The sequence below is a fragment of the Streptomyces sp. NPDC058335 genome, from assembly GCF_042723915.1.
GTDB lineage: Bacteria > Actinomycetota > Actinomycetes > Streptomycetales > Streptomycetaceae > Streptomyces.
Genome location: NZ_JBHXHX010000001.1, coordinates 513,362 through 566,868 on the forward strand (window position 1 = coordinate 513,362; position 53,507 = coordinate 566,868).

The 53,507-nt window shown below is 73.3% G+C and carries 61 protein-coding genes and 1 pseudogene (2 of these 62 running past the window's edge); 38 read left to right on the forward strand and 24 right to left on the reverse strand.

The window, feature by feature from the left end:
• The 6 genes from ACFWJX_RS02210 to ACFWJX_RS02235 all read left to right on the forward strand — a co-directional run.
• Nucleotides 1–416 carry the final stretch of a M55 family metallopeptidase gene (locus ACFWJX_RS02210; protein WP_383235475.1) on the forward strand. Its footprint begins 418 nt before the window's first position, so only the last 416 of its 834 coding nucleotides appear in the window; the start codon falls outside the window, past its left edge; the stop codon is at nt 414–416.
• Complete coding sequence (locus tag ACFWJX_RS02215; RefSeq protein WP_383235478.1) at nt 409–1,713, forward strand: M20/M25/M40 family metallo-hydrolase; 1,305 nt, start codon at nt 409–411, stop codon at nt 1,711–1,713. The genes ACFWJX_RS02210 and ACFWJX_RS02215 overlap by 8 nt, the downstream gene beginning before the upstream one ends.
• A 14-nt stretch (nt 1,714–1,727) precedes the next feature.
• Nucleotides 1,728–3,680, forward strand: coding sequence for an LpqB family beta-propeller domain-containing protein (locus ACFWJX_RS02220; protein WP_383235481.1), 1,953 nt, complete (start codon nt 1,728–1,730; stop codon nt 3,678–3,680).
• Nucleotides 3,677–4,600, forward strand: coding sequence for an LD-carboxypeptidase (locus ACFWJX_RS02225; protein WP_383235484.1), 924 nt, complete (start codon nt 3,677–3,679; stop codon nt 4,598–4,600). The genes ACFWJX_RS02220 and ACFWJX_RS02225 overlap by 4 nt, the downstream gene beginning before the upstream one ends.
• A gap of 123 nt (nt 4,601–4,723) precedes the next feature.
• A complete protein-coding gene (locus ACFWJX_RS02230; RefSeq protein WP_383235486.1) occupies nt 4,724–4,972 on the forward strand; it encodes a DUF1049 domain-containing protein in 249 nt (82 codons plus the stop codon).
• 20 nt (nt 4,973–4,992) lie between these two features.
• Nucleotides 4,993–5,574 carry a GNAT family N-acetyltransferase gene (locus ACFWJX_RS02235; protein WP_383235489.1) on the forward strand — a complete coding sequence of 194 codons (582 nt, stop codon included), beginning with the start codon at nt 4,993–4,995 and terminating at the stop codon, nt 5,572–5,574.
• A gap of 44 nt (nt 5,575–5,618) precedes the next feature.
• Here the strand turns inward: ACFWJX_RS02235 and ACFWJX_RS02240 are convergent, their stop codons facing one another.
• From ACFWJX_RS02240 to ACFWJX_RS02265, 6 genes are all read right to left on the reverse strand, one after another.
• On the reverse strand, nt 5,619–6,011 hold the full coding sequence (locus ACFWJX_RS02240) for an MmcQ/YjbR family DNA-binding protein (RefSeq protein ID WP_383235492.1): 393 nt from the start codon (nt 6,009–6,011) through the stop codon (nt 5,619–5,621).
• The gene (locus tag ACFWJX_RS02245) at nt 6,008–6,403 is read right to left on the reverse strand and encodes an MmcQ/YjbR family DNA-binding protein (protein WP_383235495.1); all 396 of its coding nucleotides are present in this window, start codon (nt 6,401–6,403) and stop codon (nt 6,008–6,010) included. The genes ACFWJX_RS02240 and ACFWJX_RS02245 overlap by 4 nt, the downstream gene beginning before the upstream one ends.
• Nucleotides 6,404–6,645: 242 nt before the next feature.
• Complete coding sequence (locus tag ACFWJX_RS02250; RefSeq protein ID WP_383235498.1) at nt 6,646–7,566, reverse strand: SDR family oxidoreductase; 921 nt, start codon at nt 7,564–7,566, stop codon at nt 6,646–6,648.
• Nucleotides 7,567–7,822: 256 nt separating this feature from the next.
• Nucleotides 7,823–8,302: a MarR family winged helix-turn-helix transcriptional regulator gene (locus tag ACFWJX_RS02255; protein ID WP_383235500.1), complete on the reverse strand. Its 480-nt coding sequence runs from the start codon at nt 8,300–8,302 to the stop codon at nt 7,823–7,825.
• 11 nt (nt 8,303–8,313) lie between these two features.
• Nucleotides 8,314–9,375, reverse strand: coding sequence for an alkene reductase (locus ACFWJX_RS02260; protein ID WP_383235502.1), 1,062 nt, complete (start codon nt 9,373–9,375; stop codon nt 8,314–8,316).
• A gap of 80 nt (nt 9,376–9,455) precedes the next feature.
• On the reverse strand, nt 9,456–10,361 hold the full coding sequence (locus ACFWJX_RS02265) for an NADP-dependent oxidoreductase (RefSeq protein ID WP_383235504.1): 906 nt from the start codon (nt 10,359–10,361) through the stop codon (nt 9,456–9,458).
• A 556-nt stretch (nt 10,362–10,917) separates the two neighbouring features.
• Between ACFWJX_RS02265 and ACFWJX_RS02270 the strand changes: the two genes are divergently transcribed.
• Nucleotides 10,918–11,268, forward strand: coding sequence for an arginase family protein (locus ACFWJX_RS02270; RefSeq protein ID WP_383235506.1), 351 nt, complete (start codon nt 10,918–10,920; stop codon nt 11,266–11,268).
• Between the two features lie 74 nt (nt 11,269–11,342).
• Here ACFWJX_RS02270 and ACFWJX_RS02275 read toward each other — a convergent pair whose 3' ends face one another.
• Nucleotides 11,343–11,693 (reverse strand): VOC family protein, encoded by a 351-nt coding sequence (locus ACFWJX_RS02275; RefSeq protein ID WP_383235509.1) that lies wholly within the window; start codon nt 11,691–11,693, stop codon nt 11,343–11,345.
• A 105-nt stretch (nt 11,694–11,798) separates the two neighbouring features.
• Between ACFWJX_RS02275 and ACFWJX_RS02280 the strand changes: the two genes are divergently transcribed.
• Nucleotides 11,799–12,275 (forward strand): phage holin family protein, encoded by a 477-nt coding sequence (locus ACFWJX_RS02280; RefSeq protein ID WP_383235510.1) that lies wholly within the window; start codon nt 11,799–11,801, stop codon nt 12,273–12,275.
• Nucleotides 12,276–12,592: 317 nt separating this feature from the next.
• Here the strand turns inward: ACFWJX_RS02280 and ACFWJX_RS02285 are convergent, their stop codons facing one another.
• Nucleotides 12,593–13,546, reverse strand: coding sequence for an LLM class F420-dependent oxidoreductase (locus ACFWJX_RS02285; RefSeq protein WP_383235513.1), 954 nt, complete (start codon nt 13,544–13,546; stop codon nt 12,593–12,595).
• 198 nt (nt 13,547–13,744) lie between these two features.
• On the opposite strand from ACFWJX_RS02285, the gene ACFWJX_RS02290 reads away from it, so the two are divergent.
• The 13 genes from ACFWJX_RS02290 to ACFWJX_RS02350 all read left to right on the forward strand — a co-directional run bounded on the left by ACFWJX_RS02290 (nt 13,745) and on the right by ACFWJX_RS02350 (nt 23,744).
• The gene (locus tag ACFWJX_RS02290) at nt 13,745–15,454 is read left to right on the forward strand and encodes an FAD-dependent oxidoreductase (protein WP_383235516.1); all 1,710 of its coding nucleotides are present in this window, start codon (nt 13,745–13,747) and stop codon (nt 15,452–15,454) included.
• A 4-nt stretch (nt 15,455–15,458) separates the two neighbouring features.
• Nucleotides 15,459–17,315 carry a transketolase gene (locus ACFWJX_RS02295; protein ID WP_383235519.1) on the forward strand — a complete coding sequence of 619 codons (1,857 nt, stop codon included), beginning with the start codon at nt 15,459–15,461 and terminating at the stop codon, nt 17,313–17,315.
• A gap of 38 nt (nt 17,316–17,353) precedes the next feature.
• Nucleotides 17,354–18,277, forward strand: coding sequence for a non-homologous end-joining DNA ligase (gene ligD, locus ACFWJX_RS02300; RefSeq protein WP_383235521.1), 924 nt, complete (start codon nt 17,354–17,356; stop codon nt 18,275–18,277).
• Between the two features lie 105 nt (nt 18,278–18,382).
• A complete protein-coding gene (locus tag ACFWJX_RS02305; RefSeq protein WP_383235524.1) occupies nt 18,383–18,775 on the forward strand; it encodes a gas vesicle protein in 393 nt (130 codons plus the stop codon).
• A gap of 64 nt (nt 18,776–18,839) precedes the next feature.
• The gene (locus ACFWJX_RS02310; RefSeq protein ID WP_383235527.1) at nt 18,840–19,268 is read left to right on the forward strand and encodes a gas vesicle structural protein GvpA; all 429 of its coding nucleotides are present in this window, start codon (nt 18,840–18,842) and stop codon (nt 19,266–19,268) included.
• On the forward strand, nt 19,265–20,017 hold the full coding sequence (locus ACFWJX_RS02315) for a GvpL/GvpF family gas vesicle protein (protein ID WP_383235530.1): 753 nt from the start codon (nt 19,265–19,267) through the stop codon (nt 20,015–20,017). The genes ACFWJX_RS02310 and ACFWJX_RS02315 overlap by 4 nt, the downstream gene beginning before the upstream one ends.
• 28 nt (nt 20,018–20,045) lie before the next feature.
• Nucleotides 20,046–20,309, forward strand: a complete 264-nt coding sequence (locus tag ACFWJX_RS02320; RefSeq protein ID WP_383235532.1) for a gas vesicle protein GvpG — start codon at nt 20,046–20,048, stop codon at nt 20,307–20,309.
• Nucleotides 20,306–20,950: a DNA primase gene (locus ACFWJX_RS02325; RefSeq protein ID WP_383235534.1), complete on the forward strand. Its 645-nt coding sequence runs from the start codon at nt 20,306–20,308 to the stop codon at nt 20,948–20,950. Before ACFWJX_RS02320 ends, ACFWJX_RS02325 begins: the two co-directional genes overlap by 4 nt.
• Entirely contained in the window at nt 20,947–22,092 is a 1,146-nt protein-coding gene (locus ACFWJX_RS02330; protein WP_383235536.1) for an SRPBCC family protein, read from the forward strand. The genes ACFWJX_RS02325 and ACFWJX_RS02330 overlap by 4 nt, the downstream gene beginning before the upstream one ends.
• On the forward strand, nt 22,089–22,430 hold the full coding sequence (locus ACFWJX_RS02335; protein ID WP_383235539.1) for a gas vesicle protein: 342 nt from the start codon (nt 22,089–22,091) through the stop codon (nt 22,428–22,430). The genes ACFWJX_RS02330 and ACFWJX_RS02335 overlap by 4 nt, the downstream gene beginning before the upstream one ends.
• Nucleotides 22,427–23,275 carry a GvpL/GvpF family gas vesicle protein gene (locus ACFWJX_RS02340; protein WP_383235543.1) on the forward strand — a complete coding sequence of 283 codons (849 nt, stop codon included), beginning with the start codon at nt 22,427–22,429 and terminating at the stop codon, nt 23,273–23,275. The genes ACFWJX_RS02335 and ACFWJX_RS02340 overlap by 4 nt, the downstream gene beginning before the upstream one ends.
• Nucleotides 23,272–23,460: a gas vesicle protein gene (locus tag ACFWJX_RS02345; RefSeq protein ID WP_086770183.1), complete on the forward strand. Its 189-nt coding sequence runs from the start codon at nt 23,272–23,274 to the stop codon at nt 23,458–23,460. Before ACFWJX_RS02340 ends, ACFWJX_RS02345 begins: the two co-directional genes overlap by 4 nt.
• Nucleotides 23,457–23,744, forward strand: coding sequence for a gas vesicle protein K (locus ACFWJX_RS02350; protein ID WP_073495201.1), 288 nt, complete (start codon nt 23,457–23,459; stop codon nt 23,742–23,744). Before ACFWJX_RS02345 ends, ACFWJX_RS02350 begins: the two co-directional genes overlap by 4 nt.
• Before the next feature lie 27 nt (nt 23,745–23,771).
• Here the strand turns inward: ACFWJX_RS02350 and ACFWJX_RS02355 are convergent, their stop codons facing one another.
• Together ACFWJX_RS02355 and ACFWJX_RS02360 are read right to left on the reverse strand one after the other, a co-directional pair.
• Entirely contained in the window at nt 23,772–23,942 is a 171-nt protein-coding gene (locus tag ACFWJX_RS02355; RefSeq protein WP_073495203.1) for a hydrophobic protein, read from the reverse strand.
• A gap of 42 nt (nt 23,943–23,984) precedes the next feature.
• Entirely contained in the window at nt 23,985–24,806 is an 822-nt protein-coding gene (locus ACFWJX_RS02360) for a class I SAM-dependent methyltransferase (protein ID WP_383235549.1), read from the reverse strand.
• A gap of 231 nt (nt 24,807–25,037) precedes the next feature.
• On the opposite strand from ACFWJX_RS02360, the gene ACFWJX_RS02365 reads away from it, so the two are divergent.
• Both ACFWJX_RS02365 and ACFWJX_RS02370 read left to right on the forward strand, forming a co-directional pair.
• Entirely contained in the window at nt 25,038–25,694 is a 657-nt protein-coding gene (locus ACFWJX_RS02365; RefSeq protein ID WP_383235551.1) for a histidine phosphatase family protein, read from the forward strand.
• 71 nt (nt 25,695–25,765) lie between these two features.
• Nucleotides 25,766–27,385, forward strand: a complete 1,620-nt coding sequence (locus ACFWJX_RS02370) for an ATP-binding cassette domain-containing protein (protein WP_383235553.1) — start codon at nt 25,766–25,768, stop codon at nt 27,383–27,385.
• A 42-nt stretch (nt 27,386–27,427) separates the two neighbouring features.
• Here ACFWJX_RS02370 and ACFWJX_RS02375 read toward each other — a convergent pair.
• Nucleotides 27,428–27,705, reverse strand: a pseudogene (locus ACFWJX_RS02375) (hypothetical protein); the annotation flags it as partial.
• 238 nt (nt 27,706–27,943) lie between these two features.
• Between ACFWJX_RS02375 and ACFWJX_RS02380 the strand changes: the two are divergent.
• Nucleotides 27,944–28,276, forward strand: a complete 333-nt coding sequence (locus tag ACFWJX_RS02380; RefSeq protein ID WP_383235930.1) for a DUF6158 family protein — start codon at nt 27,944–27,946, stop codon at nt 28,274–28,276.
• A gap of 56 nt (nt 28,277–28,332) precedes the next feature.
• Here ACFWJX_RS02380 and ACFWJX_RS02385 read toward each other — a convergent pair whose 3' ends face one another.
• The 3 genes from ACFWJX_RS02385 to ACFWJX_RS02395 all read right to left on the reverse strand — a co-directional run bounded on the left by ACFWJX_RS02385 (nt 28,333) and on the right by ACFWJX_RS02395 (nt 31,224).
• Nucleotides 28,333–28,875 (reverse strand): type 1 glutamine amidotransferase domain-containing protein, encoded by a 543-nt coding sequence (locus ACFWJX_RS02385; RefSeq protein ID WP_383235556.1) that lies wholly within the window; start codon nt 28,873–28,875, stop codon nt 28,333–28,335.
• A gap of 77 nt (nt 28,876–28,952) precedes the next feature.
• On the reverse strand, nt 28,953–29,333 hold the full coding sequence (locus ACFWJX_RS02390) for a DUF2795 domain-containing protein (protein WP_383235559.1): 381 nt from the start codon (nt 29,331–29,333) through the stop codon (nt 28,953–28,955).
• Between the two features lie 91 nt (nt 29,334–29,424).
• A complete protein-coding gene (locus ACFWJX_RS02395; RefSeq protein ID WP_383235562.1) occupies nt 29,425–31,224 on the reverse strand; it encodes a thiamine pyrophosphate-requiring protein in 1,800 nt (599 codons plus the stop codon).
• A gap of 267 nt (nt 31,225–31,491) precedes the next feature.
• On the opposite strand from ACFWJX_RS02395, the gene ACFWJX_RS02400 reads away from it, so the two are divergent.
• The 4 genes from ACFWJX_RS02400 (at nt 31,492) to ACFWJX_RS02415 (ending at nt 35,836) form a co-directional block, all read left to right on the forward strand.
• Nucleotides 31,492–32,286, forward strand: a complete 795-nt coding sequence (locus tag ACFWJX_RS02400) for an RNA polymerase sigma factor SigF (RefSeq protein WP_383235564.1) — start codon at nt 31,492–31,494, stop codon at nt 32,284–32,286.
• 164 nt (nt 32,287–32,450) lie between these two features.
• Nucleotides 32,451–33,317: a hypothetical protein gene (locus ACFWJX_RS02405; protein ID WP_383235567.1), complete on the forward strand. Its 867-nt coding sequence runs from the start codon at nt 32,451–32,453 to the stop codon at nt 33,315–33,317.
• 222 nt (nt 33,318–33,539) lie between these two features.
• Nucleotides 33,540–34,787, forward strand: a complete 1,248-nt coding sequence (locus tag ACFWJX_RS02410; RefSeq protein WP_383235569.1) for an aminotransferase class I/II-fold pyridoxal phosphate-dependent enzyme — start codon at nt 33,540–33,542, stop codon at nt 34,785–34,787.
• Entirely contained in the window at nt 34,784–35,836 is a 1,053-nt protein-coding gene (locus tag ACFWJX_RS02415; RefSeq protein ID WP_383235572.1) for an MBL fold metallo-hydrolase, read from the forward strand. Before ACFWJX_RS02410 ends, ACFWJX_RS02415 begins: the two co-directional genes overlap by 4 nt.
• 64 nt (nt 35,837–35,900) lie before the next feature.
• Here the strand turns inward: ACFWJX_RS02415 and ACFWJX_RS02420 are convergent, their stop codons facing one another.
• Nucleotides 35,901–36,524: a DedA family protein gene (locus ACFWJX_RS02420; protein WP_383235932.1), complete on the reverse strand. Its 624-nt coding sequence runs from the start codon at nt 36,522–36,524 to the stop codon at nt 35,901–35,903.
• Nucleotides 36,524–37,297 carry an MBL fold metallo-hydrolase gene (locus tag ACFWJX_RS02425; RefSeq protein WP_383235575.1) on the reverse strand — a complete coding sequence of 258 codons (774 nt, stop codon included), beginning with the start codon at nt 37,295–37,297 and terminating at the stop codon, nt 36,524–36,526. The genes ACFWJX_RS02420 and ACFWJX_RS02425 overlap by 1 nt, the downstream gene beginning before the upstream one ends.
• Before the next feature lie 84 nt (nt 37,298–37,381).
• On the opposite strand from ACFWJX_RS02425, the gene ACFWJX_RS02430 reads away from it, so the two are divergent.
• From ACFWJX_RS02430 to ACFWJX_RS02455, 6 genes are all read left to right on the forward strand, one after another.
• Nucleotides 37,382–37,783, forward strand: a complete 402-nt coding sequence (locus tag ACFWJX_RS02430) for a hypothetical protein (RefSeq protein WP_073498219.1) — start codon at nt 37,382–37,384, stop codon at nt 37,781–37,783.
• A 196-nt stretch (nt 37,784–37,979) separates the two neighbouring features.
• Nucleotides 37,980–40,007, forward strand: coding sequence for a phage holin family protein (locus tag ACFWJX_RS02435; RefSeq protein ID WP_383235935.1), 2,028 nt, complete (start codon nt 37,980–37,982; stop codon nt 40,005–40,007).
• 88 nt (nt 40,008–40,095) lie between these two features.
• A complete protein-coding gene (locus ACFWJX_RS02440; protein ID WP_383235578.1) occupies nt 40,096–41,157 on the forward strand; it encodes an ATP-binding protein in 1,062 nt (353 codons plus the stop codon).
• A complete protein-coding gene (locus ACFWJX_RS02445) occupies nt 41,154–42,947 on the forward strand; it encodes a hypothetical protein (protein WP_383235581.1) in 1,794 nt (597 codons plus the stop codon). The genes ACFWJX_RS02440 and ACFWJX_RS02445 overlap by 4 nt, the downstream gene beginning before the upstream one ends.
• A 66-nt stretch (nt 42,948–43,013) precedes the next feature.
• Nucleotides 43,014–43,442, forward strand: coding sequence for an OsmC family protein (locus tag ACFWJX_RS02450; protein ID WP_383235584.1), 429 nt, complete (start codon nt 43,014–43,016; stop codon nt 43,440–43,442).
• Between the two features lie 97 nt (nt 43,443–43,539).
• Nucleotides 43,540–44,295, forward strand: a complete 756-nt coding sequence (locus tag ACFWJX_RS02455) for a glycerophosphodiester phosphodiesterase family protein (RefSeq protein WP_383235587.1) — start codon at nt 43,540–43,542, stop codon at nt 44,293–44,295.
• Nucleotides 44,296–44,336: 41 nt separating this feature from the next.
• Here the strand turns inward: ACFWJX_RS02455 and ACFWJX_RS02460 are convergent, their stop codons facing one another.
• The 5 genes from ACFWJX_RS02460 to ACFWJX_RS02480 form a co-directional block, all read right to left on the reverse strand.
• Nucleotides 44,337–44,780, reverse strand: a complete 444-nt coding sequence (locus tag ACFWJX_RS02460) for a hypothetical protein (protein WP_383235589.1) — start codon at nt 44,778–44,780, stop codon at nt 44,337–44,339.
• Complete coding sequence (locus tag ACFWJX_RS02465) at nt 44,777–46,546, reverse strand: right-handed parallel beta-helix repeat-containing protein (RefSeq protein WP_383235591.1); 1,770 nt, start codon at nt 46,544–46,546, stop codon at nt 44,777–44,779. The genes ACFWJX_RS02460 and ACFWJX_RS02465 overlap by 4 nt, the downstream gene beginning before the upstream one ends.
• Nucleotides 46,547–46,636: 90 nt before the next feature.
• Complete coding sequence (locus ACFWJX_RS02470; protein ID WP_383235594.1) at nt 46,637–47,125, reverse strand: nitrate reductase molybdenum cofactor assembly chaperone; 489 nt, start codon at nt 47,123–47,125, stop codon at nt 46,637–46,639.
• Between the two features lie 398 nt (nt 47,126–47,523).
• Nucleotides 47,524–48,342 (reverse strand): SAM-dependent methyltransferase, encoded by an 819-nt coding sequence (locus ACFWJX_RS02475; protein WP_383235597.1) that lies wholly within the window; start codon nt 48,340–48,342, stop codon nt 47,524–47,526.
• Between the two features lie 67 nt (nt 48,343–48,409).
• Nucleotides 48,410–49,273, reverse strand: coding sequence for a helix-turn-helix domain-containing protein (locus ACFWJX_RS02480; protein WP_383235599.1), 864 nt, complete (start codon nt 49,271–49,273; stop codon nt 48,410–48,412).
• A gap of 236 nt (nt 49,274–49,509) precedes the next feature.
• Here ACFWJX_RS02480 and ACFWJX_RS02485 point away from each other — a divergent pair, with 236 nt between their 5' ends.
• A complete protein-coding gene (locus ACFWJX_RS02485; RefSeq protein ID WP_383235601.1) occupies nt 49,510–49,935 on the forward strand; it encodes a hypothetical protein in 426 nt (141 codons plus the stop codon).
• A gap of 7 nt (nt 49,936–49,942) precedes the next feature.
• Here the strand turns inward: ACFWJX_RS02485 and ACFWJX_RS02490 are convergent, their stop codons facing one another.
• Complete coding sequence (locus ACFWJX_RS02490; protein ID WP_383235603.1) at nt 49,943–50,773, reverse strand: helix-turn-helix domain-containing protein; 831 nt, start codon at nt 50,771–50,773, stop codon at nt 49,943–49,945.
• Between the two features lie 181 nt (nt 50,774–50,954).
• On the opposite strand from ACFWJX_RS02490, the gene ACFWJX_RS02495 reads away from it, so the two are divergent.
• Nucleotides 50,955–51,260 (forward strand): 4a-hydroxytetrahydrobiopterin dehydratase, encoded by a 306-nt coding sequence (locus ACFWJX_RS02495; RefSeq protein ID WP_383235606.1) that lies wholly within the window; start codon nt 50,955–50,957, stop codon nt 51,258–51,260.
• Nucleotides 51,261–51,290: 30 nt separating this feature from the next.
• Nucleotides 51,291–52,052 (forward strand): class I SAM-dependent methyltransferase, encoded by a 762-nt coding sequence (locus ACFWJX_RS02500; RefSeq protein WP_383235609.1) that lies wholly within the window; start codon nt 51,291–51,293, stop codon nt 52,050–52,052.
• On the opposite strand, the gene ACFWJX_RS02505 is transcribed toward ACFWJX_RS02500, so the two are convergent.
• Nucleotides 52,003–52,503, reverse strand: coding sequence for a hypothetical protein (locus ACFWJX_RS02505; protein WP_383235611.1), 501 nt, complete (start codon nt 52,501–52,503; stop codon nt 52,003–52,005). The genes ACFWJX_RS02500 and ACFWJX_RS02505 overlap by 50 nt on opposite strands.
• On the reverse strand, nt 52,500–52,979 hold the full coding sequence (locus ACFWJX_RS02510; RefSeq protein ID WP_383235614.1) for a hypothetical protein: 480 nt from the start codon (nt 52,977–52,979) through the stop codon (nt 52,500–52,502). Before ACFWJX_RS02510 ends, ACFWJX_RS02505 begins: the two co-directional genes overlap by 4 nt.
• 39 nt (nt 52,980–53,018) lie before the next feature.
• On the opposite strand from ACFWJX_RS02510, the gene ACFWJX_RS02515 reads away from it, so the two are divergent.
• Nucleotides 53,019–53,507 carry the start of a helix-turn-helix transcriptional regulator gene (locus ACFWJX_RS02515; protein ID WP_383235615.1) on the forward strand. Its footprint extends 513 nt past the window's final position, so the window shows 489 of its 1,002 coding nt (coding positions 1–489); the start codon lies at nt 53,019–53,021; the stop codon falls past the right edge of the window.

Below are 53,507 nucleotides of genomic sequence, written 5' to 3' on the forward strand. Positions count from 1 at the left end.
CACGGGTCGTCGCCGAGTACGGGGTGCCGGTCGTGCTGGTCACCGGTGACGACGTGGCCTGCGAGGACGCCCTCGGGTACGCGCCCGAGGCGCTGAAGGTCGCCGTCAAGGACCATGTGTCGCGATACGCGGCGGTGTGCCGGACCCCGGCCAGGACCGCCGCCGACATCCGGGCCGCGGCCAAGGCGGCGGCGCAGCTGGCGGTCCGTCAGGAACCGGTGGACGCCGGGCCGTTCACCGTCGCCCTGGAGTTCGACGCCGAGCATCTGGCGATGGCCGCGACCGTGGTGCCCGGCGTGGCGCGGACCGGGGAGCGCAGGGTCGCCTACACCAGCGGCACCATGTACGAGGGTATTCGCACGTTCAAGGCGGTCACGACGGTCGTCTCGGCCGCGGTGGAGGAGCAGTATGGCTGACGGGCAGACGGGGGACGAGGTCGTTCGGTTCACCTCGGACCTCATCCGGATCGACACGACCAACCGGGGCGGCGGGGACTGCCGGGAACGGCCCGCCGCCGAGTACGCGGCCGAACAGCTCGCCGGGGCCGGCCTGGAGCCGACGCTGCTCGAACGCACCCCGGGCCGCACCAACGTGGTCGCCCGCATCGAGGGCACCGACCCGTCCGCGGACGCGCTGCTCGTCCACGGTCACCTGGACGTGGTGCCCGCCGAGGCGGCGGACTGGAGCGTGCACCCCTTCTCCGGTGAGGTGCGCGACGGCGTCGTGTGGGGGCGCGGCGCGGTCGACATGAAGAACATGGACGCGATGATCCTCGCCGTGGTCCGGTCCTGGGCCCGCCGGGGCGTCCGGCCCCGGCGCGATCTCGTCATCGCCTTCACCGCGGACGAGGAGGCCAGCGCCGAGGACGGTTCCGGGTTCCTCGCGGACCGCCATCCCCACCTCTTCGAGGGCTGCACGGAGGGCATCAGCGAGTCGGGCGCGTTCACCTTCCACGACGGCGCCGGGCGCGAGATCTACCCGATCGCCGCCGGGGAACGCGGCACCGGCTGGCTGAAGCTGACCGCGCGCGGACGCGCCGGGCACGGCTCCAAGGTCAACCGGGAGAACGCGGTGACCCGGCTGGCCGCCGCGATCACCCGCATCGGCGAGCACGACTGGCCGCTGCGGCTCACTCCGACGGTGACGGCCGCGCTCACCGAACTCGCCGCCCTGTACGGCGTCGAGGCCACCCTGGACGATGTGGACGGCCTGCTGGAGAAGCTCGGCCCGGCGGGCAGGCTGGTCGAGGCGACCGTCCGCAACAGCGCCAACCCGACCATGCTGGACGCCGGCTACAAGATCAACGTGATTCCGGGGGAGGCCGTGGCGTATGTCGACGGCCGGTATCTCGCGGGCTGGGAGGACGAGTTCCGCGCCACCCTCGACGCACTCACCGGGCCGGATGTGAGCTGGGAGTTCGAGCACCGCGAGGTCGCCCTCCAGGCGCCGGTGGACTCGCCGACGTACGCCAGGATGCGGGCCGCCGTCGAGGAGTTCGCGCCGGAGGCGTCCGTGGTGCCGTACTGCATGTCCGGCGGTACGGACGCCAAGCAGTTCTCGCGGCTCGGGATCACCGGCTACGGCTTCGCGCCGCTGAAGCTGCCCGAGGGCCTCGACTACCAGGCCCTCTTCCACGGGGTCGACGAACGAGTCCCGGTCGAGGCGCTGCACTTCGGCGTCGACGTGCTCGACCGCTTCCTGCGCACGGCCTAGAGGAGCGGAGAGACATGCGGATCCTGCCGTACGGTGCCTGGCCCTCGCCCCTGGACGCGCGCCTCGCCGCCGCGCACGACGGGCGTCCCGAGTACGTCGGTTTCGTCGGCGACGAGGTGTGGTGGACGGCGCCCCGCCCGGCCGAGGGCGGCCGGCGCACCCTTGTGCGACGGCGCGAGGACGGCACGGAGGAGTCCGTCCTGCCCGCGCCGTGGAACGTGCGCAGCAGGGTCCACGAATACGGCGGACAGCCCTGGACGGGTGAGGTGCGCGACGGCCGGACGCTGGTGGTGTTCGTACACTTCGCCGACCAGCGGCTGTACGCCTGTGAGCCCGGTGGCGAGCCCCGTCCGCTGACCCCCGTCTCGGAGGTGGGCGGCGGACTGCGCTGGGCGGAGCCGCAGTTGCGTCCTGGCCGGGGTGAAGTGTGGTGTGTGCTGGAGGAGTTCACCGGCGAAGGCCCCACGGAGGTGCGCCGGGTCCTGGCCGCCGTGCCGCTGGACGGCTCGGCGGCGGGGGACCGGAGCGCCGTGCGGGAACTCACCGACGACCGGCGGCGGTTCGTCACCGGGGCGCGGCTGTCGCCCGACGGGCTGCGGGCCGCGTGGCTGGCCTGGGACCATCCGCGGATGCCGTGGGACGGGACGGAGGTGCTGGTCGCCGAGGTCGGCGCGGACGGCACGTTCGGCGAGCCTCAGGTGGTCGCGGGCGGGCCGGAGGAGTCGATCGCCCAGGTCGAATGGTCGACAGATGGCTGTCTGCTGTATACAAGCGACCGTACGGGCTGGTGGAACCTCTACCGGGACCACCACCCCGTCTGTCCGCGCGAGGAGGAGTTCGGCGGAGCGCTCTGGAAACTCGGCCACCGCTGGTTCGCCCCGCTGGCGGACGGACTCGTCGCCGTCGTGCACGGCCGCGGGGCCGCCGCCCTCGGCGTCCTCGACCCGGAGACCGGCGAGGTCGTCGACGTGGCCGGACCCTGGACCGAGTTCGCCGCCACCCTCGCCGTGCACGGGGAGCGTGCCGTCGCCGTCGGCGCGAGCCCCCGCAGTGCCTACGAGGTCGTCGAACTGGACACCCGGACCGGCCGCGCCCGCGTGATCGGCGCCGCCCACGACGACACCGTGGACCCCGCCCACTACCCCGAGCCCCAGATCCGCGCCTTCACCGGCCCGGACGGCCGCGAGATCCACGCCCATGTCTATCCGCCGCACAGCCCCGGCTGCGTCGCGCCCGGCGCCGAGCTGCCGCCGTACGTCATCTGGGCGCACGGCGGCCCCACCGACCGGTCCCCGCTCGTGCTCGACCTGGAGATCGCCTACTTCACCTCCCGCGGCATCGGCGTCGCCGAGGTCGACTACGGGGGGTCGACCGGGTACGGGCGCGCGTACCGGGACCGGCTGCGCGGGCAGTGGGGCGTGGTCGACGTCGAGGACTGCGCGGCCGTCGCCCTCGCCCTCGCCGACGAGGGCACCGCCGACCGGGGCCGACTGGCCATCCGTGGCGGCAGTGCGGGCGGCTGGACCGCGGCCGCCTCGCTGACCGGCACCGACGTCTACGCCTGCGGCACGATCAGCTACCCCGTCCTCGACCTCACGGCCTGGGCGACGGGGGAGACCCACGACTTCGAGTCGCGCTACCTGGACACCCTCGTCGGACCCCTCGACGAGGTGCCCGCCCGCTACACGGAACGCTCGCCCGTCGAGCACGCCGACCGGATCGACGCACCGTTCCTGCTGCTCCAGGGCCTCGACGACGTGATCTGCCCGCCGGCGCAGGCCGAACGGCTGCTCGCCCGCATCGCGGGCCGCGGGGTGCCGCACGCCTACCTCGCCTTCGAGGGCGAGGGACACGGCTTCCGGCGCGCCGAGACGGTGGTGCGCGCCCTGGAGGCCGAACTGTCCCTGTACGCACAGGTGTTCGGGCTGCGGGTGTCCGGCATCCCCACCCTGGAGCTGGCGCAGTGAAGGATCTCGTGCGGCCGTCCCGGCTCGCCCCCGGCGCCCGGGTGGCGGTCGTCGCGCCCAGCGGACCCGTCGTCGAGGAGCGGCTCCAGGCGGGCCTCGACCTGCTGCGCGGCTGGGACCTCGACCCGTTCGCCGCACCCCATGTCCTGGACCGGCACCGGGAGTTGGGCTACCTGGCCGGCACCGACGCCGAACGGGCCGCCGACCTCCAGCGCGCCTGGTGCGACCCGTCCGTCGACGCGGTGATCTGCGCGCGTGGCGGCTACGGCGCCCAGCGCGTGGTCGACCTGCTCGACTGGGAGGCCATGCGGGCCGCCGGGCCGAAGGTGTTCCTCGGCTTCAGCGACAGCACCACCCTGCACGAGGCGTTCGCCGTCCGCCTCGGCCTGGTCACGTTGTACGGACCCGTCGCCGCCGGCGTCGACTTCGTCAAGAACGCCCGCGCCCAGGAGCATCTGAGGGCCACCCTGTTCGCCCCGGAGACCGTCCGCACGCTCACCTCCGACGGCACCGCCCTCGCCCCCGGCCGGGCCCGCGGCGTCACCCTCGGCGGCTGCCTCGCCCTCCTCGCCACCGGGTACGGCACCCCGCACACCCGGCCCGGTGCCCGCGGCGGACTGCTGCTGCTGGAGGACGTGGGGGAGCGGCCGTACGCCGTCGACCGGGCGCTCACCCAACTCCTGCGCACCGGTTGGCTCGACGGCGTCGCCGGGATCGTGCTGGGCTCCTGGGCGCAGTGCGGGCCCTACGAGGAACTGCGGCCGGTGCTGGCCGACCGGCTGGGCCGTCTCGGCGTTCCGGTCGTCGAGGAACTCGGCTTCGGCCACTGCGACGGGGCGCTGACGGTGCCCTTGGGCGTCACCGCCGCTCTCGACGCGGACACCGGCACGCTCACCCTCGACGCGCCCGCGCTGCGCTGACGCGCGTCCCCCGGCCGACCGGCCCGGGGGCACCCCGAGCGCCGGCCCGTGGTGGTCCCGGCGTGTCACCCGCCGGGGGCCTTCGCCGCGCGTGCGGCCGCCCGCGGGCCCACCCTGGTCGGTATGAGCCCGAAGACCTCCGAGAGCGACGGGAAGACCGGCGGAACGGCCGGCGCGCCGGCGCCCGCCCGGATCACCGTCCTGGCCCTCGCCGTCCTCGCCCTGATCTTCATCTTCGAGAACACTGGCGCCACGCGGATCAGGCTGCTGGTCCCCGAGGTGACGGTGACGGTGCCGCTGTGGACGGCGCTCCTCGCCACCGGGGCCATCGGCGCGCTGTGCGGCGCGTACGCCGTCAGACGGCGCGGCTGACGCCGTCGTACGCTGGCCCGATGCCGCACACCGCATCCCGTTACCTCGCCGAGGGCCCCCGTGTGGGCATACGCCACTTCGCCCACGCGGACGCGGACGAGTTCACCGCGCGGGTCCGGGAGAGCAAGGACCTGCACCGTCCGTGGCTGTTCCCACCCGCCACCACCGAGGCGTACCGGGCCTACGCGGGACGGCTGATCGAGGACCCCACGAAGGCCGGGTTCCTCGTGTGCACCCTGGACGACGGGGCCGTCGCCGGGTTCATCAACATCAACAACATCGTCGAAGGCGGTTTCCAGTGCGGCGCCCTCGGCTACGGCGCCTTCGCGCACGCCGCCGGGCGCGGGCTGATGCGCGAGGGCCTCGACCTCGTGGTGGGGCACGCCTTCGGGCCGATGCGGCTGCACCGGCTGGAGATCAACGTGCAGCCCGGCAACGCGGCCTCGATCGCCCTGGCGCGGTCCTGCGGGTTCCGCCTGGAGGGCTTCTCCCCGAAGATGATCTACATCGACGGGGACTGGCGCGACCACGAGCGGTGGGCGCTCACCGCCGAGATGCGCTCCCCGCGATCCTCACGCGCGACGGTGAGCCCTCATCGGTGAGCCCTCACCGGCCGGCCCCCGGTCCGAGCGGGCGCGGCCGGCGTTCACCTGGTGGCCGCGTCCGGGCCAGGGGCTCGCGGCGGGCGCTCGCTCTGTGGCAGAGCGTCGACGACCAGGTCGTAGGAGTGCTCGACCGCATCGTTGATCAGCCGCTTCGTGATGCCGCGACCGGGCCCCAGCGAGATCCAGTGCCTCTTGTCGAGGTAGCGGCCCGGGGTGATCGAGGCGTAGCCGCGTTCCAGTGCCCGCGCGTGCTCGGGCTCGCACTTGACCGTGATGATCTGTTCGTCCGGGTCGTCGGTGACGATCAGGAACACCTTGTCCGCGACCTTGTACACGTCGAGTCCGGGGGTGAAGGGGCGGCCGTGGCTGACGTCGGGGAGGGCGAGGGCCGCCTTGCGGGCGGTGTCCTGGAGGCGGTCGCCGGCCGCGTTCACCGGGCCGCCTGCGTGCTGGTGCCGTAGGTGTGCGGGTCGACGGGTCGCTCGGCCCTGGGCAGGTGGGCGACGACGAGCCGGTAGGAGTCGGTGACGAGTTCCCTGGCGAGCTTCTTGTCGACGCCTGCCCCGCCCTCCAGCGTGATCCAGTGCTTCTTGTTCATGTGGTAGCCGGGGGTGATGTGGCTGTACTGCTCCCGCAGGGCGTGGGCCTCGCCGGGGTCCGCCTTGAGGATCACGACGGGGCGCCCGGGGACCTCCGTCATCAGCATGAACACCTTGCCTCGTACCTTGAAGACCTCCCAGTCCGGGCCGAAGGGATGCTCCAGCTGCGCTCCGGGAAGTTCCTCCGCGCACTCGGCGGCGAACGTCTGCAGGGTCGATCCGTTCATGAGTGTTTCCCTTCTCGGGTGGTGGCGGGCCGGGGTGTCGGCCACGGACGCGGAGGGCACGCCCCATCCTTTCCCCGGAGCGGGCGAAACGGGCGGTAGGCTGCGGACACGTGATGGTCGACAGGCGACACCCCGAGCCTGTTCGGTTCGGCCGGGCCCGTTGGGGGTGGTTCGGCCGGGAGGGTTGGGCCCGTGGCGTCCTGCTCAGGCCGCCGGGCGGTGGGAAGGGGACGAAGGGTCTGTCAGCGGTGCTGTGCGGTGCGCAGCTCGTCGGTGTATCGGGCGAGGGTTTCCTCGGCCGTGGGGACGGGGCCGAACAGCTGCTCCTGGCGGTGGGGGTCGGCGACGTAGCGGCCGGTCTCGAACCAGCGGAACATCGCGGCCAGGTCCTTGATCAGGGGCATGAAGCGGCCGGCGACGGCTCCTGCGGTGCGGGCGGCGCCGGACGGGACGGCCCACACCTTGATCTTCTTTCCGGCCCGGCGGCCCATCACGTCGGCCACCTCTCGCATGCTGACCGGACGGTCCCAGCCGATGTCGATGCGCTCGCCGGCCTCGGCCTCGGCGTCGACCGCGGCTGCCAGATACGCCGCGAGATCGGAGGTGTGGACGAACGTCAGCGGGACGGTGGCCTTGCCGATCCACATCATGCGGCCCTTGTCGACCGGGTCGCCCGCCATGCTCGCGACCTGGTCGAGGAACGCCCCCGGGCGCAGTGCGACGAACGGGACGCCGAGCTGTTCGAGCCTGTCCTCGGCGAGCTTCTTGTGCCAGAAGTGCGGGACCTGGGGCGTCTGGTCGCTGGTGAGGATGCTGGTCAGGACGAACCGCCGGATGCCGGTGCGGTGGGCGGCCTCGGCGAGGTTGGCGTTGCCGATGGTGTCGATGTCGTCGGCGTTCTTGCCGCCGCGGGTGTAGCCGGCGGCGGTGGTGATGACGGCGTCGGCGCCGTTCATCGCGGCCACGAGCGAGTCGACGTCGAGCATGTCGCCGCGGGCGATCTCGACGCCCCGGCTTTCGAGCCTGCTCGCGTCGGTGGTCGGCCGGACCAGGGCGCGGACGTTCTTGCCGCGCCCCAGGAGTTCGTCGACGACCTTGCCGCCGAGGGAGCCGGTCGCCCCGACGACAAGGACAGGGAGGGTGGTTGAGTCGGTGGCAGGCATGAGGGTCTCACTTTCGTCAGGTCATCAGCGAGGGGCTTGGTGGGCGGGGCAGGCGCGGTTGCAGACATAGGCGCCTGCTGCCGGGGGGCCAATGGAGGCGGGCCGTGGGGGCGGATCCGCGGTGCGCCTCGCCGCCGGAACGTGTGCCGCGTCCGAAGGAAGCCGCGACGGGATGGGTGACAGGGCCGACCCGGCGGGGTCGCGACGTATGCGGCACGGTGTGCACCCCAGTCCGGGTGGGGTGCACACCGGGGAGTCACGCGGACTCTTCATCCGACAGCGCGCGGCTGCTGATCGCCTCGGTGATGGCGTACGCGGTCTCGACGAAGGACTCCGCCTGCTGCTCCGACAGATTCCGGGCGGAGATCGCCTCCAGGGCCCGCCACAGGGCCGCAATGGGTTCGCGCATGGCACGGCCCTTGTCGGTGAGGTGGACGACCATGACGCGCCGGTCGTGTGCGGCCGGCTCACGGACGAGCAGGCCGGCGTCCTGCATGCGGCGAAGGGATTTGGAGACGGTGGAGTGGTCCAGGCCAACGCTGGCGAGCAGCTCGGACTGGGTCTGGCCGTCCCGGTCCAGGAGTTGCATGAGCAGCAGTTCCTGTCCGGGGTGCAGGTCCATCTCGCGGAGCATGGTGGCGGCGTAGGCGCGGTGGGCGCGGGCGAGCTGGAAGATCGCGTAGCTCATCGGTCCTGCGCCGGCCGTCGTGGGGATGCGGGGTTCGGGGGTGGGCATGGTTCGGTTCCTCAGTCGGTGTGGGTGGGGTAGTCGGTGTAGCCGGCCACTCCGCCGCCGTAGAAGGTCGCCGGGTCGGGGGTGTTCAGCGGCGCGCCGGCGCGGAGCCGCTCGACCAGGTCCGGGTTGGCGAGCGCGAGGGCGCCGACGGAGACGAGGTCGGCCGTGCCGCTGCCGATGTCCTTGGCACGGGCGGGCAGGTCGGTGCCGCCCCGGTTGAGGATCAGCGTGGCCGGCCACAGCGCACGCAGAGTGCCCAGCAGCTCCTCGTCGCCCGCGTGCAGCACATGGAGGTAGGCCAGGTCCAGGGGGCGCAGGGCGCCCAGGAGCGCCGGATACAGCTCGGCGGTGTCGGACTCGGCGATGTCGTTGTAGGGGTTGCCGGGGGAGATACGGATGCCGGTGCGCTCGGCGCCGATCTCGTCGGCCACCGCGGCGGCGACCTCGACGGCGAAGCGGATGCGGCCCTCGATCGAGCCGCCGTAGCCATCGGTGCGCTGATTGGTGTTGTCGGACAGGAACTGGTGCACCAGGTAGCCGTTGGCGCCGTGGATCTCCACGCCGTCGGCGCCGGCCGCGACGGCGGCAGCTGCGGCGCGGCGGAAGTCGTCGACGGTCGCCGCGACCTCCTGCGTCGACAGAGCACGGGGGGTCGGCATCTCCTGGGGCCCCGACGCGGTGAACATCGCGCCCTGCGGCCGGACTGCCGAGGGGGCGACCGGCCGGCGGCCGTGGGGGGTGTTGTCGGGGTGGGCGATGCGTCCGGTGTGCATCAGCTGGATGACGATCCGGCCGTCGGCCGCGTGCACGGCGTCGGTGACCTTGCGCCACCCGGCGACCTGCTCGTCATTGTGGATGCCGGGGGTCAGGAGGTAGCCCTGGCCGTCGGCGGAGGGCTGGGTTCCCTCGGTGATGATGAGCGCGTGCGAGGCCCGCTGGGCGTAGTACTCGGCGTTCAGCTCGGTCGGTACGCCTTCGGGCGTGGAGCGGTCACGGGTCATGGGGGCCATGACCAGGCGGTGCGGCAGGGACATGCCGCCGAGAGTGGTCGGCGTCCACAGGGAATCCAGCATGAGGGGTCCTTCGACAGGGCGGTGACCGGCGGGTCACCGTAAGGGCAGCGTGGTCGTGGGGAGGCGGTGGGCGGGGGTGCTCAGTCGACGGTCAGGACGAGCTTGCCCCGCACGTGCCCGGCGTCGCTGACCTGCTGGGCCGTGGCGGCCTGGTCGAGCGGGTAGGCGGTGACGGTGGTGACGAGCTTGCCGGCCGCGGCGTCCTGGGCCAGGGCGGCCAGACGGACGGTCGAGCGTTCCTGGGACCCCTGGGAGAAGGTGATGCCCAGCTGCCGTGCGCCGAAGTCGGCGATGGTGACGATGCGGTCGGTGCCGCCCCGCAGGGTGATGGAGTCCTCCAGGGCGCCCTTCCCGGCCAGGTCGAACACCGCGTCCACGCCGTCGGGGGCCAGCGCCTGCACCCGCTCGACCAGGCCCTCGCCGTACACGGTCGCGGTGGCGCCGAGCGAGGTGAGGTAGTCCTGGTTGGAGCGGCCCGCGGTGGCGATCACGCGTGCTCCGCGGGCCGTGGCGAGCTGGATCGCCACGGTGCCGACCGCTCCGGACGCGCCGTGCATCAGCACGGTCTCCCCGGCGGCGACGCCCAGCAGGTTCAGGACCCGCTCGGCCGTCTCGCCGGCCACCGGGAGCGCGACCGCGTCCTGCCAGTCGAGGCCGGCGGGCTTGGGGGCCACGGTGGTGGCCAGCGCGTACTGGGCGTACGAGCCGGTGTCCGACCAGCCCAGCACCTCATCGCCGACCTGCACGTCGCTCACGCCCTCACCCAGGGCGTCGACCACGCCGGCGAGCTCGCCACCGGGGACGGCGGGGAGGGTCGTCGGGCGGACGGCCTCCAGCATCCCGGAGCGGATCTTGCCGTCCAGCGCGTTCAGCCCGGCGGCCTTCACGCGGACCCGGACCTGGCCGGGGCCGGGCTGCGGCACCTCGATGTCCGCCTCGTGCAGCACGTCCGGGCCGCCGAACTGGTCGAAAACGATTGCTTTCATGATGACTCCATTCCCTTCGGCCCCCAAAATGGTGGCCGGCCACGTAATCAAGGTAACAGCAATCGTGTGGCTAGCCAAGTATCCGTGGAGGCGGTCCACCTCGGCTCGCCTCGGGGTGCGCCGCCCACGTGCACGGCCGACCACGTGAACGACCGAGACGACCGCCAGGGCTCGTTCGACCGCCAGGGCTCGCAGGACCCCTCCGGGATCGTGTGCACGGTGCTCGCCGCGATGTCCGGCAGGGAGCGCGAGTACCTCCGCGACCGCACCTCGAAGGCCACGCATCCGCCCGCAAGCGTGGCAAGACCATCGGCGGCGCGGGCGTCACCGACGAGTCCGTGCTGTCCGTGGCCCTTCACCTACGCGACCAGGAGCCTGCGCGACATCGCCGAACGACTCGTCATCACGACCGGCGCGCAGAAAAGGGCCGGCCCCCCTCACCCGCCAACGTCATGCGGATGCTCCGCGAACACGACGAGCACGACGAGCACGACGAACACGACGAGCACGACGAACACGACAAGCGCGACGAACAGGCCGTCACGGCGGCGGGCACGTGATCACCCGGCCAGTTCGCGGCTGGCGTCCGAGCCAGGACTCCGGGGCCCATCCGCGCGACGAGGACGTGCGGTTCTTCGGTATCCGCGAAGCGTTCGCCGACGACACCGCCGAACTCGTCGCGCCGAAGACGCCCGTCGTCACCGTGGGCGGACTACGCGAGTGGGGTGCCGAGACGCTCGGCGCCGCCACCGCACGCGCCTTCGGCATCCCCGAACTCGACGGCTTCTGGGTCCACCTGGACGCCGACGTCCTCGACCCGACGGTCATGCCCGCCGTCGACAGCCCCGACCCCGACGGCCTCTTACCCGGTTACCCGACGAACTCGTCGCGCTGCCGCGACCGTTGACGGCAGCGGCGGGCGCGCTCCTCGCCGACCTCGTCGTGGCCGCCCTCGGCCGCTCCTGAGCCGACGGGCCCGCCTCACGCCGGACGGCGGTCCGCGTACTCGTAGACGGCGCCGTCCGGATGCCGCACGATCAGGTTGCGGCCGGCCGGGGTCGCCACCGGGCCCGCGATGATGTCCGCGCCCAGCTCGCCGAGCGTCTCGAGCGCCTCGTCGACGTCCGTCACGGCGATCGTCGCCGCGACCTTGCGCAGCACCTCCAGTTCCATCGCGGGCCCGCTCATCAGCAGGAAGCAGCCGACCGCCGCGACCTGCACGCCGCCGCGCTCGAAGCGCAGCGCCGGAGTGCCCGCGAGGCGCTCGTAGAAGGGGACGGCGGCTTCCAGATCATCGACGCAGACACGCAGGGTGGCTCCCAGAATGTTCATGTGCGGGAGCCTAGTTGGGCAGGCGGGGCCGTGGAGATCCCTTCACCCGATCCCCTCGGCGGCCCGGCCCCGTTACCGGCCGGAGGCCCCGGGTACCCGCAGCGCATGGAGCGCATCGATCACCTGGAGCATCTGGACAAGCACCTCGTCGACGAACTGGCGCAGGTGGCGCGCGAGACCATCCGCGAGGAACTGCGCGAACAGACCCGCAAGCAGCGCCGTACGGCGCTGCTGTACGCCGCGTCCGGCGCGCTCGCCCTGTACGCGGGAGCCGCCGTCGCGCTGGCCGTGGGCCTCGCCCTCGGCATCGGGCTGCCCGACTGGGCCGCCGCGCTGATCACCGCGGCGATCCTGGGCGTACTGGCGTACGTCCTGCGCGGTGCCGCCCGCGCGCACCCGCACCCGGCCCACCACGGCAGCGCCGACGTGTCCGCACAGCCGGGGCCCGCCGGGGCGGCCACCGGCCTCGCCGCGCCCTACCCGCCGATGCCGTCGACCGCGCCCGGCGTCGGCGCGCCCACGCCGGGCGCGGCGCCGCGGCCCGGCGACATCGACCCCGAGGCGCCGCACCACCGGGCCTGACGCGTGAGGCGGCCCCGGGGCCGGGCCGCCGCCGGTGACCGGGGCCACCGGCGGCGTGGGCCGGGCGGCGGCCGTGGCCTTCGCCCGGCCGTGGCCTTCGCCGCCCTTGGCGACCGGGGCGCGCCCCGCTCGTGGTGGGCGTCGACATGGCCGACGCCCAGGCGGTCGAGGACGCGGCACGACGAGCGAGTGGCGCCGGGGGACCGAAGTGACGTACCTGGGGTTGCCGCGGGGCTCGGCGCGGCGGTGACGGCCGGGGTGCTCAGGCGCACCCGGGCTGAGCACCGCCACGCCGGGTCCGGAGACAGTCAGGGGAGTCAGGGGAGCTGCGGCAGCACCTTGGTGCGGTAGAAGTCGAAGAAGCCGCGCTGGTCGGGGCCGATCTGGTTGACGTAGATCCGGTCGAAGCCCGCGTCGGCGAACGCCTTCAGCGTTGTGACGTGGTCGTCCACGTCGTCGCCGCACACCGTGTTCTCGCCGACCATCTCCTCCGAGATCAGCGGCTCCAGCTGCTCGAAGTGGCTCGGTGTGGGCAGGATCTGGCCCATCTCGCCGGGCAGCAGCTGGTTCGACCACAGCTTGCGGACCGTGCGGACCGCCTCCTCCCGGTCGGGGCCGTAGCAGACCTTCGTGCCGCCGCTGACGAGCTTGGTGCCGCCGCCGCCCTTGCGGAACTGCTCCACCATCGCCTCCTCCGGCATCATCGTGATGTAGCCGTCGCCGACCCGGGAGGCGAGGGAGGTGGCCTTCGGGCCGAAGCCGGAGATGTCGATCGGGACCGGCTCGTCCGGGACGGTGTAGAGGCGGGCGTTCTCCACCGTGTAGTGGGTGCCGACGTGGTTGACCTCCTCGCCGGTGAACAGCCGCCGCATGATCTGGATGGCCTCCTCCAGCATCTCCAGACGTACGTGCGCGGGCGGCCAGGCGCCGCCCAGGATGTGCTCGTTGAGGGCCTCGCCCGAGCCGACGCCGAGCCGGAAGCGGCCCTGCGTCATCACCGCGCTCGTCGCGGCGGCCTGTGCCACCACCGCCGGGTGCATGCGTACGGTCGGGCAGGTCACGGCCGTCTCGATGGGCAGCGACACCGCCTCCGACAGCGCGCCGATCACCGACCAGACGAAGGGACTCTGGCCCTGCGCGTCGTTCCACGGGTGATAGTGGTCGGAGATCCAGAGCGCCGTGAATCCGGCCTGCTCGGCCATCCGCGCCTGTTCGACCAGCTCCGCGGGACCGAACTCCTCGCAGGACAGGAAATAGCCGTACTCGGGCATGGGGGTACCTCCGCTGTGGTGCGGCGGGTGGGCGGTCGCGCTCCGGGTTACCCCGCGCGCGGGCCGGAAACCGGGCCGCGACGGCGGACCCGGCGGACCCCGCGGAACGTTTGGCGGGCCCGGCCGGGGGGACGCGGAAACTCCCGTACGACACACTTCCCCGCGGCCTCGCCGGGCGTGGGGCCACCGGAGGCGAACGTGAGTCGACCCCGCATCGTGATCGTCGGAGCCGGCTTCGCCGGGTACCGCACGGCCCGCACCCTCGCGCGGGCGGCCCGCGGCCGGGCCGAGATCACCCTGCTGAACCCGACCGACTACTTCCTGTACCTGCCCCTGCTGCCCCAGGTGGCCGCCGGCATCCTCGAACCGCGCCGGGTCACCGTCTCCCTCGCCGGCACCCTGCCGGACGTGCGGCTGGTGCTCGGCGAGGCCGGCCATGTCGACCTCGACGGACGCACCGTGCACTACACCGGTCCCGAGGGCGAGCCGGGCAGCCTCGGCTACGACCGGCTGGTGCTGGCCGCCGGCAGCGTGAACAAGCTGCTGCCCATCCCCGGCGTCGCCGAGCACGCGCACGGCTTCCGCGGCCTGCCCGAGGCGCTCTATCTGCGCGACCATGTGACCCGCCAGGTCGAACTGGCCGCCTCCGACGGCGAGGGCCCCCTCTGCTCCGCGCGCTGTACGTTCGTGGTGGTCGGCGCCGGCTACACCGGGACCGAAGTCGCCGCGCAGGGGCAGCTGTTCACCGACGCGCTGGTGCGCGCCCACCCCCTGCGCAAGGGCATGCGGCCGCGCTGGCTGCTCCTCGACGTCGCCGAGCGGGTCCTGCCCGAACTGGACGAACGGCTCTCCGGCACCGCCGACCGGGTGCTGCGCGAGCGGGGCGTCGACGTGCGGATGGGAACCTCCGTCAAGGAGGCCACCCCGGACGGAGTCCTGCTCACCGACGGCGAGTTCGTCGGCACCCGCACCCTCGTGTGGTGCGTGGGCGTACGGCCCGATCCCCTCGCGGAGTCGCTCGGACTGCCCATGGAGCGCGGACGGCTCCTCGTCGAGCCGACCCTCCAGGTGCCGGGCAGGCCCGAGGTGTTCGCCTGCGGTGACGCCGCCGCCGTACCCGACCTGGAGAAGCCGGGGGCGTACACGCCGATGACCGCGCAGCACGCCTGGCGGCAGGGCAAGGTCGCCGGGCACAACATCGCCGCCTCGCTGACCGGGCGCGAACTGCGGCCCTACCGGCACAAGGACATGGGCTTCGTCGTCGACCTCGGCGGGGTCAAGGCCGCCGCGAACCCGCTGGGCGTCCCGCTGTCGGGGCTGCCCGCCGGTGCGGTCACCCGCGGATACCACCTGGCCGCCATGCCCGGCAACCGCGTGCGCGTCGCGGCCGACTGGCTGCTGGACGCCGTACTGCCGCGCCAGGCCGTCCAGTTGGGTCTCGTACGGTCCTGGTCGGTGCCGCTGGACACGGCGTCGCCGGAGCTGGCGCGGGTGCCGGACGGGCGGGAACGGCGGCGGGAGCCGGACGCGGCGTCCGGCGGGGCGGACGCCCCCTCGGCCAGCGGTCGGAAGGCCGTGGGCGGAGGCGGCGGTGACGACACCTCCCGGACGATCACCTCACCGACACCCGAACCGGTGAAGAGCGAGCCCGCGAAGAAGAACCGGCCGGGCGCCGAGCCCGCGAAGAACCAGCCCGGTGGCGAACCTGCCAGGAACCAGCCCGGTGGCGAACCTGCCAGGAACCAGCCCGGTGGCGAACCTGCCAGGAACCAGCCCGGTGGCGAACCTGCCAGGAACCAGCCCGGTCGCGAGCCCGCGAAGAACCGGCCCGGCCCCGAGTCGGCCGGGAAGCAGCCGCGCCCGCAGCCCGCCCCCACGCGCTCCGCCCCTCAGGAAGGAGATCGGTAACCCGATGGACACCGCCGAACTCACCGAACTCGGACAGCAGTTGCGGGTGGACAGCGTCCGCGCCTCCGCCGCAGCGGGGTCCGGGCACCCGACGTCCTCCATGTCCGCCGCGGACCTGATGGCCGTCCTGCTGGCGAACCACCTCCGCTACGACTTCGACCGCCCCGCCCACCCGGCCAACGACCGTTTCGTCCTCTCCAAGGGCCACGCCTCCCCGCTGCTGTACGCGGCGTACAAGGCGGCCGGAGCCATCGACGACGACGAACTCCTCACCTTCCGGGAACTCGGCAGCCGCCTCGAAGGGCACCCCACCCCGCAGCGCCTGCCCTGGGTGGAGACGGCCACCGGCTCGCTCGGCCAGGGGCTGCCGGTGGGCGTGGGCATCGCCCTCGCGGGCAAGCGGCTGGACCACTCCCAGCACCGGGTGTGGGTGCTGTGCGGGGACAGCGAGATGGCCGAGGGGTCGGTGTGGGAGGCCGCCGAGCACGCGGGCCACGAGCACCTCGACAACCTCACCGTGATCGTCGACGTCAACCGGCTCGGCCAGCGCGGCCCCACCCGGCACGGCCACGACCTCGACGCCTACGCCCGCCGCTTCCAGGCCTTCGATTGGCACACCGTCGAGGTCGACGGGCACGACGTGGACGCCGTCGACCGCGCGTACGGGGAGGCGGTCTCCACCACGGGCCAGCCCACCGCGATCCTCGCCCGGACCCTGAAGGGCAAGGGCGTCGAGGCCGTCCAGGACCGCGAGGGCCTGCACGGCAAGCCGCTGCCGGACGCCGACGAGGCGATAGGGGAACTCGGCGGGATCCGCGACCTGCGCGTGCGGGTGCACGAGCCGCCCGCGACCCGCATGCTGCACTCCGTGCCCACCGGCCGCCTCGACCTGCCCCGCTGGGAGAAGGGCGACCCCGAGAAGGGCGTCGCCACCCGGGACGCCTTCGGGCAGGCCCTCGCCGCCCTCGGCACGGCCCGCGGCGACGTCGTGGCCCTCGACGGGGAGGTCGGTGACTCCACCCGCACCGAGTTCTTCGCCAAGGAACACCCCGACCGCTTCTTCGAGTGCTACATCGCCGAGCAGCAGCTCGTGGCGAGCGCGGTCGGCATGGCCACCCGCGGCTGGGTGCCGTACGCCTCCACCTTCGCGGCCTTCCTCACCAGGGCCCACGACTTCGTGCGGATGGCCTCGATCAGCGGCGCCGGGATCAACCTGGTCGGCTCGCACGCCGGGGTGGCCATCGGGCAGGACGGGCCCTCACAGATGGGCCTGGAGGACCTGGCGATGTTCCGGGCCGTGCACGGCTCGACGGTCCTCTACCCCTGCGACGCCAACCAGACGGCCCGGCTGGTCGCCGCCATGGCCGGGTTGGACGGCATCCGCTATCTGCGCACCTCGCGCGGCGAGAGCCCGGTGATCTACGGGCCGGACGAGGAGTTCCCCGTCGGCGGCAGCAAGGTGCTGCGCTCCTCCGGCGGCGACCGGCTGACCGTCGTCGCGGCCGGTGTCACCGTGCACGAGGCGCTGAAGGCCGCCGACGCCCTGGCCGCCGACGGCGTCCCGGTCCGGGTGATCGACCTGTACTCGGTCAAGCCCGTCGACCGGCACACCCTGCGGCTGGCCGCCGAGGAGACCGGGTGTCTCATGACCGTGGAGGACCACCACGAGGAGGGCGGCCTCGGCGACGCGGTCCTCGACGCCTTCACCGACGGGCGCCCCGTGCCCCGCCTGGTGCGGCTGGCCGTCCGCATGATGCCCGGCTCCGCGACGCCCGACGAGCAGCTGCACGCGGCGGGCATCGACGCCGACGCGATCGCCGCCTCCGCCCGGCTGCTGGTGGAGACGGCGGTCGTCCGGTGAGCGACGGCGGTCGTTCGGCGGGCGACGGCGGTCGTGCCGTGGGCGACGGCGTTCGCACGGTGCGTGCCGGACGCCGCACGGTCGAGGTCCACCGGCCCGACAAGGTGCTCTTCCCGGCCGGTGCCGACGGCAAGGAGTACACCAAGGGCGACCTGGTGGCGTACTACCGGTCGGTGGCCGCGTTCATGCTGCCGCAGCTGCGCGGCCGGCCGCTGATGCTGGAGCGGCATCCGGACGGTATCGACGGCCCCCGGTTCATGCAGAAGAACACCCCCGAGCACTACCCGGAGTGGATCACCCGGGTGGAGGTCGCCAAGGAGGGCGGCACCGTCGTGCACACCGTGTGCGACGACTCCGCCACCCTCGTGTACCTCGCGGACCAGGCCTGCCTCACCCTGCACCGCTGGCCGGCACGGGTCGGCAGGGCCGACCGCCCCGATCTGATGATCTTCGACCTGGACCCGTCCGGCGACGACTTCGAGGCCGTGCGGGAGGCGGCCCGACGGCTGGGCGACCTGCTCGACGAGGTACGGCTGCCCTCCGCGCCGATGACGACCGGCTCACGCGGACTGCACGTCGTCGTCCCCCTGGACGGACGGCACGGCTTCGACGAGGTGCGGGCCTTCGCGCGGGACGCCGCCGACCTGCTCGCCGCCCGGCACCCGGACGAGCTGACCACCGCCGCCCGCAAGAAGGACCGCGGCGAGCGGCTCTACCTCGACGTGCAGCGCAACGGCTACGCACAGACCGCCGTCGCCCCCTTCACGGTGCGCGCCCTCCCCGGCGCCCCCGTCGCCATGCCCATCGCCTGGGAGCAGCTCGACGACCCAGGCCTCGGGCCCCGCCGCTGGACCATCGCCGACGCCGTCGAGCAGGCCCGCACCGGCCCGTGGTCCGGGGTGAGCACCCGCGGCCGCGCCCTGGGACCCGCCCGGCGCCGCCTCGACGCGCTGCGTGGCTGATGCACATACCGTCCGTGCGCAGGCCGTCAGGCCCGCGCCGCGGACGCGTGTGCCTGTGAAGGTTTGGCCATGGACCTTCCGGCCACACGGAAGGAAGAGGTGGCGATGACGAACACCAAGGACACGAAGAACACAGCAAGGACACAGAGTTCACCGAACACCCCGAAGGGCGGGGCCGGGAACGACGACGACCCCGACGGCAAGGACGACACCGTGACGGACGACCGGCCGAGCCCCATGGAGGTGCTGCGTCAGGCGCGCGCCCAGCTCGCCGAGCTGACCGGCATGACCGCGGAGAGCGTCTCGTCCTTCGCGCGGACCGAGGACGGCTGGTCCCTGGAGGTCGAGGTCCTGGAACTGGAACGGGTGCCCGACACCATGAGCCTCATGGCGAGCTACGAGGTCGAACTCGACCCCGAGGGGCAGCTCACCGGCTACCGCCGCGTCCGCCGTTACGAACGCGGGCGGGCCGACGCACACAGGCCCGGCGGCCGGTAGGCCGCTCGCCAGACGCGGAACGGGCCCGAACACCACTCACCACATACAAGGAGGTGCGGTCGGCATGACCGTGGTCCCGGCACAACAGTCCGGTGGCGGAGGCGGCTCCAGCGGCCTCTACGACGTCCTGGAGCTCGTTCTCGACAGGGGGCTGGTCATCGACGCCTTCATACGCGTCTCCCTGGTCGGCATCGAGATCCTGAAGATCGACGTGCGGGTCGTCGTGGCCAGCGTCGACACCTATCTGCGGTTCGCCGAGGCGTGCAACCGCCTCGACCTGGAGGCGGGCCCGCGCAAGAGCCCCGGCCTGCCCGAGATCGTCGGCGACGTCACCGAGTCCGGCGCGCGCGGCAAGTCCAAGGGGGCGCTGTCCGGCGCCGCCGAGACCATCTCCGGCGCCTTCAAGCAGGCCCGTGAGGAGAGCGGCGAGCCCGAGTCGAGGCCGCGTCCGCGCAAGGCGGCCTCCGCACGCCGGAAGGAGGAGCAGGAGTGAGCACCTACGTCTACGGCATCACCGCCGCAGCGCACCCCTCCCTGCCGGAGGCCCTGGCCGGCGTGGGGGAGCCTCCGCTGCCGGTGCGGGTGCTGCGCGCGGGCGACCTGGTGGCCGTCGTCAGCGACGCCCCGGAGAACCTGCGGCCCAAGCGCCGCGACCTGCTCGCCCACCAGACCGTCCTCGGCGAGGTGGGGGCGGGCGGCTGTGTGCTGCCCATGCGGTTCGGCAGCGTCGCCCCCGACGACGACGCCGTCACCGGGGTGCTCACCGAGCGCGCCGAGCACTACCTGGAGCGGCTGCGGGCCCTCGAGAACAAGGTCGAGTACAACGTCAAGGCCTCCCACGTGGAGGAGGCCGTGCTGCATCAGGTGATGGCGGACAACCCCGAACTGCGCGCGCTGGCCGAGGCCAACCGGCAGGCCGGGGGCGGCACCTACGAGCAGAAGCTCCAGCTCGGCGAGATGGTGGCGGCCGCGGTCAAGAGCCGTGAGGCGGAGGACGCGGCGGAGATCCAGCGGGTGCTGGAACCCCTCGCGACGGGCGTCGAGCCGGGCCCCGAGTCCACCGGCTGGCTCGCCAACGTCTCCTTCCTCGTGGACCGCGACGAGGCCGCACGGTTCCTGGAGGCGGCCGAGGGGCTCCGCGAGGCCCGCCCCCACCTGGAGGTGCGGGTGAACGGCCCGCTGCCTCCGTACAGCTTCGTCGAACCCGGCCCGGCGAAGCCCGCAGTGCCGGCGGCCGAGTAGCGGCCGCCGAAGCGGAAGGAGCAGGGAGATGGGCCTGATCTCAGAGGTGCTGCTGCTGCCGTTCGCCCCGGTGCGCGGCACCTCCTGGGTGATCCAGCAGGTCGTCCAGGAGGCCGAGCGGATCTACTACGACCCCGCCACGGTACGGGCCGAACTCTCCCGGCTTGAGGAGCGGCTGGAGTCCGGAGAGATCACGGAGGAGGAGTTCGACCGGCTGGAGGACGAACTCCTCGACCGGCTGGACATCGCCATGGGCAGGAGCACGGGAACCGACGACGGGACGGCACGATGAACCGAGTGGGACTGGGCCTCGCGATAGGGGCCGGATACGTCCTGGGACGTACGAAGAAGATGAAACTGGCGCTCGCCGTGGGTTCGATGGTCGCGGGCAAGAAGCTGAACCTGACCCCGCGCGGCGTGGCCGACCTGGTGTCCCAGCAACTGAAGGACAACCCGCAGTTCAAGGAGATCGGCGAACAGCTCCGCGGGGACCTGCGCGGTGTCGGCAAGGCCGCCTCGGGTGCGATGGTCGAGCGGCAGATGAGCGCCCTCGCCGACCGGCTGCACAGCCGCACCGGACAGGTCCGCGACCAGCTCCAGGGCGTCGTCCCCGACGTGGACGACAAGGACGACAAGGACGACAAGGACGACACGGACGACAGGGGCACGGACGAGGAGTACGACGAGCCGGAGTCCGCGCGCCACGAGGACGAGGACGACGAGGACCGGGACGACGAGGACCAGGACGCCGCGGACGCCGGTGAGGAGCGTCCGCGCAGGACGGCACCGGCGAAGAAGGCACCGGCGAAGAAGACGGCCAAGAAGGCCCCCACCAAGACGGTGCCCGCGAAGAAGACCGCCGCGTCGGCCCGCAAGACGGCCGAGAGGACCTCGTCGCGGGCCCGGCGGCCGAAGGGAGGCGGTGAGCGATGACCGAGACCCTCGGATCGGCCACGTCCGCGGCCGGCGGAACGGCCGGCAAGGCGGCGGGCAAGGCGGCCGGCGGCAATCCGCTGGCCGGTGTCGCGCAGAGCGAGGCCGCCGACCGGCTGAAGGCGGAGGTGCAGGAGTACCTCGCCGCGCAGACCGAGCGCGTGCTGGCGGGCGTCGGCCGCAAGCTCGGCGAGACCACCGTGAAGCTGAACGACATCGCCGAGGGCAAGAGCCCCGGCTTCGCCAAGCTCGCCCTGGACGGCGGCCGCAAGGTCGCCGAGGGCAAGGGTCCGGTGCGCACCGCGCTGGAACTCGGCGCCTCGCGCGCCAAGGACAAGGTGACCGGCGCCCTGAAGAACCTGGGCGGCGGCAAGGGCAAGCGCAAGGGCGGCTCGGGCTCCAAGCCGACCGTCATCATGGAGCAGATCGATGTCGGCGTACCGCTGCGCACCGCCTACGACCAGTGGACCCAGTACCAGGACTTCAGCACCTTCGCCAAGGGCGTCAAGAGCGCGAGCCGCGCCGACGACACGGCCAGCGACTGGCAGCTGAAGGTGTTCTGGTCCAACCGGAGCTGGAAGGCGAAGACCACCGAGCAGCTCCCGGACGACCGGATCTCCTGGACGTCCGAGGGCGCCAAGGGCACCACCAAGGGTGTGGTGTCCTTCCACCGGATCGCCGACAACCTCACCCGGGTCCTGCTCGTCATCGAGTACTACCCCGTGGGTCTGTTCGAGAAGACCGGCAACATCTGGCGCGCCCAGGGCCGCCGGGCCCGCCTGGACCTGAAGAACTTCGCCCGGTTCGTCACCCTCAAGGGGGAGGCGGAGGACGGCTGGCGCGGCGAGATCCGCGACGGTGAGGTCGTCCGCTCCCACGAGGACGCCGTCGCCGACGAGGAGAGGGACTCCGAGGAGGACGGCGGGTCCGAGGAGGACGGCGGGTCCGAGGAGGCGTACGACGAGTCCGAGCCGGAGTCGGAGTACGACGAGGAGGACGCGGAGGGCGAGGACGAACCCGAGGGCGAGTACGAGGAGGCCGAGGAGGCCGATGAGGAGGAGGGCGAGCCGGAAGCCGAGTACGAGGAGGCCGACGAGTACGAGGACGAGCCCGCGGACGACGAGGACAGGGGCCGGCGATGAGCATTCCGAGCCGGATGCCGGAACCGTACGGCCAGGGCGGCGGTGCCAATCTCGCGGACATCCTGGAACGGGTCCTCGACAAGGGCATCGTCATCGCCGGTGACATCCGGATCAACCTGCTCGACATCGAACTGCTCACCATCAAGCTCCGCCTCATCGTCGCCTCGGTCGACAAGGCCAAGGAGATGGGCATCGACTGGTGGGAGGACGACCCGGCGCTGTCCACCCGTGCCAGACGCGACCAGCTCACGCGGGAGAACGCGGAGTTGCGTGAGCGGCTGGCACGACTGGAGGAGCTGGAGCCGGGCCGTGCCCGCACCAGGGAGGAGTCCCCGTGACCGGACTGCGGTACGTCTACGCCGTCTGCCGGCCCCTCACCGCGCCGCTCCAGGCGGAGTTGACGGGCGTGGCGGGCGCACCGGCCAAGCTGCTGCACCACCACGGCCTGATCGCCGTCGTCAGCGACGTGCCCGAGCGGGACTTCGCCGAGGAACCGCTCCGGGCCCACCTGGAGGACCTGGACTGGCTCGCCGCGACCGCGCGCGGGCACCAGCAGGTGATCGACGCGCTGACGGCGGTCACCACGCCGTTGCCGCTGCGGCTCGGCACCGTCTTCCGGGACGACAGCGGCGTCCGCGTGATGATCGAGGAACGCGAGGAGGTCTTCCTGCGCACCCTGGACCGGCTGGCGGGGCGCGTGGAATGGGGCGTGAAGGTGTACGTCGAGCCCACCGGTCAGGAGGAGACCGCGGGCCCGGACGGCACGGAGGGGAAACCGGTTTCGGGCCGTGACTATCTGCGGCAGCGGCGTATGAGGGCGCGGGCGCACGAGGACACATGGCAGCGGGCGGAACAGTTCGCCGGCCGACTGCACGCCCTGCTGTCGGAGCACGCCGACGCGGCCCGTCTCCACGCGCCGCAGAACTCCGCCCTTTCCCGGGCCTCGGGACAGAACGTGCTGAATGCCGCCTATCTGGTGCCCCGCGCGGAATCCGAGGAATTCGTGGAAATCGTGGACCGCACGAAGGGCGAGGAACCCGGAATGCGCGTCGAACTCACGGGACCGTGGGCGGCCTATTCCTTCGTGGAGCCCGCGGCGGCCGAGGGCGCGGAGGGCACGGAGGGCTCGGGGGACGCCGGGAGTACCGGGCACGCCGGTGGGGCCGGGGAGGAGGGCTCGTGACCGTCGTGGAGCGCCGTGAGGTCGCCCTGGTCGACCTGCTCGACCGGCTGCTGGCGGGCGGCGTCGTCATCACGGGCGACATCACCCTGCGGATCGCGGACGTCGACCTGGTCCGCATCGATCTGAACGCCCTGATCAGCTCCGTGAACGAGAATGTTCCGTCGCCCTGGAGGGATCTTTCGTGAGCACGCCGCGCGAGCGTCATCTCGACCTCGAACCCGACACGGTCGAACGCGACCTGATCAAGCTCGTCCTCACGGTCGTGGAGCTGCTGCGCCAGCTGATGGAACGGCAGGCGCTGCGCCGCTTCGACCAGGGTGATCTGTCCGAGGAGCAGGAGGAGCGGATCGGGCTCACACTGATGCTGCTCGACGACCGGATGACGGAACTGCGCGAGCGGTACGGCCTGCGGCCCGAGGACCTGAATCTGGACCTCGGGCCGCTCGGACCGCTGCTGCCCCGGGAGTGAGAAAGTCTCCTGAATCCCCGGGCTAATTCACCACCTGTACCAACGACCCCGGCCTCCCGCCGCGGTCGTTCCGCGCATCAGGAATCCCAGGAGCCAGAGAACGAGGACCGCGATCGCGATCCACCAAAGCACCTCCACTGCGAATCCGGCACCGAAGAGAATCAGCACCAGAAGCAGCACCAGCAGGATGGGAACCATAGTGTGAACCTCCTGCTGTCCGGGTTTCCACAAATTTGCGATTCAGGCGTCCTTTCTGCACAGAACTTCTCCGTGCAGAACGGCGAACCACCCGTCGTCCTGCTTTCCCCATTCCCGCCAGGCGTCGGACACGGCCCGCAGCCGTCCGGCGTCGGCGTGCCCGCCCTCGGTGGCGCGTTCCGCGTAGGCGGAGGCCAGCGTGCGGTCGGCCCACAGGCCGCTCCACCAGGCCCGCTCCTCGGCGGTGCTGAAGGTCCAGGTGGCCGAGGTGGCCGTGATGTCGGTGAAGCCCGCCGCCAGGGCCCAGGACTTCAGCCGGCGTCCGGCGTCGGGTTCCCCGCCGTTGGCGCGGGCCACCGTGCGGTACAGGTCCAGCCAGTCGTCCATCCCGGCGGAGGCGGGGTACCAGGTCATGGCCGCGTAGTCCGAGTCGCGGACGGCGACGTACCCGCCCGGCCTGGTGACGCGCCGCATCTCGCGCAGCGCCTGTACGGGGTCGCCGACGTGCTGGAGCACCTGGTGGGCGTGGACCACGCAGAACGTGTCGTCCGGGTACTCCAGGGCGTGTACGTCGGCGACCGCGAAGTCGATGTTGGTCAGTCCGCGGTCGGCGGCGCCGGCCCGCGCCTGCTCCAGGATGCCGGGCGCGTGGTCGACGCCGGTGACATGACCGTCGGGGACCAGGGCGGCCAGGTCGGCGGTGATGGTGCCCGGACCGCAGCCGATGTCCAGGACCTTCATGTGCGGCTTCAGTGAACCGAGCAGATACGCCGCCGAGTTGGCGGCGGTCCGCCAGGTGTGCGACCGCAGTACCGACTCGTGGTGTCCGTGCGTGTAGACGGCGGTCTCGCGCGCTCCCGGCATGGCTCAGCCCTTTCTCGACGGCCCGGTCCCCGGGCTCGGGGGAGCTCCGGGGGCTGACGTGTGTCACCGTATGCGTGCAACCGCATGCTGAGACAGTTCGTTCTGGAATGTGGACTGACGGTACGTCAGGATCGTGTCGGCGGGCCGTGGACCGTCAAGGGATCATGGCCCGCGGGTACCCTTCAGGGGCCGATTCCTGCGCGGGACGGCACGACACCAAAGGGTGAGCGCATGCGTCTGCTCCTGGTCCGCCACGGCGAGACTCCCTCCAACGTGGACCGCCTGCTGGACACCGCCGTCCCCGGCCCCGGCCTGACGGCGCTCGGCGAGCGGCAGGCCGCCGCCCTGCCCGACGCCCTCGCCGGCGAGGACATCGACGCCCTGTACGCCTCCACCCTGGTGCGCACCCGGCTCACCGCCGCGCCGCTCGCCGCCGCCCACGGCCTGGACGTCCTCGTCCGCGACGGCATCCGGGAGATCTCCGCCGGCGATCTCGAACTCCTGCCGGGCGACTCCGAGCAGGGCGGGCGGTACATGCGCACGGTGTTCGCCTGGGCGGCCGGGGACCTACGGCTGCGCATGCCGGGCGGCGAGAGCGGTAGCGAGTTCCTGGAGCGCTACGACGCCGTGGTCGCCGAGGCCGCGGCGAGCGGGGCCCGCACCGTCGCCCTGGTCAGCCACGGCGCCGCGATCCGCACCTGGACGGCCGCCCGCGCGCTCAACGTCGACGTGCCGTTCGCCGCCGCCCACCCGCTCGCCAACACCGGCGTGATCGTCCTCGACGGCTCCCCGTCCGACGGGTTCAAGGCCCTGACGTGGGCGGGCGCGACCGTGGCACCCGCGGGCGAGGGCGGGCCGGCCGGCGAGCCGTTCGACCCGGCCGGATGATCTCCGACCTGCGGGGACCGCGCCCATAAGGGTTTGCCGCATCCGGTGCGCGGACCGCAGAATGCAGCCTCATGGGACATCTGGAAGCCGCGCACCTCGAGTACTACCTCCCCGACGGGAGGACGTTGCTCGGCGACGTGTCGTTCCGGGTGGGCGAAGGGGCCGTCGTGGCGCTGGTCGGACCCAACGGCGCCGGCAAGACGACCCTGCTGCGGCTGATCTCCGGTGAGCTGAAACCGCACGGCGGGACGGTCACCGTCGGTGGCGGGCTCGGCGTGATGCGCCAGTTCGTCGGCTCCGTACGGGACGAGACGACCGTACGCGACCTGCTCGTGTCGGTGTCCTCGCCGCGTATCCAGGAGGTCGCGAAGGCGGTCGACAAGGCCGAGCACGCGATCATGACCGTGGACGACGAGGCCGCGCAGATGAGTTACGCGCAGGCCCTCTCCGACTGGGCCGAGGCGCACGGCTACGAGGCCGAGACACTGTGGGACATGTGCACGACGGCCGCTCTCGGCGTGCCCTACGACAAGGCGCAGTTCCGTCAGGTGCGCACCCTGTCCGGCGGCGAGCAGAAGCGGCTGGTGCTGGAGGCGCTGCTGCGCGGCACCGACGAGGTGCTGCTGCTCGACGAGCCGGACAACTACCTCGACGTGCCGGGGAAGCGGTGGCTGGAGGAGCGGCTGAAGGAGACCCGTAAGACGGTCCTCTTCGTCTCCCACGACCGCGAACTCCTCTCCCGCGCCGCCGAGAAGATCGTCTCCGTGGAGCCGGGACCGGCCGGAGCCGACGCCTGGGTGCACGGCGGCGGCTTCGCCACCTACCACGAGGCCCGGCGGGAACGCTTCGCCCGCTTCGAGGAGTTGCGCCGCCGCTGGGACGAGAAGCACGCCCAGCTGAGGAAACTCGTCCTGAACCTCCGTCAGGCCGCCTCCATCAGCCATGAGCTGGCTTCCCGCTACCAGGCGGCGCAGACCCGCCTGCGCAAGTTCGAGGAGGCGGGCCCGCCGCCCGAGCCGCCGCGCGAGCAGGACATCACCATGCGTCTCAAGGGCGGCCGGACCGGCGTGCGCGCCGTCACCTGCAAGGGCCTCGAACTGACCGGCCTGATGAAGCCCTTCGACCTGGAGGTCTTCTACGGCGAACGCGTCGCGGTCCTCGGCTCCAACGGCTCCGGCAAGTCGCACTTCCTGCGCCTGCTGGCCGGCGACACCGTGGCCCACACGGGGGAGTGGAGGCTCGGCGCGCGGGTCGTACCCGGCCACTTCGCGCAGACCCACGCGCACCCCGAGCTGCTGGGGCGCAAGCTGCTGGACATCCTGTGGCAGGAGCACTCCCAGGACCGCGGGGCGGCCATGTCCCGGCTGCGCCGCTACGAGCTGACCCAGCAGGCCGAGCAGGCCTTCGACCGGCTGTCCGGCGGCCAGCAGGCCCGCTTCCAGATCCTGCTGCTGGAGCTGGAGGGCGTCACGGCCCTGCTGCTCGACGAGCCGACCGACAACCTCGACCTGGAGTCCGCCGAAGCCCTCCAGGAAGGGCTGGAGGCCTTCGACGGCACGGTCCTCGCCGTCACCCACGACCGCTGGTTCGCCCGCTCCTTCGACCGCTACCTGGTCTTCGGCAGCGACGGGCGGGTCCGCGAGACCCCGGAGCCGGTGTGGGACGAGCGCCGCGTGGAGCGCGTCCGCTAGGGCTTGCCGACGTGACCGCCGGGGCTCCCGGTGGTCACGCCGACGCAGCAGCGCGCCCAGGCCGCCCGCCGGGATCCCCTCGTCGGGCCCGGACACCACGAGGACGGGGGCGCCGGTGGCCACCGCCGAGCGGATCAGGACGTCGTCGGCGCGGGCGCCCAGGAGTTCTGCTCGCCGAGCGCCTCCAGCTCGGTACGGCGTACGCGGTACGAGCAGCTGGTCCGGATCCTCGCCGATCCACACCCGTCGGCGTGGATCAGCAGCTCGCCGACGCGGTGTTCACGGGCCGCCTCGACCAGCGCCGTAACCCCTTCGGCCGCGGTCCGCACGGCGGAGCAGGTCGCCTCGTCCGCGCCCTGCTCCGCCAGCCGCCGGACCCGGCGCGGACGCCGTGAGGTGACGCTCGTGGGGTGTGCTCCCGGGATGCCGGAACGTGTCGACGTGGACGGAGGCCCAGGAGCCGGAATGTTCGTACAGTGGATGCAGCAACGCGAGATCCATGGCTTCTCCCGGACATCGGCCGGATGTCTGCGCTCCCCCGGCGGGTACTCGGGCCCCATGGACGAACACGACGAGTGGGGCACCACGATGACCGGAGTCGACCCCGACCGGCTGGACGACCAGCAGCTCATGAAGGAGCTGGAGACGATCCACCGCACCCGCCACGACACCCTCCTGCACGGCTCGAACGACGCCCTGCGCGCCCACAACGACCGGATGGCGGAGCTGGAGGGCGAGTACCTGCGCCGCAACCCGCGCCGCTTCGTCTCGCCGGCCCGCACCCGCGACGGAGCCCGGGATCGCACCGGGCAGGCCGACGGTACGGACCGCTCGGGCACCCCGGCCGGCAAGTGGGGCCCCGGCACGGCGAACGGTCCCGGCAGGGCCTGAAACACCTGCCGGAACCGCTTTCCCGAGTTTCCCGGCCATCCGGGCCCGGGAGCCGCTCAGGCGGTTTCCCGGGCGAACACGTCCAGGTACGTCTCGCAGAACGCCTTCAGATCGTCCGGCTTGCGGCTGGTCACGAGCTTGTTGGGCCCGTGGTCGCAGACCTTGACCTGCTCGTCCACCCAGGTGCCGCCCGCGTTGCGGATGTCCGTCCGCAGGCTGGGCCACGAGGTCAGCACCCGGCCGCGTACGACGTCCGCCTCGATCAGCGTCCATGGGGCGTGGCAGATCGCGGCGACCGGCCGGCCCTGCGCGAAGAACCCCTTGACGAAAGAGACCGCCTTCTCGTCGGTGCGCAGGAAGTCGGGGTTCGCGACCCCGCCCGGCAGGACGAGTCCGTCGAAGGAGTCCGCCGACGCCTCTCCGGCCACCTCGTCGACCGGGAAGGTGTCCGCCTTGTCGAGGTGGTCGAAGGCCTGGATCTCACCCGGTTCGGTCGACACCAGCACGGGCTCGTGTCCCGCGTCCTTCGCCGCCTGCCAGGGGTCGGTCAGCTCCACCTGCTCGACGCCCTCGGGAGCCGTCAGAAACGCGATGCGCATGATCGTTCAACGTCCTTTCCTGGTGTGCCTGACCGTGCCCGCCACTGTGCCGGTGACGGGACTGTGCCGGTGGCCGCTCATGCCCCGCCTCGGGTCAGGGTCTGGGCCAGTTCCTGCACGGTGCCGTAGCGCTCCTTGTCCGGGAGCTGCCGTACCGCGTCGACGAGGGCGTCCGGCGCGTTCTTGCGGCGCAGGGTCCGGGCCAGCTCCTGGGGGCCGGCCGGGAAGGCGCTGCGGCCCAGGATGCGGGCCAGCTCCAGACGCACCGTCGCCAGTGACGCCCGTGCGTCCCCCGGCACCACCGGTCCGCCCCAGACCGCCGGATCGTCCTCGGCGGACGGCTCGGGGTCGTGCCATTCCTCGGACCGCGTGGGGTGCCCCGACCTGAGCAGTCCCTGCAGTTCGTGCTTCATCTCGTCGTCCCGGTGGACACTCAGCCGGGCGCTGCCTCGCTGCATGTCTCCCTCCAGATCCTCGGGTGCGGGCCCACCGCGTACCCGGCGGAGGGGAACCGACACGAGGTCTCTCCCGCCGGACCCGCGGACGCGGTCACCTCCGCTCGCGCCCCGGCAGGAACTCCTGCACCTTCGCCTTGAAGCCCTGCTTCAGCACCGAGCCCCGGTCCGCGTCGCCCCGCAGGATCGACGCGGCCGTCGCCTCCATCTGCTCCCAGGTCGCGTGCGGCGGGACCGGCGGCACCGCCGGGTCGGTGAGGAACTCCACGACCGCCGGGCCGTCCGCCTCCAGCGCCGTACGCCAGCCCGCCGCCACGTCCTCCGGCTTCTCCACCCGCACCCCGGTCAGCCCGAGGGACCGGGCGAACGCCGCGTACTGCACGTCCGGCAGCTCCTGCGAGGGCAGGAACGACGGGGCGCCCCCCATGGCCCGCAGCTCCCACGTCACCTGATTGAGGTCCTGGTTGTTCCAGACGGCGACCACGAGGCGCCGGTCCGTCCAGCGGTCCTGGTACTTCGCCGCCGTGATCAGCTCCGCCAGCCCGTTCATCTGCATCGCCCCGTCCCCGACCAGCGCGATCACCGGCCGGTCCGGGTGGGCGAACTTCGCGCCGATCGCGTACGGCACCGCGCAGCCCATCGTCGCCAGCGTGCCGGAGAGCGAGCCGCGCATGTCGCCGCGCATCGTCAGGTGCCGCGCGTACCAGTTCGCCACCGAACCCGAGTCGGAGGTGATGATCGCGTCGTCCGGCAGCAGCGGGTCCAGGGCCCGCGCCACATACTCCGGGTTGATCGGATCGGCCGACACCTGCGCCCGCCGGTCCAGCACGTCCTGCCAGTGGCGGACGTTGTCGCACACCGTGTCGAACCACTCGCGGCCCCGCGTGTCCTCGGACGTCAGCATCGGGATCAGCCGCCGCAGCGTCTCCCGCGCGTCGCCGACCAGGTTCACCTCGTACGGATACCGCATCCCGACCATGTGCGGATCGAGGTCGATCTGCACGCCCCGCGCCTTGCCGAACTCCGGCAGGAACTGCGTGTACGGGAAGGAGGAGCCGATCGTGAGCAGGGTGTCGCAGTCACGCATCAGCTCGTACGACGGCCGGGTGCCGAGCAGGCCGATCGAGCCGGTGACGTACGGGAGTTCGTCGCTGAGGACGTCCTTGCCGAGCAGCGCCTTGGCCACGCCCGCGCCGAGCAGTCCGGCGATCCGCTCCACCTCCGGGCGGGCGCGCGCCGCGCCCTGGCCGACCAGGATCGCCACCTTGTCGCCGGAGTCGAGGATCTCCGCCGCCCGCCGCAGCGACTCCTCCGACGGCACCGTCGTCCATTCGCTGAGGTCCAGACTGGAGGGCACCATCTTGAACTCGTGCGTGGGCGGCGAGTAGTCCAGCTCCTGCACGTCCCCGGGGATGATGACCGCGGTCGGGCAGCGGCGGGCGTACGCCGTGCGGATCGCCCGGTCCAGGACGTTCGGCAACTGCTCGGGGACGGTCACCGTCTCCACGAACTCCGAGGCGACGTCCTTGAACAGGGTGTGCAGGTCGACCTCCTGCTGGTACGAGCCGCCCATCGCGGTGCGGTGCGTCTGGCCCACGATCGCCAGGACCGGCACATGGTCCAGCTTCGCGTCGTACAGGCCGTTGAGGAGGTGGACGGCGCCCGGTCCGGAGGTCGCCGCGCACACGCCGAGACGGCCGCTGAACTTGGCATAGCCGACCGCCTGGAACGCCGACATCTCCTCGTGCCGGGACTGCACGAAACGCGGCTGGTCCTCGGCCCGGCCCCAGGCGGCGAGGAGCCCGTTGATGCCGTCGCCGGGATAGCCGAAGACCTGCTCCACACCCCACTCGCGCAGCCGTCGCAGAACGTGGTCGGAGACCTTGGTGCTCATGGAAGGGCCCTCCCTGGGCGTCGGGGCACGGGAACAGGGGCGCGCGTCTGCGTGCCCCTGTTCCGAGTGACCCCGCGGGGCCGCCGGAAAACCTGGGCAGGCGTTTGCCCACAGGGGCCGGGGGCAGACGCAGCACAGTGCTTCGGACCGGAGGCACGCCCGTGGGACACCGCCTCGCCGCGGCCCCGGCAGCCCTCTCCGGAGGCCGCTCCGCGCTCCCACGGTGACCGGCCGACACCGAGCACCTTCAAGGGAGTTGCTACGCCCATGCGAAACCGAGCAAGCGCGAGGCACCACCCGCACGACGACGCCCCCGACACGGCCGACGCCTTCCGCAGGCTCGCCGAGCTGCCCGCGGGCCCCCGACGCGACGCGCTCCGTCAGCAGATCGTCGAGGCCTGGCTGCCCATGGCCGACCGCCTCGCCGGGCGCTTCCGCAACCGCGGCGAGAGCGCCGAGGACCTGCGCCAGGTCGCCGCCCTCGGCCTGGTCAAGGCCGTCGACCGCTACGACCCCGAACGCGGCAACGCCTTCGAGAGCTACGCCGTCCCCACCGTCACCGGGGAGATCAAACGGCACTTCCGCGACCACATGTGGACGCTGCACGTGCCGCGGCGCGTCCAGGAGCTGCGCAACCGGGTCCGCTTCGCCTCTCAGGACCTGTCCCAGACCGTCTCCGGGCGCCGTCCCACCGTCGCGGAGATCGCCGAACGCGCCCAGCTCGGCGAGGAGGAGGTGCGCGAGGGGCTGGAGGCGCTGGAGAGCTTCACCGCGCTGTCCCTCGACGCGGAGCTGCGGGGCGGCGAGGACGGTTACTCCCTGAGCGACGCCCTCGGCTCGCCCGACCCCGCGCTCGACACCGTCGTCGACCGGGAGGCCGTACGGGCGCGGCTCGCCGCGCTGCCGGAACGCGAGCGGGCGATTCTCTACATGCGTTTCTTCGGGGACATGACGCAGAGTCGGATCGCCGAGCAGCTGGGGATCTCGCAGATGCACGTCTCCCGGCTGATCAGCCGTTGCTGCAACCGGTTGCGGGAAGAGGTCCTCGAAGACGCTGGGTAAGGGCTGCCGTTCGTTTCCCTTCGTCCCCGGTGGGCGGGTCACCCGGACGGGTGCGGCCGTCCCGCCAATGGACCGTGGCCACGGGCGCCGGCGGGCGGGTCGGGCTGTGATGGCCGTGGGGCACGGACATGTGCCCCGCAGCCGTCGGCCGAAGGAGCCGTCCCATGCGCCGCACCGCCCGTCTCCTGTCCGTCGCCGCCCTGGCCGGTGCCGTGCTGGCCGGCGTCGCCCCGGCCGCGTCCGCGGACCCGGCGGTGGAGGTCAGCCCTGCCACGGCCGCTGCGGGAGGCAGCGTCACCGTCACCGTCACCTGCGACCCCCTGGGCGCGCCTGCCCCACAGACCATCGACGCCGCCTCGGACGCCTTCGAGGAGGGCACCGTCAAGCTCACCCTGGAGCCCGGCGGCGACGAGCTGACCGGCCCCGCCTACCGGGGCACCGCCCGCATCGCCCCGGCCGCGGACCTCGACGTACCGGCCGCCGCCGACGCCGCCGACGCCGCCGACGCCGCCGACGCGGCCGACGCCGCCGACGCGGCCGACGCGGCCGACGCGGCCGACGCGGCCGACGCGGACTCCGCCTGGACCGTCGACGGCACCTGTCCGGCACCCCCCGGCGGGGAGGGCGGCCCGTGGAGCGCCACCTACGACGTCCCCCGCGCGGGCGGCGGCGCGGGACCGGGCGCCCCGAGCGCTCCCCCTGCCCCGAGCTGCGCACCGGCGCACCCCACGGCCTGCGCCACGCCCCAGCCGTGCACGCCCGGCCACACCGCCTCCTGCCCCACCCACCCCGCGCCCCAGCCGTGCCCGACCTCCCGCACCACGGCCCCGCACGGCACCGCCCCGCACGGCACCGCCCCGCACGGCACCGGCTGCCCCGGCGCGGCCGTCCAGCACGGTGTACGCGCCGGGACCGGCGGCACCTTCACCGACTCCGTCCCCGCCCTGGTCGTCGGCGGGCTGCTGATCGCCGGCGCGGTCGGCGCCGCCGCCCACCGGCTGCGCCGCCGCGACCGTACGGCGGGCCTCTGACCGCGCCCGGCCCGCGCTGTGACCGGCGCGACCCCGGCCCGCGGCCATGGGGCGACGGCACACGGGGTACTCGTCACCCCAGGGCCCGCCCGGCCCCGGACGCCCCGTCACGCACCACCCGGCACGCGGACCAAGTCCCGCCGCAGCACGGCGGGTCCGGCGGCCGGCGGCGGCACAGGGCAGGCAGCAGGAACCGACGGCGCGGAGGACGGGGAGGACGGCATGCGGGGCACCGGACCGGAAGGACACGGCCCCGTCCGCTACGGGCCGGCGCTGCCCGCGGACGGCCTGCCCGTGCTGCCCGAACTCGCCGCCGTCCTGGCCGCGGCAGCCGAACGCGCCGACGGCGAACCCGTCGGCGGCGGCCGGGCCCTCCTGGACGCCGCCTGCGGCTACTGGGAACGGCGCGGCACCCCCACCGGACCCGACCGGGTCGTGGCCGGACCCGGCGCCCCCGCCCTGCTGCTCGCGCTGACCGCCGCCCTCGGCGGCGACGTCCTGGTGCCGCGGCCCTGCGCGGCCTGGTGGGCGCCCTACGCGCGGCTGTTGGGCAGGCCCGTCTTCCATGTGCCCACGCCCGCCGAGTGCGGCGGCGTCCCCGACCCCTACGCCCTCCTGGAGACCGTCCGCCGGGTCCGCGCCGAGGGCGGCGACCCACGGCTGCTGGTGCTGTCCGTCGCCGACGACCCCACCGCCACCGTCGCCCCGCCCGAGCTGCTGCACGAGGCCGTGGAGGCCGCCGCGGGCGAGGGACTGCACCTGATCAGCGACGAGACCTGGCGCGACACCCTGCACGCCCCGCAGGACACGGTCCTGGTCGGGCCCGCCGAGATGCTCCCCGACCGGGTCACCGTCGTCAGCGACCTCGCGGGCGCCCTGCTTCCCTCCGGCTGGCCCGCCGCCGTCGCCCGCCTCCCGGACACCGTCACCGGGGACGACCTCCACGCGCGCGTGCTCGACGTCCTCACCGCGCTCGACGCACGCGTGGCCGCCCCCGTCGCCGCGGCCGCCGCCTTCGCCCTGACCGAACCCGAGCCCGTCACCGCGCGCGTGGAGACCGCCGTAGGCCTGCACGCGCGCGTGGCCGCCGCCGCGCACACCGCCGTCGTCGCCGCGGGCGGTCTCGCGCTGCCGCCGCGCGCCGGCCGGCACCTGTACGCCGACCTCGGGCCGCTGCGCGAGGCGCTGGCCGCGCGGGGCGTCGGCGACGCACAGGACCTCGAGGACCTCCTCACCGCCCGGCTCGGCATGCCCGTGCCGGGCGGCCACCGCTTCGGCGACGACCTGGGGGCGCTGCGCGTACGGCTCTCCACGGGCATGCTGCTGGACGGCACGGACGCGCAGCGCACGGAATGCCTGATGTCGCCCACCCCGTTGGAACTGCCACACGTGCGACGCGCGTTGATCCACCTGAGGTCGGTCCTCGACGACCTCCGTGACGACGCTCAGCGACGGGAGCCTCCTCGATGACGCAGCAGTCCGAGTCGACCACCCCCACGCCCCTGCGAGACACCGGCATCCCGCCGGTCGTCTCCCCCGTGACCTCCCCCGTCCCGCCCCTCGCCGAGCCCCGCCCGCTGGGCGAACAACGGGCGTGGCCGCGTACCTTCCACGACCGGCTGACCGCCCCGCTGCCCGGCCTCAAGGCCTTCGCCCGCTTCGCCCGCGAAGGCGCCGTACGGCCCGGAAGAGAAGGCCTCGCCGACGTTCCGCGGCTGCCCTTCGAGCCCCGCCCGCTGCCCCGTGTCGACGCCCGCACCGTCGCCGTCACCTGGGCGGGCCACGCCAGTTGGGTGGTGCGCGTCGGCGGCCTGACCGTGCTGACCGACCCGGTCTGGTCCCGCCGCATCATCGGCACCCCGGCCCGCATCACCCCTGTCGGCGTCCCCTGGGAGACACTGCCGCCCGTCGACGCCGTCGTCATCAGCCACAACCACTACGACCACCTCGACGCCCCCACCCTGCGCCGACTCCCGCGCGACACTCCGGTGTTCGCGCCGGCCGGGCTCGGCCGCTGGTTCCGGCGCCGCCGGTTCACCCGGGTCACCGAGCTGGACTGGTGGGAGGCGGCCGAACTGTCCGGCGTCCGCTTCGACTTCGTACCGGCCCACCACTGGTCCAAGCGCAGCCTCACCGACACCTGCCGCTCCCTGTGGGGCGGCTGGATCCTCACCGACCCCGACGGACAGCGCGTCTACTTCGCGGGCGACACCGGCTACGGCCACTGGTTCTCCCGCATCGGACAGCGCCACCCCGGAATCGACCTGGCGCTGCTGCCGATCGGCGCCTACGACCCGCGCTGGTGGCTCAGTGACGTCCACTGCGACCCGGAGGAGGCGGTACGGGCGGCCCGCGAGGTGGGGGCACGCCGGATGGCCCCCATGCACTGGGGCACGTTCGTCCTGTCCGCCGAGCCCGTCCTCGAACCCCTGACACGCGTGAGGGCCGCCTGGCAGAAGGCGGGCCTGGCCCGCGAGGACCTGTGGGACATGCCGGTGGGGGGTTCGCGGGTGTTGTAGGACTGCGCACGGCCCGGGGGGCGTCTCAGGGGGCGCGCCCCCTGCCGGCCGCGGCCGGCGACTCTCACCCGGCCGGCCGCTCCCGCAGCCGGCGCCACAGTCCCGGCACCACGCTGATGACCAGCGTCAGCGCCACCGCCGCGAGGACGCCCTGCCACGGCTCCGGGAACAGCGAGCCGCCGAGGATCCCGATCAGCTGGTAGGTCACCGCCCACGCCAGACAGGCCGGCAGGTTTCCCCGTACGAACCGGCGCAGCGGCCAGTCGGCCATCAGGCACGCCAGCATGACCGGGATGCGGCCCGCGGGGACCAGCCGGGACAGCACCAGGACCGCCGTACCGTGGTCGGCGAGCTTCTCCTGGGCCCCCGCGAGGCGCTCCTCGGGCGCCCGCGACCGGATCGCCGCCAGCCAGCGCGAGCCGTTCCTCGACCGCATCCCGCGCCGGCCCAGCCAGTACAGCGCCGCGTCCCCGCAGAACGCGGCCAGCGACGCCGTCACGAACACCAGCGCCAGCGCGAAGGGCGCCGTCTGGTGGAAGGCGACCACGGCCGCCGAACTCACCAGCGCCCCCGTGGGCACGACCGGCACCAGCGCGCCGATCAGCACCAACAGGAACAACGACGGGTAGCCGAGCGCCTGTTGCGTGGACTCCGCCGGTGCGACCGTCGTGACGACGGCCAGCGTCATCATCGCGCGACCTCGGGGCGCACGCTCTCCCCGTGCGCGAGCCGGTGCACCATCACGTCTGGTGCGCGCTCCGCCGCCAGGCGCACGAACTCCTCGCCCGGCGCATGGAATTCATGGGGGCGCACGGCGTCCATGCCGATCGGCCAGTACGTGCCGTAGTGCACCGGAACCGCACTGCGCGGCGCCAGCCGGGCCAGCGCCTCCGCGGCCCGCCCCGCGTCCAGGTGCCCCTCCCCGAGGTACGGCCCCCAGCCGCCCACCGGCAGCAGCGCCACGTCGACCCGCCCGACCTCCTCGGCCATCGACTCGAACAGGCCGGTGTCCCCGGCGAAGTACGTCCGCGCCTCGCCCTGCACGACATAGCCGAGCGCGGGGGAGTGGTGCCGGCCGACCGGCAGCCGCCGCCCGTCGTGCCGGGCGGGAACGGCCCGTACCCGCAGGTCGCCGACGGTCGTCTCGTCGCCCGGCGCCATCTCGGTCAGCCGCAGATGCGCGAGGCGCCGCAGGCCCGGGACGGCGCGCGGCGCACCGCGGGGCACCAGCAGGCGCGTGCCCGGCGCGAGGCGCGCCAGCGAGGGAATGTGCAGATGATCGGAGTGCAGATGCGACACCAGCGCCAGGTCCGCGCGCCAGGCGTCCGGCGTGGGCAACGCCCCCCGGCGCCGCCGCAGATGCGCCAGCCGGCGGGCGAACAGGGGATCGGTCAGCACGCGGACGTCCGAATCCGTGATCGTGCAGGTGGCGTGACCCCACCAGGTGATCTCCACCGGCACCTCTTTGCCCCCTTCGCGCGACTCCCCCGAAGCCTACGGGCAGGAGTAGGGTCGGCGGCGAAACCCGGAGGTGAGGGGGACGCCATGGGACCGGTGCGGGTCACGGCGATCGCGAGTCTGACGCCGCTGGAGGAACTGGACGCCGATCCCTTCCTGGTGGACTCCCGCAGCCAGCACGCGATGTGCGCGCGGTGGGCCGCGGAACGGGGTTACGTCGTCAGCCGGGAGCTGCTGGTCCGCGGGCTGCGGTCGGACCACTGCGTGCTCTGGGACGGCGTCAGACCCGGCGTCGACCTCTTCGTCGCGCCCAGCCGGCGGGTCCTGGAGAGTGCCCTGTCGTCCGTGGAGGAGTTCGCCGAGGAGTGCGCGCGGCGGGGGGTGCGGGTGGAGACGGTGGGCGTCGCCGAACCCGCCTACGACGCGCAGATGAAGGCGCGGGTGCATCGCAGGCTGTCCATGCCGACGGCGGGGTACGACGGACGATGACCGTGTCGGCCGCGGTGCCGTCGCACCTCCTCGGGGAGCTGCCGCAGCTCCCCGGATCCGGCCGGCCCCGTCCCTCCGTATGACAGGGTGGACAGGCAGAGGTCCGCATCGACGACGGGCCGGGACGTGAGGTGTACGGGGCGTGGGTGAGGGGCGTTGGCGGCGGGCCGTCAGTCAGGCCGGGCGGAGCGTCGCGGTGTGGGGTGTGTCCACGGTCACGATGCTGGTGCTCGCGGGCATCCTGCCGGACTTCCGGCTCCAGTCGCCCGACGGGGACAGCGCCACCACGATCGCCGTCACCGCGGCCGCCGGGGCCGGTGTCTTCGGTGTGCTGTCGGCGCTGGCCTGGCCGCTGCTGGTCCGGCTGCTGCTGCTCGTGCCGGCGCTCGTCCTGGGCCTGCTCGTGTTCTTCCTCAACGGCTCGCTCCTGCTGCTCGCCCTGCGGCTGAACCCGTCCGGGCAGAGCGAGGCCGCCCCCGAGACCGCCGTCATCGTCGCCGCCGTGATGTCCGCCGTCGCCTCCGCGACCGGCGGCGCCCTGGCCGTCCGTGACGACGACGCCTACCGGCGCCGCCTGTACCGGCTCGCCGACCGCCGCCGAAGAGGCGGCCCGGCCTGCCCCGCCACCCACGGCACCGTCTTCGTCCAGCTCGACGGCGTCGGCCACGACGTGCTGGCCGCGGCCGTCGGGAAGGGGCTGATGCCGACCGTCGCCAGGTGGCTGGGCGCCCGGCCGGACACGGCGGCCCGCCCCACCCACCGCCTCACCCCCTGGCGCACCGACTGGTCCAGCCAGACCGGGGCCAGCCAGCTCGGCATCCTGCACGGCAGCAACTTCGACGTGCCCGCGTTCCGCTGGTACGAGAAGGACAGCCGGGAGGTGATGGTCTGCAACCGTCCGACCAGCGCCGCCGAACTCCAGCGCCGGGCGGTGGAACGGACCGGCGACGACGGGCTGCTCTCCGCCGACGGCGCCAGCCGCGGCAACCTCTTCGGCGGCGGCGCCGGCGAACAGGCCCTCGTCCTCTCCATCGCCGTGGGCCGCCGTAGCAGCGCGACCCGCTCCCGGGCCGGCTACTTCGCGTACTTCTCCGACCCGGCGAACGCCGTCCGCACCGCCCTGTCCTTCGTCGCGGAGGCGGGCCGGGAGATCGGGCAGTCCACCCGCGCCCGGCTGCGCAAGCAGCGCCCGCGGGTGGCCCGCGGCGGTCTGTACCCGTTCATCCGCGCGTTCGCGACCGTCGTCGAGCGGGACGTCGTCGTCGCCGCGGTGACGGGCGACATGCTCGCCGGCCGCAGCGCCGTCTACGCCGACCTGGTCGCCTACGACGAGGTGGCGCACCACTCCGGGCCGCTCGGCCGCGACACCGAGCAGGTCCTCGCCCGCCTCGACCGCTCCCTGGCGCTCATCGAGAACGTCGCCGAGCACGCCCCGCGGCCGTACCGCATCGTCGTCCTGTCCGACCACGGGCAGAGCCCCGGCGAGACCTTCCGCGCCCGCTACGGCCTGACCCTCGGCGACCTGGTCCGGGCCGGCTGCGGGCTGCCCGTGCCGCGCCGGGCGCGCCGCACCCACAGCGGCGCCGAGGCCCGCGCGGCCGTCCGCGCCGCGCTGCGCAGACCCGTCGAGGAGGGCGGCGAACAGCACCGCCCGTCCCGCCGCTCGGAGCCGATCGTGCTCGCCTCCGGCAACCTCGGCCTGGTCTCCTTCCCCGACGTGCCGCACCGGATGAGCAAGGAGGAGATCGACGCCCGCCACCCCGCGCTGCTCACCACGCTCGCCAACCACCCCGGCATCGGCTTCCTCCTCGTCCGCAGCGAGGAGCACGGCGGGGTCGTCCTCGGCGCGTACGGCGCGCAGATCCCCGTCGACCGGCTCGACGAGGAACCCGGTCCGCTGGCCGGCTTCGGCCCGGGAGCCGCCGAGGCCGTGCGCCGCACGCACTCCTTCCCGCACACCGCCGACATCATGGTCAACTCCTTCCACGACCCCGCCGACGGAGAGGTCCTCGCCTTCGAGGAGCAGATCGGCTCCCACGGCGGCCTCGGCGGCGCCCAGTCGAAACCGTTCCTGCTGTCCCCCCTCGCCCTGTCCCCGCCGACCTCGGACGGCGGGGACCTGATCGGCGCCGAGCAGGTCCACCACGTACTGCGCCGCTGGCTGGGCGAGGCGGCCGGGCCACGGGTCCCGTCGGAGAGGGCGTCGGAGGAGCGGGCCGCCTGAAAAATCGGCTGCGACGACAGATCCGTACGCACACACTGTTCGTGAATCGCGCACTCGCGCGCCCGCTCGGACACCCAGGAGTCGCTGCGTGCAGGCAGCCGTCACCGTCACGCCCTCCCGCATCCCCGAACTGCTGCTCGGCCTCGCCACCGTGCGGCCCGTGTTCCTCTGGGGTGCCCCCGGCATCGGAAAGTCCTCCCTGGTGCGGGACTTCGCCGAGTCCCTGGGGCTGGAGTGCGTGAGCCTGCTCGGCACCCAGCTCGCGCCCGAGGACCTGATCGGCGTGCCACAGATCCGGGACGGGCGCTCGGTGTTCTGCCCGCCGGAGGCGATCGCCCGCGACGAGCCGTACTGCCTGTTCCTGGACGAGCTGAACGCGGCCGGCCCCGACGTGCAGAAGGCGTTCTACTCGCTGATCCTGGACCGCCGCATCGGGAACTACGAGCTGCCGAAGGGCTCCATCGTCATCGGCGCGGGCAACCGGGCCACCGACAACGCCCTCGCCCGCCCCATCGCCTCCGCGCTGGTCAACCGCCTCACCCACGTCCACCTGGAGGCCTCCGCCAAGGACTGGCTGATCTGGGCGGCGGACAACGGCATCCATCCGTGGGTCCTGGACCACCTCACCGACCGGCCCGACCACCTGTGGTCCAAGCCGCCGAAGACCGAGGAGCCGTTCTCCACGCCCCGCTCCTGGCACATGCTCTCCGACGCGCTGCACTCCTTCGGCCGGGACCTCGACGAGGACACCCTGAAGGTCCTCGCGCACGGCACGCTGACCCCCGCGCACGCCACCGCCTTCTGCGGCTACGTCAAGATCGTCCGCAGCCGGTACGGCATCGAGGCCGTCATCAAGGGCGACGCCCCCTGGCCGCACCGCATCGAGGACCGTGACCTGCTCTACTACCTCGCCGAGTCCTTCCGCGGCCGGCTGGTGAAGGAACTGCCCGCCGTCAAGGAGCACATGCCGGCGAGCGGCCGGCAGACCGCCCACCGCGCCAAGTCGCTGCTCGTGCAGCTCGCCGAGATATCCGTCGAGGTCGCCCAGACCGTCATCGCCTCGGACGCCGACGGCAACCCGGTGCTGCCCGCCTGGTTCCTGGTGGAGGCGGCCCGGGACATGCCCCGGCTGGTGGAGGCGCGGCGATGAGCCGCGGTGGCCGCGGCAGGAAGAAGCGGGACCTTGCGGGGGAGGCGTTCGCCGAGGGGATGCGGCTGGTGCGCGCCAATCCGGCCCTGGCCGCTGTCGACTTCTCCGTCTGCCGCGACCCGGACTGCACCCTCGCGCCGCGGGACGGGCTCCTCGCCGTCCACTCCAGCGGCCAGGTCCACGCACACCCCGACCGGCTCGCCGAACCCGCCCTGTGGGCCTGGTCGCTGGCCCACGCCGCCCTTCACCTCGGCTTCGGGCACCTGCCGATCGCCCGGGGCGAACGCGTCCAGCCCGACCGCCACCAGCTCGCCGCACGCTGCGCGGTCGTCAACCGCTTCCTGCTCACGTTCCCCATCGGCCGCGCTCCCGAGGATCTGCCGCCGACGTACCCGGACGGCGACGAGGAACAGCTCGCCGACCGCTGGCGCCGCACCGGGGTCCCACCCGCCTACGAACGCTGCGGGACGGCGGGCGGGGAGCCCGACCAGGTGCTCCTGACGTGGGAGGGCCTGGGCAGCCCCCGTGACTGGCAGCTGGCCTTCGCCACCGCCCTCACCCGGACCGTGTCCGCCGCGATGGACATGGCCGGCGGCCGCCGCGACTCCCTCGACGCAGAGGCGCCCGGCCAGCGCCCCTGGGAACGGGCGCTGGCCTGGTTCATCACCTCCTACCCGCTGCTGGGCGGCATCGCGGCCGGCATCAAGCTCGTCGCCGACGCCGAACTGGCCCGCGCCCACGGCATCTCCGTCGCCGCCGTGAACGCCGAGGCGGGCGAGATCTACGTCAACCCGCTGCGGACGTTCGAGGACGAGGAATGGCGGTTCGTCCTCGCCCACGAGATGCTGCACGCCGCCCTGCGCCACGGCGACCGCTGCGGCACCCGCGACCCGTACCTCTTCAACGTCGCCTGCGACTACGTCATCAACGGCTGGCTGCGCGAGATGCAGGTCGGCACCATGCCCGAAGGCCTGCTGTACGACCGGGCCCTGGAGGGCCTGTCCGCGGAGGAGGTCTACGACCGGATCGCGGGCGACCTGCGCCGCATGCGCCGCCTGTCCACGCTCCGCGGCAAGGGCGTCGGCGACATCCTCGGCGCCCCGCTCGGCCCGCCCGGCCACTACGTCGACCTCGACGGCTTCTACCGGCGCGGCCTGGCCCAGGGCCTGGACCTGCACGAGCGTCAGGAACGCGGTTACCTCCCCGGCGGCCTGGTCGAGGACATCCGCGCCCTCAGCCACCCGCCCCTGCCCTGGGACGCCCGACTCGCCCGCTGGTTCGACGAGTTCGTGCCCCGCCCCGAGCCGGTGCGCTCCTACGCCCGGCCCTCCCGCCGTCAGTCCTCCACCCCCGACATCCCCCGCGCGGGCCGGTACTTCCCGCCCGAGGAGATCGCCCGGTGCACCTTCGGCGTCGTCCTGGACACCTCCGGCTCGATGGACCGCACCCTCCTCGGCAAGGCGCTCGGCGCCATCGCCTCCTACGCCGAGGCCCGCGACGTACCCGCCGCACGGGTCGTGTTCTGCGACGCGGCTCCGCACGACGCGGGCTACGTGCCGGTCACCGAGATCGCCGGCCGGATCCGTGTGCACGGCCGCGGCGGCACGGTCCTCCAGCCCGGCATCGACCTCCTGCAGCGGGCGGACGACTTCCCTCGCGGCGCGCCGGTCCTCGTCATCACCGACGGCTGGTGCGACGTCCTGCGGGTCCGGCGCGAGCACGCGTACCTCGTCCCGCAGGGCCGTCACCTGCCGTTCACCCCTCGGGGGCCGGTCTTCCGGGTGCGGTGAGCGCGAGTGTGATCGGATGGGCCCGTCAAACCCGTCCTACGGGAAAACCATGCGAAAGGAAGAACCGTGGCCACCACGCGCTCCGCACACACCGTCTGGGAAGGCAGCCTGATCGAGGGGAACGGGGTCGTCACCTTCGACTCCTCCGGTGCCATCGACGAGCAGCCCGTGACGTGGGCCGCCCGCACCCAGGAGGCGAACGGAAAGACCAGCCCGGAGGAGCTGATCGCCGCCGCCCACTCCAGCTGCTTCTCCATGGCGTTCTCGCACGCCCTGGCCGGTGCCGGCAACCCGCCCACCAAGCTGGTCACCTCGGCGGACGTCACCTTCCAGCCGGGCGAGGGCATCACGGGCATCCACCTCACCGTGGAGGGCACCGTGCCGGGCCTCGACAACGACGCGTTCGTCGCCGCTGCCGAGGAGGCCAAGGTCAACTGCCCGGTCTCGCAGGCCCTGAAGGCCGTACCGATCACCCTGTCCGCCAAGCTGGCCTGAGCCGCCGGACGCCCGGCCGGTCGCGCTCCCCGCACGACCGGCCGGGTCCCGGGATTCGCCCCCGGTCCGGACTCCGGCGCGTCCACGAGGAAGACGCATGACCCGACCCGCCGTCTCCGCCCACCGCGGCGGCAGCGAACACCGTACGGCCGCCACCCTCGAGGCCTACGAGGACGCGCTCGCCTCGGGCGCCGAGTACGCCGAGTTCGACATCCGGCGCACCGCCGACGGAGTGTTCGTCGTCCACCACGATCCGCGCGCCGGGCACTCCGGACCGCCGCTGTCCCGGATCACGTACGCCGAACTGTGTGCGCGCACCGGATTCGCCGTGCCCCTCGTCGAGGAGGTCATGGCGCTGGTCGCGGGAAAGCTGATCGGGCATCTGGACCTGAAGGAGACCGGCCACGAGCGGGAGACGACCGACCTCGCGGTGGCGCTGCTCGGCCGGGACGGGTTCGTCGCCACGACGCTGGAGGACCGTTCCGTCGCCGAGATCACCCGCGCCTTCCCCGGCGTGCGCACCGCGCTGTCGCTGGGGCGCGACCGCCGGGAGGTCGCGACGGCCCGGCTGGCCGGGACCCGCGCGAGCGAGCTGTTCCCGATGCGGCGCCTGCGGGCCTGCGGGGCGCACGGCGTCGCCGTCCATCAGCGGCTCGCGCGCGCCACCGTACTGCGCGCGGCGGCCCGGCAGGGCCTGTTCACGCTGGTGTGGACGGTCAACGACGACGCCGGACTGCGGACCTTCCTGGCCGATCCCCGGGTGGACGTACTGGTCACGGACCGGCCGTGGCACGCGGTGCGGCTGCGCGGCGAACCGCGCCGGGACCTGCCGGTGGGCGGCCCGTCCCGGTGAATCCGGAACCCGGCAGGGCCGCCACCCGCCACCCGCGGCCCTCAGACCAGCCCGGCCAGGCTCCCGATCACCGACTGCGCCCACTCCTGAGCCCCGATCGCCGTGCCGGCCGCGACGCCGGTGGCGACGGGGGCCAGGGCGCCCTTGAGGCCGTTCACCGCGCGGCGGAGCCGGCCCTGCTCGGGCGGCTGCGGGCCGGTGATCTCCGCCAGGACCTCCTGGGCCGCGGCCTCGGCGTCCTCGCGGTCCCGGTCGGTGAGACCGGCCTCGGGCAACTGCCGCAGCAGGTCGGTCACCAGTGCCGCGAGGGCCTCGAAGCCGGGGGCGACCGCGGTGTTGTTCTGCTGGTTCTGCGTGACGGACTGGTTGTTCCACGCCAACTGGGCGCCGGAGACGGGGTCGTTGAACACCGGGCCGTGGTAGTTGTGCACCTGCCGCCCGTCGCCGGTGGGGCCGCTCGTGGGGCCGGTCGTGGGGTCGCTCATGGGGTGGCTCCGTCCTGGTCGTCGTGTTCCCGGGTGGTCCGCCGGACGACCTGTGGGGTGGCTTGCGGGGTGGCCGGCTGGATGATCTGCTGCGTGACCTCGTCGTTGTTCCACGCCAGGTGCACCCCGTGCACGGCCGCGTTGAAGACCGGGCCGTGGTAGTGGTGGTTGACGATCTGTACCGGCGGCGGCGCCGGTTCGGGGACCCGTTCGACGACCGGCCGTGACGTGTGCAGCGACACCAGGTCGACGCGGCCGTTGTGCTGCACGCCCATCCCCCGGGTGCCGGTCACGGAGCAGTTCACCAGCCGGCCGCCGCCCGACTCGTCGAAGGTGACCCCGGCGGCCGCGCAGTCGTCGAACCGGCTGTCGGCGACATCCACGTACGCCGACTCGGTGCCGCACAGGCCGAACGCCTCCGAGCCGGTGACGGTCAGGTTGCGGGCGACGAGTCTCGCCCTGCCGAACGCGACGGCCCCGCCGGCCCGCGTCGCCGAGACCTCGCAGTCCTCGACCCGCAGGAACGCCCCCTCGCCGACGCCGAAGCCCAGCAGTCCGCGTTCGGCCGAGACGCGGGTGAGGGTGACCCGGGCCTCGCCGGTGACCGCCACGGCGGCCATGTCGAAGCCGGCGATCCGCACGTCGGTGAGCTGGGCCGTCGTACCGCCGTTGCCGCGCACCTCCAGGCCCGCCGGGCAGCGTTCGACACGGGTCCGCTCGAACACCGCCCTGGATTCGTCGAAGACGCGCAGGGCGGTGCCCGCCACGTCCTCGACGACGACGCCCGCGAAGTGTCCCCGGGCCTTGTCGACGACGGCGACCCCGACGTTGCCGCCCGTGACCCGGCAGCCGTTCACCCGCGGAGCGCCGCCGGTGGTGGAGAACACGGAGACGCTGCCCGCGTTCAGGACCTCGCAGTTCTCGAAGGTGCCCCGGCCCGTCGTCTGCACGTTGATGCCGGTGTCGCGGCAGTCGGCGAACACGCAGTCGCGCACCACCGGGTCGGCGCCGCTCGCCACCCCGATCCCGTGTTCGGCGTCGGAGACGCGCAGGCCCTGTACCAGGCCGCGCGACTGCTCGATGAACATGACCGCCTCCGCGTGCACGGAGTCCACCCGGCAGGCCGCCATGGTCAGTTCGGCCCGGGTGTCGGCCATGACGGCCGCCTTCTCGGTGCCGGTGAGCGCACATCCGACGAGTTCGCCCCACGCGTCGCTGACCCGGACCCCGTGGATCCGGCTGCCCTCGAACCGGCTGTCCCGGACCGAGACGCGGGCCCCCTCGATCACCGCGAGCGCGTTGTCGGCGGCATCGTGGAAACCGCACCGCTCGATGTTTCCGGCGGCCCCGGCGAACAGGGTCCGGCCGTAGCGGAACGCACTGTCCGTCAGCGTCACCAGGGTTCCCCGCCGGGCGTGCACACAGACCCCGCCGTGCGCGCGCACCTCCGTGTGCTCCAACGCCAGGGTTCCCCCGAGGCAGTCGACGGCATCCGCCTCGCGGCCGACCAGGAGGAGCCCGCGGACCCGGACCGTGCCGAAGGCGTCGAGGGCGGTGCCCTGCGGCGGGCTCACCACGACCGAGCCGGGTGCGCCCAGGCCGGTCAGCTGCACCTCGCCGCGGACGGTGAGGGATTCCTCGTAGTGGCCGGGCCGGATCTCGATCAGGGCCGGGCCGTGCCGCTCGGCGGCGGCGCGCAGCGCGGACGAGATGTCGGGGTGCGCACGACGACCGCCGTGCGGTGCGACCACGTACCTCCTGACCATGCCCGCCTTCCCCCGCAGCGCCCTGGAAGTGTCCTGATCCGCGGCGGCCGATGCTACCGGAGGGGTCGGTGTCCCGGCGGGGTCATGGGTTCACGGCTCGGTGTACACGGTCGGCAGTGTGGCGCATACGGCATTCAGGACGGACGCATACGGTGTGCCGTATCCGGTGAGCCGGGTGCGCAGCCGCTCCAGTCCCGCGCGGTGGCCGGTGAGCAGGCCGGTGTCGCCGGTGCGGGCGGCGAACTCCAGGACCGAGGGCAGGAAGTCGGGCAGTTCCTCGCCGGTGAACTCCAGCCCGTGCCGCCGGTAGAGGTCCGCGAAGCGGGCCGGTGACATGCCGTCCCGCCGGGCGCCCTCGTCGTACCACCGGCTCAGGTGCAGGCTGCGCCGGTCCCCGGAGTCGAAGACCCGCACGTAGTGCCCGGCCAGCTCCGGCCGCGGCGTCACCGCCGCGTGATCGGTGAACTCCCGCAGCGGCGGGGCCGCTTCACGCACCAGGGGCAGCCGCGCGTACAGATCGTCGTCGGGGTACGTCAGGCAGAGCGCGGCCGCCTGGTACAGCACGGCGTCCGAGGGCATCACGCCTCCTTCACGGGGCGCCCGAGCGGCCGAGCCGGAGCCGCGCCCGGCTCGGCGGGCTGCGCTCCGGTGGGCCGCGGTCCGGTGGGCGGCGGTCCGGTGGGCCGCGGTGCCGCGGGCGGTGTCCGGGTCTCGGTCACGGGGCGCTCCCTTGCTCGCCCCTGTCCCGAACCTAGGGGCGGGCGCGGGAGCGCACCCGTTCACGGCGCCCGTACGGGTCACCCGGGGCCGACGTGCAGCGCTTCGGGCCCCGGCATCCGGCATCCGGCACCCGGAGCCCGGAGCCCGGAGCCCGGCATCCGGCACCCGGAGCCCGGCACCCGGAGCCCGGCATCCGGCACCCGGAGCCCGGCACCCGGAGCCCGGCACCCGACGCCTGGGCCCCGGCACCCGGCGTCTCAGGGCTTGCGGGCCACTCCCGCGTACACCGGCACGATGCCCTCCGCCTGGAGGGCCACGTCCTCCGGGTCGGGCCGCCAGCCGGAGACCGGGATAACGCCCGGACCCAGCAGCTCCAGTCCCTCGAAGAAGCGGGAGAACTCGGTCAGCGAGCGGGGGTGGAAGGGCGTGCCGCTGCGCCGGAAGTGGTTCGCCGCGTTCTCGATCGCCTCCGGGTTCAGGTCGGGGGTGACCTGGGAGAGGATCAGGTGGCTGCCGGGCGCGAGCGCGTCGACGTACCGCTTCAGCAGCCCGTACACGTCGTCGCCCGCCGGGTCCTCGCCCAGGTAGTGGGTGAGCGCGACCAGTGACAGCGCCACCGGCCGGTCGAGGTCCAGGCAGTCGGCCGCGCGGCGCAGCAGGGTGTCCACGTCACGGACATCGGCGTGCACGTACTCGGTGGCACCCTCGTCCGAGCCGTGCAGCAGCGCCTGCGCGTGCCGCAGCACGATCGGGTCGTTGTCGGCGTAGACGATTCTCGACTCGGGGGCGACGGTCTGCGCCACCTGGTGCAGATTGGGCTCGGTGGGGATGCCCGTGCCGATGTCCAGGAACTGGCGGACGCCCGTCTCGGCGACGGTGCGCACGGCCCGCTGCATGAACCGGCGGTTGGCGCGCGCCCCGCGCAGCACCGTGCCGTCCACGGCGAGGATCCTGCGGGCCAGTTCCTCGTCCACGGGGTAGTTGTCCTTGCCGCCCAGCCACCAGTCGTAGACCCGGGCCGGATGCGGCCTGCTGGTGTCGATGCGGACGGCGGCCTCGGACTCGGATCCGGTCATGCGCGGTCTTCTCCTGGTGAGTGGGACGAGCGGGACGAGTGGGACGGCTGGGAACAGTCGGAGGCGGTCAGAACTCCGCGCGGACGTCCCGCAGGAGTTTCAGGGTGTGCTGGGCCGACGCGGCGTGCGTCGTCATGTGGTCGAGGACCTCCAGATGCGCGGAGACCTCCCTGCGCGAGTCCAGGTACAGGGCGCCGGACAGGTACTCGGTGACGACCATGTCGGGCAGTTCGGGCTCGGCGAAACGGAACAGCGAGAACGGCGCGGACGTCCCCGGGTGCGGGCCGCTCGCGAACTCCGCGACCTGGAGGGTGATCCGGTCGCGCTCGGCCAACTCCAGGAGCTTGTCGACCTGTTCGTACATGACGTCGGCGTCGACGCTGACCGGCCGGCGCAGTACCGTTTCGTCCAGGACGGCCCACAGATGGGGCGGGTTGGGCCCCTCGAGCAGTTGTTGCCGGGCCAGTCGCAGCGACACGTGCCGCTCGATCGCCTCCGGGCTCGTCACGCCGACCGTCCCGGCCTCCAGCACGGCACGCGCGTACCGCTCCGTCTGCAACAGCCCCGGAACGAAGTGGGGTTCGTAGGAGCGGATGAGGCGGGCCGCGCCCTCCAGGCTGACGTACAGGCTGAACCATTCCGGCAGGACGTCGTGGAACCGCTGCCACCAGCCGGGCCGGTTCGCCTCCTCGGCGAGCGTGACGAAGGTGCCGGTCTCCTCCTCGGACACCCCGTAGCTCTCCAGCAGCACCTGCACATACGGGATCTTCAGGGAGACCTCGGCCGTCTCCATGCGCCGTACGGTCGCCGGGGCCACCCGCAGCGCGCGGGCCGCCTGCTCGCGGCTGAGACCCGCCGCCTCGCGCAACTCCTGCAGCCGCCTGCCGAGCACCACCTGGCCCACCGTGGGCGCGGGCCGCCGCTCACTCACGCCCCGTCTCCCCTACGTGTCGGAACACGCCGGTCAGTGTGTCATGTTCCGGCTGTGCGGCGACAGGGACGACGGGGAGGGATGCGGGGGGGCCCGCGCGGTGCATTACCTCACGGGTAATCGACGGCGGCCCGCGCGGACGGGATCGTGGGGGCAACGGGTTCCGGGGCGGCGCACTCCGCTCCGGAACCCGGTCCCACCAGACCGGACCCGACCTCGACGGAGGGTGATTCGTCATGTCCGCAACCCAGCCCGCCACGCTCACCGCGCTCGCTCGCACCGCCGAGCCGCACAGCGCCCTGCGCCGTTTCCTCGCCCTCGACGCCGCGGTGACCGGAGCGAACGGCGTCGCCTACCTCGCGGCGGCGGGTCCGCTCGGCCGCCTCCTCGGCGTCGACTCCGCGCTGCTGCTCGAACTCGGCCTGATCCTCACGGTGTACGCCGCCGCGGTCGGACTTCTCGCCTCGCGCGCCCGTCCGGCCGCACTGCCCGTGAAGGCGGTTGTCGAGATCAACCTCGCCTGGTCGGCGCTGAGTCTCGTCGCCCTGGCGCTGTGGCTGTCGCCGACCGCGACGGGAGCGGTGTGGACCGTGCTCCAGGCGGTGACGGTGGCCGGGTTCGCGGTGCTCCAGCACCTGGCCCTGCAAGCGCGCAAGACCTGACCGTCGATCAGCCCATCAGCGAGTGCAGGTACTTGACCGTCGCCGGGTCGGCCGGGAGCAGTGTCTCGATGGCCAGCTCGGCGACCGTCACGTCCATCGGTGTGTTGAACGTGGAGATCGACGAGATGAACGACAGTGTCCGCCCCTCGTGCTCGATCAGCATCGGCAGCGCGAAGTACGGTACGGGCTCGCCGGGTTCGGTATCGGAAGCCGTTTCCGGAACCGGATACGCGGCGACCTCCTCGTACAGGGCGCGCAGCGGGGCGGAGCGGTGGAGGGCGATCTGCCGTTCCATCTGGGCGAGCAGATGCCCGCGCCACTCGGGCAGGTTGCGGATGCGCGGCGCGAGGCCCTCCGGGTGCAGCGTCAGCCGCATCGCGTTCAGCGGCGGCGCCAGCAGCGACTCCGGGAGGCCGTCCATCAGCATGGTGATCCCTCGGTTGGCCGCCAGCACGTTGTACGTCGCGTCGACGACCAGCGCCGGATACGGCTCGTAGCCCTGGATCAGGCGTTCCATGCCGGCGCGCAGCGCGTCCAGCGCCGGATCGTCCAGCGGGGTCTCGCGGTAGCGGGGGGCGTAACCGGCCGCCACCAGCAGGGTGTTGCGCTCGCGCACGGGCACGTCGAGGTGCTCGGCCAGCCGCAGCAGCAACTCCTCGCTGGGCCGGGAGCGGCCTGTCTCGACGAAGCTGATGTGCCGGGCCGAGGAGTCCGCGCGCAGCGCCAGTTCCAGCTGGCTGACGCGGCGCCGCTCCCGCCAGGCCCGCAGCAGGGGGCCGACGCCCCGGTCGGCCGGGGCGGCGGCGGAGCCCGGGGTGCCGGTCGCGAGAAGGGTCATACGGTCGACCGTAGCCGAGAGGCGGGCGGGCGTCGTACGCCCCCGGTGCCTCGCGCGCCGGTGGGCCCGGGGGTTCCCGACCCGGACCGGCGGGAACCCTTGTGGCCAGGGCCGCCGCGGTCCTCCTGTGGCAGGCTGGACGGGTACCGGACACCCACCCCCGAAGGAAGGGAGCCAGGTCATGGCCGTGGCACCGCTGACGCAGAAGGAGATCGACGACCGGCTCGCCGAGCTGCCGGGCTGGTCCCACGACGCCGGCCGCCTCACCCGCTCCTACCGCCTCGCCTCCCACTTCGCCGCGACCGCCCTGGTCATCCACATCGCCCAGGTGCAGGAGGAGCTGAACCACCACTCCGAGCTGACCCTCGGCCACCACACGGTGTCCCTCGCGGTGAACACCCACAGCGTGGGCGACGCCGTCACCGACCTCGACTTCGAGCTGGCCCGCCGGGTGCAGGACCTGGCCCCGGCGCACGGGGCGCGGTGACACGCACGGCGGACGGGACGGGGGGCCCAGGTGCTGGACTACGACGAGGAAGCCGGACGCTACGACGCCGCGCGCGGAGGCGAACCCCGGGCGGCGGCCGCCGCGGAGGCCGTCCTGGCCCTCCTGCCGGACGGCACGCGCGGACTGCTCGACGTCGCCTGCGGCACCGGCATCGTCACCCGCAGACTCGCCGCCGGACGCGACGGACTACGGGTGACCGGCGTCGACCTCGCCGCGGCGATGGTCCGGCAGGCCGCCGTACGTCTGCCGGGTGCCGTCGTACGCGCCGACAGTCGCCGACTCCCTTTCCGGGAGGGCGAGTTCGACGCCGTCAGCAGTGTGTGGCTGCTGCACCTCGCCGCCTCCGACGCGGACGTGCGGGCGATCGTCGCCGAGTGCGCGCGGGTGCTGCGGCCCGGCGGCGTGTACGTCACCACCGTCGACAAGGCCGCCTCGCACAACGTGGGCAGTGACATCGACGCCGTCCTCGCCTCCCGCCCGCCCAGCGCGGCCCGGGACGCGGCGGCGCTCGTCGAGTCGTACGCCGTCGGCCGCGGCCTCGTCCCCGCGGGGCAGGGCCGCTTTCCCGGCCGGGGTCAGGGCCGCAGCCCGCGCCGCACCGTCGCCGACCTGCGGCGCGGCTGGTTCGTCGCGCTGCCGCCGGGCGAGCCGATCGCGGAGGCGTTCGCCGCGCGCCTGGCCGCGCTGCCGGACCAGGACCGGCCCCGCCCCGACCCCTGGTTCACCCTGAGGGCGTACCGGAAGCCGGGGGGAGCACCGGCGGACGTGTGAAGTCCATGATCCAGTTGGTCACCCAGGTGTCCCCGCCGTCGGCCGAGAACGCCTGCTCCCAGCGGGCCGCCGTCGCCGACACCCCCGACCACACGAACCTGACGCGCACCTCCTTGCCGATGGGGAGGGTGTCATCGCCGTGGAACTCGCCCCGGTCGCCCGTGAATCGGCCGACGACGGGCGGGAACAGCCGGCCGGTGCCGCTGGACGACCAGTGCAGCGACCACTGCCGCGTCGACGGCTCGAACAGCCGCAGGGTCAGCCCCTTGTACCCGAGGTGCGGCATGTCGATCTCGTCGATGTTCGCGGCGCCGTCGAACAGCGGCCGGCAGTGGCTGGTGCTCGTGAACTCCGGCTCCCAGGCGCTGCCGGGGTCGAGGAAGTCGGTGCGGCGGCGGTGGCTGCCCCGCCACGCGCCGTGGAGGAAGTCGAAGTCGTGGGCGGTGCTCATGCGCGGTCTCCCGTGGTTCCTGCGGGCAGCGAGTCGGTCAGATAGGCGTCCAGGTCCGGCACTTCGGGCGCGAGCAGGTGCCGTACCCACGCGTCCCGCTCGTGCAGGAGGGGCGGCAGCTCCCAGACGCAGCCGATCCACGGCCGGTGCGTCGCGACGAAGTGCGCCGGGTCGCGGTCCGGGCAGCCGAGCACCGGCTGACCCGCCGCCGCGCCCCGGAAGTGCAGGACGTTGTCCCACACCCAGCTGTAGGCGTTGAGGTAGGCGCCGTCGTCGCCGCCCCGGTGCAGCACGACGAACGTGGCCGGCGGTGTACCGTCCGGCTCCGGCAGCAGCTCCGGCAGGATCGCGTACGCCGCCCGTTCCACGTCGGGCGCGATGCCCGCCGGGTCGCCGGTGACGTGGTAGCGCTTGACGCTCCGCCCCGCCACCTCGATCGGCGGGTGCACGGTCAGCAGTTTCTCGGTGAAGGCCATGGCGTGACGTTAGGGGCGCTCCACTGACATCCTGTGTCAGTGAAGTCCAGCCGACTCGTCTCGATCCTGCTGCTGCTCCAGACCCGTGGCCGGATGACCGCCGCCCAGCTCGCGGCGGAGCTGGAGGTGTCGGTGCGCACGGTCTACCGGGACGTCGAGGCGCTGGGTGCGGCGGGGGTCCCGCTGTACGGCGACGCGGGGCACGCGGGCGGATACCGGCTCCTCGACGGGTACCGCACCCGGCTGACCGGCCTCACCACCGAGGAGGCGGAGGCGCTGTTCCTGGCGGGCGTGCCCGGCCCCGCCGCGCAGCTCGGCCTCGGCGCGGTGCTGGCCGCCGCCCAGCTGAAGGTGCGGGCGGCCCTGCCGGCGGAGCTGCGGGAGCACGCCGACCGGATCAGCGGGCGCTTCCATCTGGACGCGCCGGGCTGGTACGCGCAGGCGGAGGAGGCGCCGTATCTGTCGGCGGTCGCCGACGCGGTGTGGAACAACCGTGTACTGGATATCGCATACCGTCGCTGGCGTACA

Excerpts from the sequence above, each read along its gene's own strand:
- ACFWJX_RS02215 (WP_383235478.1), top strand. The coding sequence starts at position 409 with ATGGCTGACGGGCAGACGGGGGACGAGGTCGTTCGGTTCACCTCGGAC.
- ACFWJX_RS02220 (WP_383235481.1), top strand. The coding sequence starts at position 1,728 with ATGCGGATCCTGCCGTACGGTGCCTGGCCCTCGCCCCTGGACGCGCGC.
- ACFWJX_RS02230 (WP_383235486.1), top strand. The coding sequence starts at position 4,724 with ATGAGCCCGAAGACCTCCGAGAGCGACGGGAAGACCGGCGGAACGGCC.
- ACFWJX_RS02235 (WP_383235489.1), top strand. The coding sequence starts at position 4,993 with ATGCCGCACACCGCATCCCGTTACCTCGCCGAGGGCCCCCGTGTGGGC.
- ACFWJX_RS02245 (WP_383235495.1), bottom strand. The coding sequence starts at position 6,403 with ATGAACGGATCGACCCTGCAGACGTTCGCCGCCGAGTGCGCGGAGGAA.
- ACFWJX_RS02250 (WP_383235498.1), bottom strand. The coding sequence starts at position 7,566 with ATGCCTGCCACCGACTCAACCACCCTCCCTGTCCTTGTCGTCGGGGCG.
- ACFWJX_RS02255 (WP_383235500.1), bottom strand. The coding sequence starts at position 8,302 with ATGCCCACCCCCGAACCCCGCATCCCCACGACGGCCGGCGCAGGACCG.
- ACFWJX_RS02260 (WP_383235502.1), bottom strand. The coding sequence starts at position 9,375 with ATGCTGGATTCCCTGTGGACGCCGACCACTCTCGGCGGCATGTCCCTG.
- ACFWJX_RS02265 (WP_383235504.1), bottom strand. The coding sequence starts at position 10,361 with ATGAAAGCAATCGTTTTCGACCAGTTCGGCGGCCCGGACGTGCTGCAC.
- ACFWJX_RS02275 (WP_383235509.1), bottom strand. The coding sequence starts at position 11,693 with ATGAACATTCTGGGAGCCACCCTGCGTGTCTGCGTCGATGATCTGGAA.
- ACFWJX_RS02280 (WP_383235510.1), top strand. The coding sequence starts at position 11,799 with ATGGAGCGCATCGATCACCTGGAGCATCTGGACAAGCACCTCGTCGAC.
- ACFWJX_RS02285 (WP_383235513.1), bottom strand. The coding sequence starts at position 13,546 with ATGCCCGAGTACGGCTATTTCCTGTCCTGCGAGGAGTTCGGTCCCGCG.
- ACFWJX_RS02295 (WP_383235519.1), top strand. The coding sequence starts at position 15,459 with ATGGACACCGCCGAACTCACCGAACTCGGACAGCAGTTGCGGGTGGAC.
- ACFWJX_RS02305 (WP_383235524.1), top strand. The coding sequence starts at position 18,383 with ATGACGAACACCAAGGACACGAAGAACACAGCAAGGACACAGAGTTCA.
- ACFWJX_RS02310 (WP_383235527.1), top strand. The coding sequence starts at position 18,840 with ATGACCGTGGTCCCGGCACAACAGTCCGGTGGCGGAGGCGGCTCCAGC.
- ACFWJX_RS02320 (WP_383235532.1), top strand. The coding sequence starts at position 20,046 with ATGGGCCTGATCTCAGAGGTGCTGCTGCTGCCGTTCGCCCCGGTGCGC.
- ACFWJX_RS02325 (WP_383235534.1), top strand. The coding sequence starts at position 20,306 with ATGAACCGAGTGGGACTGGGCCTCGCGATAGGGGCCGGATACGTCCTG.
- ACFWJX_RS02330 (WP_383235536.1), top strand. The coding sequence starts at position 20,947 with ATGACCGAGACCCTCGGATCGGCCACGTCCGCGGCCGGCGGAACGGCC.
- ACFWJX_RS02335 (WP_383235539.1), top strand. The coding sequence starts at position 22,089 with ATGAGCATTCCGAGCCGGATGCCGGAACCGTACGGCCAGGGCGGCGGT.
- ACFWJX_RS02355 (WP_073495203.1), bottom strand. The coding sequence starts at position 23,942 with ATGGTTCCCATCCTGCTGGTGCTGCTTCTGGTGCTGATTCTCTTCGGT.
- ACFWJX_RS02360 (WP_383235549.1), bottom strand. The coding sequence starts at position 24,806 with ATGCCGGGAGCGCGCGAGACCGCCGTCTACACGCACGGACACCACGAG.
- ACFWJX_RS02365 (WP_383235551.1), top strand. The coding sequence starts at position 25,038 with ATGCGTCTGCTCCTGGTCCGCCACGGCGAGACTCCCTCCAACGTGGAC.
- ACFWJX_RS02370 (WP_383235553.1), top strand. The coding sequence starts at position 25,766 with ATGGGACATCTGGAAGCCGCGCACCTCGAGTACTACCTCCCCGACGGG.
- ACFWJX_RS02380 (WP_383235930.1), top strand. The coding sequence starts at position 27,944 with ATGGACGAACACGACGAGTGGGGCACCACGATGACCGGAGTCGACCCC.
- ACFWJX_RS02385 (WP_383235556.1), bottom strand. The coding sequence starts at position 28,875 with ATGCGCATCGCGTTTCTGACGGCTCCCGAGGGCGTCGAGCAGGTGGAG.
- ACFWJX_RS02390 (WP_383235559.1), bottom strand. The coding sequence starts at position 29,333 with ATGCAGCGAGGCAGCGCCCGGCTGAGTGTCCACCGGGACGACGAGATG.
- ACFWJX_RS02395 (WP_383235562.1), bottom strand. The coding sequence starts at position 31,224 with ATGAGCACCAAGGTCTCCGACCACGTTCTGCGACGGCTGCGCGAGTGG.
- ACFWJX_RS02400 (WP_383235564.1), top strand. The coding sequence starts at position 31,492 with ATGCGAAACCGAGCAAGCGCGAGGCACCACCCGCACGACGACGCCCCC.
- ACFWJX_RS02405 (WP_383235567.1), top strand. The coding sequence starts at position 32,451 with ATGCGCCGCACCGCCCGTCTCCTGTCCGTCGCCGCCCTGGCCGGTGCC.
- ACFWJX_RS02410 (WP_383235569.1), top strand. The coding sequence starts at position 33,540 with ATGCGGGGCACCGGACCGGAAGGACACGGCCCCGTCCGCTACGGGCCG.
- ACFWJX_RS02415 (WP_383235572.1), top strand. The coding sequence starts at position 34,784 with ATGACGCAGCAGTCCGAGTCGACCACCCCCACGCCCCTGCGAGACACC.
- ACFWJX_RS02420 (WP_383235932.1), bottom strand. The coding sequence starts at position 36,524 with ATGACGCTGGCCGTCGTCACGACGGTCGCACCGGCGGAGTCCACGCAA.
- ACFWJX_RS02430 (WP_073498219.1), top strand. The coding sequence starts at position 37,382 with ATGGGACCGGTGCGGGTCACGGCGATCGCGAGTCTGACGCCGCTGGAG.
- ACFWJX_RS02445 (WP_383235581.1), top strand. The coding sequence starts at position 41,154 with ATGAGCCGCGGTGGCCGCGGCAGGAAGAAGCGGGACCTTGCGGGGGAG.
- ACFWJX_RS02455 (WP_383235587.1), top strand. The coding sequence starts at position 43,540 with ATGACCCGACCCGCCGTCTCCGCCCACCGCGGCGGCAGCGAACACCGT.
- ACFWJX_RS02460 (WP_383235589.1), bottom strand. The coding sequence starts at position 44,780 with ATGAGCGACCCCACGACCGGCCCCACGAGCGGCCCCACCGGCGACGGG.
- ACFWJX_RS02465 (WP_383235591.1), bottom strand. The coding sequence starts at position 46,546 with ATGGTCAGGAGGTACGTGGTCGCACCGCACGGCGGTCGTCGTGCGCAC.
- ACFWJX_RS02470 (WP_383235594.1), bottom strand. The coding sequence starts at position 47,125 with ATGCCCTCGGACGCCGTGCTGTACCAGGCGGCCGCGCTCTGCCTGACG.
- ACFWJX_RS02475 (WP_383235597.1), bottom strand. The coding sequence starts at position 48,342 with ATGACCGGATCCGAGTCCGAGGCCGCCGTCCGCATCGACACCAGCAGG.
- ACFWJX_RS02485 (WP_383235601.1), top strand. The coding sequence starts at position 49,510 with ATGTCCGCAACCCAGCCCGCCACGCTCACCGCGCTCGCTCGCACCGCC.
- ACFWJX_RS02490 (WP_383235603.1), bottom strand. The coding sequence starts at position 50,773 with ATGACCCTTCTCGCGACCGGCACCCCGGGCTCCGCCGCCGCCCCGGCC.
- ACFWJX_RS02495 (WP_383235606.1), top strand. The coding sequence starts at position 50,955 with ATGGCCGTGGCACCGCTGACGCAGAAGGAGATCGACGACCGGCTCGCC.
- ACFWJX_RS02505 (WP_383235611.1), bottom strand. The coding sequence starts at position 52,503 with ATGAGCACCGCCCACGACTTCGACTTCCTCCACGGCGCGTGGCGGGGC.
- ACFWJX_RS02510 (WP_383235614.1), bottom strand. The coding sequence starts at position 52,979 with ATGGCCTTCACCGAGAAACTGCTGACCGTGCACCCGCCGATCGAGGTG.